We start from the raw sequence: 57,671 nt of genomic DNA on the forward strand, positions 1-57,671 counted from the left end.
TTCTGCGGGGCAGGGGAATTGGGCTACAATTCCATGGATAGGAATATTTGATAAAAAAGTATCTACAACAGCAAGTGCTGGATTTGATATTGTATACCTTTTTACTAGTGATGGAAAAGGAGTATATTTAAGCTTAAATCAAGGTTGGACATATTATAAAAAAAAATACAAAAATGAATCAAAAGACTCAATAAAAAAGGTAACTAATTATTGGCAATCTGTACTTAAAAATATAAATAGTAATTTTTGTACAAATGAAATGAAGCTTATTAGAACTGATGAAAAAAATTGTGAGTTGGCAAAAGGGTATGAGTATGGAGATATTTGTCATAAATATTATAATATTTCAGATATTTCTTTTGTTGAAGAAATGTTGTTAGATTTAATGCAAATGTTAAATGTTTTTGAAGAATTAAAAACCAGAATGATTAATTTTAATTATAAAGAGACGATTAACTATATTCTTAGCTTAAATATAGATGAAATCTGTGAAGAGTACAATAATGACGATATAGATGATATGAATTTGGATTTTATATTAGATAATATAAGAAAAGTATCTACTCCTTCATTTGGAAAAAAAGATATTATTGAGGAGTTTGCTCCACGTAATGTGAAAAGAGACTATATCAATGAAGCTAAAAAAAATAGTAAATTGGGCTATCAAGGTGAAAAAATTGTATATGAAATAGAAAAAAAGTATGTTTCTGATAATCCACTTCTAAGCAAACACATTGAAAGAGTAAAACATGTAGCTAAAGATGAAGGAGATGGGGCTGGATATGATATTATTTCAATTAGACAAAAAGAAGATGGAGAAATTTATAATATTTATATAGAAGTGAAAAGCACATCTTCTGATAAAAATAGCCCGTTTTACATTACTTCTAATGAACTTAAAGTCTCAAGAAAGTATAGAGAGAATTATTATTTATACAGAGTTTCTAATATTAAAGGAAAAAAGCCAGAATATTATACTATTCAAGGCCCTTTAGAAGAAAAATTAGAACTGTTTCCCGTATCGTATTCTTGTTATGTTAAAAATTTCAATCAAAATGATGAATAAAGAGACCGACATTACATAACTCCCTTCAAAAGTTAGATTTTCAGCTCTAACTTTTGAAGGGAGTTAGATTTTGAAAACCAGTGATAGAACTTTCTCTAATAATACGTTTCTATCTAAAGATTGGAATGAGAGTTAAAAAATATTTCCACTTTCATCAAACCTATTTATTATAGTTCCATAATTTAGTAATGTTTTTTGATAAGATTTAGGTAGTTTAACTTTATATTGCTAATCGTTTATTAGAAGATATATGCTTGTTTTATAAACATTCATTTTTTTGTTTTTCTGAAAAAAGAGATTATTGGTAGTGAAAATATTAAAAGAGCTAAAAATATCCAAAAAGCTGAAATAGTATCCCAAATAATGGTAATTAGTGCCAAAATCATTACAGTTCCAATCAGGGCTAAAAAAGTTTGCCCAATTGAAAAAATTTGAGTTAAAAATATTTTCTTATTGAATGTCAGAGTAATACCAACATTTGTAAATACAAATGCTGTAGAAAGCATAGCTAAAAAAAGATACATATCTCCTGAGCTAATCTGTTCCTCTAAAGTTCCAAAACAACCAAATCCAACAAGAACTAAAAAGATTCCTGGTATTTTTTTATACATAGAATTTTTACGTGGTGTGTTTTCTTGTTTAGCTATATAGTCCTTCTTGGGATAATTGGACTCTGTGTCAGTATTTTGAACATTAGTAATCTGTTTAGGCAGAATAATCTGCTCATCTTCTAGAGTTGTCGTATTGCTGCCATTTTCGTTACCAATATAGTGTGATGTATGGCAATAATCACAGATGAAGTAATCACCTTGTTTTGTTAGTTCATTGCTTCCGCAAGCTTCACAACTTATTTTTTTCATTTATTTCCTCACTTTTTTATTACTGTATTGATTATACTCTGGAACTATAGCATGAATCAACCACGTAAATAATCAAAAGTGAACATTTAAAAAATAGATTGAAATATGTAGGTTCGTTAAAGCATCATTAAAATAAAAATAGTTTTAAACAGTAGTTCAAAAGCATAAGAAAAGAATAAAAAAGAAGTTTATAATTTATCTGCCTGTTTCATTTGATGCAGCAGCTGTTCTTTATCCTTTAAAAGCTGGCTAAAATCTTCGATGAAGACATGAAATACGTGAGCATGGGCATGATATTCCCGAATGATTTTCTTTTTATTTACAGCAATCTGCTGATCCGAGAAAAAAGTGTCCAGTAATTTTAACGGTTCTTGCCAGGAAGAAAGATGCTCAATTAAATCCTGCATAGTCAGAATGTCATGATAGGGAATCGCTTTTGTACAAAGTTTCGACTTATTCATAGTCGTTTCCTCCTTTATAGTAGTAAATTGTAATTGATAAAAAAATCTATCATTGTGTAGAATTTTTCATGAAAATTAGGTACAATGAAGAAGCTGGTGCATTGTACCAGCATAGGGCAACTTGTATAGACAGTTCACGCTGTTTACACAGGGCTTTGTCGCTCGGTTGGCGCCGAACGACGAAGAGCCCTATTTTACTGCGATATACAGTGATTGCGTAGCAGAGTTGATGTAGAGCAGTACAAGGTTTGCGTAGCAAAAGTTGTAACCGCAAAAAGATACACAGCGATTGCGCAGCAAAAGTTGTGACCGCAGAAAGATACGCAGTAAGTAAAAATGAAGATAGTTTTTCTGAAGGAATGCCGGCTCATTGTCTGAATAAATGAGTGTGGATTTTTTTATTAACAGAATCCAATTCCTTCTGGGGAGCTTTAGTTATACAGGATAGAAAAAGACGATAACAGGAGGCTCCCATTATCGTCTGCAATAGTCTGTAAATAAGCTGTAAACTCTTTAGCAAAAAGAAAAGTGGAATGTTCCTATTAGGGATTAAGGAGTTTGATGCATGCTAAAGAAATTAAAGTTAGGTTCAGACTATTGGCGACTTGTAAGGGCAGTTCACGCTGTCAGTACAAGACTTCACGGATTCAGTTGGCGCTGAATAAGGAAGTGCCAATTTTTTTTATTTAAATGTCATTGATTTCTATCCTGTGTCCATAGTATAGCTGAAAGCTTTTGCTCTGACAATACGAACAAAACGTTAAATAACACTAGAAAAAACACTCTTTATATAAGAGAAAATAACAAAAAAATTTTTTAAACTTAATTAGGAAGTATACGAATTATTTGTCGAAAGCTATAATCAAAATCTGTTTTCTTCTAAAAATAAGAAAATAGATTATAAAACTGATCATAATTATTACATTACAATTTTAGAAGAAAAAGATTGTAAGTACTACGAGATATAGTTACTAATTTGAAATTGCAAAAGAATTTCATAAATCTTTGCCATCTTAAAAATAAACCGCATCGTTCATGGTATAATTGAAGAAAATAATTTAGTTGTATTTATTGACTTTTTGTTTAGAATGTACATGAAATAGGAGGGAAAGAGATGAAGTTTAATGAAGTAACACTTCGTGTATTGGTGCGAAAGGACTATGGAGCCTGTTTTGATTTTTATGTAGAAAAAATGGGTTTAACAGCAGTCTGGGGCGATAGAAATGGTCCGTATACTTCATTTGCAGTGAGCAAAGAAGCTGCACCATGTTTTGCTATTTTTAGCGGAGAAAACATGTCTATGTTTGAAGGGTATTCTCAGCCTGTCAGTAATAGCCAACCTGACAGTATTGTAGGAGTGATTCCATCAGAGGATTTAGAAGCTGATTATCAACGGATGAAGGAAGCCGGCGTGGAGTTTTTGAGTGAGCCACAGCGGATTGACGAATGGGAAATGACCTGTACTTATTTTAGAGATCCGGAGGGTAATCTATTTGAATTGAATGATTCTGCGAGTGTTTAACAGGTTCGGCTAAGCCAATTTAAGAATTTTAATCATGCTATTTAATGATGAAAATAAGAGATCAATGCTCATTTTGAAGCTTGGTCTTTTTTATTTTAGTTAAAATCAAAGACTGGGCTTGTTAGCGTAGAGTTGTAAGCAGTTTATTATTCAGAAGCTTTCTGACATGTTAAACTTTAGCTACTCATTTAGTAAAAAGAAGGAGGCTTGAACATGGCGGCACTTATTCGTTTGTATTTATTAAGCGCAGGAGTCTTTTTAGTTTTTGATCTTTTTTGGCTGCTTATCGCTTCTAAAAAACTTTATCAGCAGTTCATTGGTCATCTTATGGGGCAAACGCAGCTAATTCCGGCAATTCTTTTTTATTTGCTTTATATTGTCGGCGTTTTATTTTTCGTGGTAGTCCCCGGCATTGAAAAAAACAGCGTATGGTATGTACTAGGCAGCGGAGCATTATTAGGTTTGATTTGCTATGCAACGTATGATTTGACAAACCTCGCGACCTTAAATGGCTGGCCGGTGATGATGACAGTCATTGACCTTGCTTGGGGTACATTTGTTACTGCAGCAACAGCTGGAATTGTTTATTGGCTGAACCTAGTTTTCTTTGGAGGTAAAGGATTATGACAAATGAGCTGGAAGGATCACGTATTTTACAAAGCTTTTTCGGCGGTGCAGCAGATTTGATTGCAAATAAGGACGAGCTCAACAAAATCAATGTCTTTCCTGTAGCAGATGGGGATACAGGCAGCAATTTAGCTTCGTTAATGCAGACTATTTTAGATAGCTCAGTTTCAGATAGTTCTTCGGTAGAAAACGTGCTGACAAATGTTGCAGAGGCAGCATTATTGGGGGCAAGGGGAAATTCAGGAATTATTTTTGCCCAATATTTAAATGGAGTTGCGGCTGTTTTCAGCCAGACAGAAAAAAATACTCATGACTTTGTTTACTCGTTAAATCAGGCAGTTACAGAGGCCTATCAAGCGCTGATTGAACCGCAAGAGGGAACGATTTTAACAGTGATGCGGGTTTGGGCAGCGTCTGTTCACCAAGCCTTTCATCAAAAAGCATCTTTAGGAGCTGCTCTTGAAACAGCCCGTAAAAATGCATTGGAAGCATTGAGGCAAACAGAATTTCAATTAGATGTACTGCAAAAAAATAAGCTGGTGGATTCTGGAGCCAAGGGTTTTTATATTTTTATTAATGGCTTTACAGAGGCATTTTCAACACAGCAGGAACGTATTTCAATAAAGCGTGAGAGCGAATCAGTAAAAATAGCACCGGCGGAAATAATTACCGAGCAGCCTAAATATCGTTATTGTACCGAGCTGCTGCTGAAAAATGTTCAGATTGAAAAAGAGCTGTTGAAAGAAAAACTTGCGGATTTGGGGGACTCTCTAATTTTAGCAGGAAATCAACAGCTGTTGAAAGTTCATATACATACCAACCAGCCTCAAGCTATTCTGAATAAGATAGCTGGGCAGAGTGAGCTTGTTCAGCAAAAAGTTGATGATATGCAGCTGCAGTTTGAAGTCACAAAACAGCGGAAATACCCGATAGCAGTTGTTACAGACTCTATCGCTGATCTTCCAAAAGCATTTTTGCTGGAGGAACAAGTCCATGTTTTACCAATGAATATTTTAGTAGGGGAAACAGACTATTTAGATAAGCTGACTATTGACAATGCTGTAATTAGAAAGGCAGGCGCTGTCCAGAAGCTTTCAACAGCACAGCCTGCTATACGAAGTGTTGATGCTTTATTATCATTTTTAGAGAATAAGTATGAGGCTATTTTAGTCGTAACGGTGTCGAGCCAATTAAGCGGAACCTATCAGCTAATTAAGCAGCGGGCCACAGCTAAAAAGCTCTCAGCTAAGAAAATCCAAGTGATCGATTCAAAGCTTAATTCTGCTGGACAAGGCTTACTTGTAAAAGCAATTATTGAACAGCTGAAAAGAAAACCGGACAGCACGCTGGCAGAACTTACGGCAATTATTGAAGAAATTCAGCGCCGGTGCTTCATCTATGTGGCTGTGTCCGATATCACACCGATGCTTCGTTCCGGCAGAATTCCTCAGAGTCTAGGTAAGCTGGCGAAAAGGCTGCGTCTTTTGCCAATCGTTAGTTTAAACGCTGCTGGGAATGGGAAGCTAAGTGGAATTTCCTGGAGTCAAAAACAGAGCGAGAAAAAGATTTTAAAAAAAGTAAACCGGCTGATTAAAAAAGACCAGCTTTCCGGATTGGCTATTGCTCATGCGGACAATCTGCCGGAAGCGGAAGAAATGGCGCGAAAACTGGGAAAGAATGGACAGCAAATGCTTGATTTCATCGTTGAAAGCTCAACAGCTATTACCGTAAGTGCCGGCATCGGAAGTGTTGCGGTTGCAGGAATCAGAAAGGGGGCTATCGAATGATTTATTGGTTTGTTTCACTAGCATTATTCGCTTATTTTATTCTCTGGTTTATCATTTCCAAATTAAAAGGAAAGTATTCTCTAGTGGATATTGCCTGGGGTCTGGGCTTTGTTGTAGTAGCTTGGGCGAGCTTCTTATATAGCGGCGATTTGCACATTCAAACTGGAATTATTTTATTATGTGTAACAATCTGGGGGCTAAGGTTATTTCTGCATCTGGCGAAAAGAAATTGGAATAGTCCAGAAGATTACCGTTATGTAGCTATGAGGAAACGGTGGGGAACAACGTTAGTTAATCTAAAAGCTTTCCTCAATGTTTTCTTTTTACAAGGAGTATTGTTGTTTCTTATCGCACTGCCGATTATGAGAAGCTTTTCTGAGTCTGACCAAAGCCTCCATTGGTGGCAGATTTTAGGGCTCATCGTGTGGATGATAGGCTTCTTTTTTGAAGCAGCCGGTGATTATCAGCTGGATACATTTAAAAAGAATCCTAAGAATAAAGGAAAGCTGCTAACTGAAGGTCTTTGGTCCCTGACTAGGCATCCTAATTATTTTGGTGAGGCGACCTGTTGGTGGGGAATTTTTCTATTGGCAGTAACTGGCGTGACAGATCTTTGGCTGATTATCAGTCCGATATTGATTACATCACTACTTTTATTTGTCTCCGGGGTGCCTTTACTGGAAAATAAATATAAAGAACGACCAGAGTTTCAAGCATATGCAAAAAAGACAGCAAAGTTTTTCCCAATTATTGGTCGAAAAGGGCTGTAGGAATGAATCATCTTAGTTGGTGAAGAGGCCATTTTTTTGATACTGTTAACTGAATCTTTCAGAAAGTACTTAAGCCGCTGTACGGCCTTAGGTACTTTTTCTTTTTTCTCGGAGTTGACCGAAAAAACTGAGAAGACGAGAGGAACAGGCATATTGTAAAATGAATAAATAAAGGCTGTTATGTATTGATGGTAGTGAGTAAAAAGGCAGATGAGAAATAAGAGGGAGGAGTGAATGAGTATGTTTATTCCACTATGCTTTTTGGGGCTTTGTAGTGTTCTTCTATATAAATTAGGCAGATGGAAAGCTGTAATTGCTTTTTTACTGCTGCTCTTTACAGTGATTGGCGGTGCTTATTATTGGTACTATAGTGAGCGGATAAACAGGAAAAAAGAGATGATTGCTGCTTATTTTGACTACTTTGAAAAGAGCTATGGCTTTTATGATGGGTTAGAAAATTACGTTTGGGAAACAGATATTTCCAGTACGCCGATGTTTTCTTTGGATTACGAGGCCTATGGCAGGGAACATTCCCTACATGTTGATTGTTATGAAAGCAGAGATATTGGCACCTTGAGAGAGCATATTTATGAACAGTATAAAAATTATATATGGGATGAGTATTTGTATGATAAGACAATCGGAAATGATTTCACCAAGATAGAAGAGTATCTTCGTGAAAGAAACCTAACCGTGGTATGGAATTCATCCGGGAATCATCAGGAAATTGGCAAACAGTGCTATATAGAGACAGCAGTTACACCAAATTTTAGAAAAAATGCCCATAGCGATAAGCGAACTGTTGGTGAAGAAGCAGATTTCTATAATGGAAAATCAATGAAGACCTTTGATTATCAGGAGTATATGGACTATTTCTCTTATGAGGTCGTTTTGATAGGAACCTATGTCCCTGTTGAAGGGAAAACGAGCCGAGCAGTGGTAGAAACTGAGCTGGAAAAGATTGTCAATGAAGCGATGCAGGCAGAAAATGCGGTGATTCTTTTACAATCGCCTGAAAAAGCTGACTTAGAATAAAAATGAGCAGGTGAGTTGACATTCGGTCGGGTGATTTAATCGATTTTGAAGCCAAAGTTTAAGGTTGCTCTCAAAGCTTTTTGTTTAAGGCTGGAAAAGTAAACCATTTATTTATTCATAAAAAGTAAAAAGAAGAAGTAGCGGGAGGAAAAAAATGAGAGGAAAAGGCGTTTCATTATTTCGTTTGTTGGTTGCAGCAGTATTGTTGGTTATTGTTGGGAAGATTATCATTGATAACTATCAAAAGGAACAGGAGCAAAAAGAGCAGGCAAAAATTGAACAGCTGACGATAGAGGAAGTTGAGCGAGTGAAGGCAGCCAGCGATTTGGGCTTGGATTTTTTTTCTACATCGACTGTTAGCGAAGAGGAAGCTGGACAATACGGCATTGACCAGCCGGAAATGGCATTTACAGAAGATCAGCAGGTTAAGGGTTACTATTTTAGTTATCCTAAAGAAGAAAAGACGACACGTTTAACCCAGATTGTTATAAGCTCGCCCAGTTATCATTTATTTGGACTCAGAGTAGGCGATTCAATGGAAAATTTGGAAGTCGCTATGGGAAAGCAAGGGTATAAAATGCTTGAGCCGGAAGAAGACGGCTCTCTGAAATTTCAAAAGTACGAAGTGTATATTCAGTTTGAACCAGGAGCAGAAGCCCCTGTGGTTGAAGAAATAACCTGCTATCTGCCAATGCCCTTTGAAGAAGGAATCGTTTATTAAATCAGAACTTAAAAATGCTAAAGGACACAGCTGCAGGAAGAAAAACTGTGCTGTGTCTTTTCTTCTCAAGCCAGCCGTACTAGAAAGTTTCTTGACATTTTTTTCAGCAATGCTAGTCTGAATAAAGAAAGATTGACAAGAAGAATGGAATGGGATGCAATGAAAAAAATACTAATTGTAGAAGATGATGAAAATATTTGTCAGCTGTTGACTCATTTATTTCAAGATAAATATAATTTGACAGTTGTTCATACAGGGACGGAAGCAGTTCTTCTAATTTCTGATCAGCGTTTTGATTTGGTTCTGCTGGACTTAATGCTGCCCGGAGTAACAGGTGAAAGTGTCTTGCAGATGATTACCAAGCAAAACAGTGTACCAGTAATTATTATGACAGCTGTTAATGATAAGAAAAAGACAGTGGAGCTGTTGAAAAATGGTGCTGCCGATTATATCACGAAGCCGTTTGATATCGAAGAGCTGGAGGCACGCATTGAGGTGCAGCTGCGCAATTCAGTAGTTGAAGAGAAGGCTTACGAACTATTGACGTTTAAAAAGCTTTCTTTAGATCCTGAAAATTATGAGGTGCGACTTGGGGAAGTGAAGCTCGAGGTATCAAACAAGGAGTACCAGCTGTTGGATTTGCTGCTGCGCTACCCAAATAAAATCTATTCCAAAGCCAATCTCTATGAGCGTATTTGGGGAGATTCTTATATTGGCGGTGAAAATACGGTAAATGTTCATCTCAGTACGTTAAGGAAAAAATTGAAGGAAGCTGATCCGGAAACAGAGTATATCGAAACAATCTGGGGAATGGGTATTCGATTAGCAAAGGAGGACAACTGAGATGTGGGTGATACTCAGTGTATTTTTACTGGTAGTAGTTAGCATGTACCTTGTTTTTTTAATTCTTGATTTAAGAAAAATCATTTGCCAGTTTGATTATATTCATGATGAAGATACCAATGCGGAATTAGTTTCCACATCGAAAAATCAGCTGATCCGACAGCTTTTGGATAGTAATAATCAGTTGATTCGTAAGAATAAACGGTATTATCGGGAGCAGAGGCAAAAAGAGAAGCAGCTTCATCAGCTGTTGTCCAATTTGACTCATGATTTAAAAACACCATTAACTGTTTCTTCTGGTTATACCCAGATTTTATTGAAAGACCCTGGTCTGAATGAGCAGAAGGAGATGTTGCACAAAATAGATAATAGTCTTCAATCAATCTCACACTATCTCGGCTATTTGATGGAATATAATTTGATTCAGGAAAAAGGATTGGCACTTAATCTGGAACAGCTAAATCTTTCTGAATTACTTAGAGAAAATTTGTTTACCTACTATGAGGAGTTTCAACTCAGTGCACTGTCGCTAACTATTGATATTCAGGAAGAGGTCTGGCTAATTACAGATCAAACAGTTCTGCAAAGAATTTTTCAAAATATTTTAGGAAATATGCTGAAGCATGGAACGTCATTTGCTGAAATTACGTTACATAAAACAGAAGAAGCAATTGTTTTTGAATTCAAAAATGGTTTGCTGGAGGCTATTGAAGAACCAGCGCTGCTTTTTCAGCGTTTTTTAACGGAGGATCCTTCACGAACCAATAAAAGTACTGGCTTAGGTTTGCATATTGTTAAAGAGCTGGTCGCTTTGATTGATGGAGAAGTACAAATAGATACAGAGAAGGAATTTGAAGTAGTTATCCAATTAAAAAACCAATCAGAAGCCTGAACTAGGCGGCTGATTGGTTTTTTGCTCTTTTAAAAGAAAGTCTTTTTACATTCAAAGCTGACAAATTTCATTCAGTATTTTTTATAATTCTTTTTGTCGAATAGTTAGGGAGCTTCCGAATATAGACAAAAGAATAAGGAGAAGACTAACAATGATATAGGGAACTAGTTCTTTCCCAGAAATGGCGCCAACACCGATTTGCTGAACCAATCCGAAAAAGTCAAAATATTTTAATCCATCAAAGTCAATAAGCATTGCGAATATTTGAATAGCGACTGGGTAAATAACAATAAAAACCGAAGCAATGACGGTACTGCCGCTAAGTACTAAAATCAAGGAAGCTAGGCTGAAAATCACGCTGATGACTAGACTCACACCGATTGCCAGCTTGAAGGTATCCCAGAAGAATCCACCCATATCAATGCCTTCAGCACCATACTTAAAAAAGGCAATCACAGCGGATCCGCAAAAATAAAAAATGGAGGCAACGATGAAACAAGTCAGCTGAATGACATATTTTGAAAGCATAAAGCAAAGTCGACTGACCCCAGAAGTCAAGCTATTTTTATACGTATGCTGTGAAAACTCGTAGCCAAGCAAGATAACGAACAGACCAATTAAAAAGTAAACCAGAAATGGACTGGAAAAGGCAGTATATTGAACAGCTAATGTCAAATTCCAGACAATACTTTTAGAATCTACTAAATCTGTTGTATTTACTCCTACGCTTCCAACTGTTTGACTGATAACAATCAATGCTGCATAGACGATAATCAGAAGAAACGTGATATAAAACCCTTTTGCACGAAATAGACGGTAAAAATCAGCTTTTATTAATCGAATCATTTTAAACCTCTCCTAACTCTTTAACAAGATTTGTATAGTAATTTTCCAGACTGTTTTCTTTTTTGCCGATAAAGGAAACACCAATTCCATTAGTGACTAGCAGCGTATTGATTTTTTCGGTTGAAAGCTCGCCGTCATGAATCCGCAGCTCCAAATCATTGATTACGGTGAACTCCTCGGTAACCTTTTCTTTCAGCAAAACAGAAGCGCCATGAACATCACTTGTATGGATAATAATGTCCTCTGTACATAAATCGTCAAATGCTGCTTTAGAAATCTCTTGAATGACTTCTCCCTGGTGTATGAAGCCAAAACGAGTAGACACATGATAAAGCTCGGTAAGAATATGACTGGAAATTAGAATTGTTGTATTTCTTTCCTGATTAATTTTTTCCAGTAATTCACGAAATTCGATAATAGCGATGGGATCTAACCCGTTGATTGGTTCATCTAGAATGAGGAAGTCAGGATTATTGACAAGTGCCATCGCAATCCCCAGCCGCTGTTTCATTCCTAAAGAGAAATTCTTGAACTTTTTCTTGCCGGTTGCTGCCAGGTTAACGAATTTCAATGTCTCATTAATAACTGAATAATCATGAATGCCTTTTTGAATGCAAATGATTTTCATATTTTCGTAAGCCGACAGCTTTGTAAATGCAACCGGAGCCTCAATAACAGCACCGATATGCTGGAGCGCCTGGCTATAATCCGAACGCTTTTTATCCCGTCCCAGCAGAACAATTTCTCCGCCGGATTCTTTTGATAGATCCGTAATCAGCTTCATAATAGTTGTTTTACCTGAACCGTTACGTCCAATCAGTCCGTAAATATCACCTTTCTTGACATCTAAGGAAACATTTTTTAATGCTTGTTCTTTTCCAAAATTTTTAGATACTTTTTTTAATGAAAGTACTGTTTCATTCATTATTGTTCACTCCTTCTTTCAACATCTTTACTATAGCAATTCTTTCTTAAATGGTCTCTTAAGCAACTATTAAATAACTCTTAAATAGAAAAAATCTCAAAAAAAATATCTGCTGGTAAAAAAGAGATTGAGACAGAAACGGTTAGCTTCAAGCAATAAGCCGGGATTTACGGAAATTGCGCCACAAATTTTTGCTAAATTCCGGCTTATTGCCAAAGAAGTTGTTTCTATCTCACCGTTTATTCGGATTTAAGCGTACGAAAAGTCTGGGAATTTAGTTCTGTCCCAGATTCTTGATTATTGATAATAAGTCATATAAGAGTTGAAGGTTATATTAAAAAATAGCTGTTCTTATCTGTTCATATCGAAAAAATGGTGGGAATAAAACAGAGGCATTCAGAGCTCTAGTAGTGGTGAAATATAAGAAGATATAAAATGAATGAGATACAATAAGACATTCTTGTTAACCAGACTAGGTAAAATTACGGTATGAGTAAAGGTGATAAATTATCTGGTTGGCACAACAAAGATATCCGTGTAAAATATAAGTGTAAAAAGGTTTGATAGACATGCTCAAAAATACAGGGATGGGAGTTAAAAAGAAATGAAAAAATGGAATAAATTAATTTGTTGTAATTTAATATTAATGACAGTTATGTATACAGGGAGCCCAATCTTAACCTATGCGGTTGAAAAAAATACAACTGAGGAGACGTTAGCTACTGAATCATCAAATAGTGAGTTGCAGCAATCAAATCCCATAGAAGATCAAGGTCATGAAACAAAAGATAGTATAGAAGACGATTATACTAATTCAACAATGGAATCAATAGAAAGTTCAAATGATGCACAAAAAATGTATGTAGTTGCAGATTTGTCAGCTTTTATTGATAGGGAAGTAAAGGTTACTCCAGAATCTGAATCAAATGTGCAATTAGCTGAAGCCGAAAGCGGCGATGCTTACATTGATAAAAAAGAGTCTACGGTTAATCAAAATGTCATTTTACATTTAACAGAAGATGGATGGTATACAATCCGAAATAGTATAACAAACAATTATTTAACAGTATTAGATACCGATGATGCTGCAGCAAAATCTCTTTACTATACAGTAGCACAAGGTACAGATACTCAAAAGTGGCGTTTAGTTAGTGAAGAAAACGGAGCGTATCTCATACAATCAAAAAATAATCTGTTCTTGAAAATAGCGGATTCAAATAAATTACAAGTAACTAGTGAAGGGGAGGAACAACGATGGAAGCTGGAATTTCCTCCCGCTGATAGTCAAGTAAGTGAAGAAACAACTACTTCTACCACCGTTGAAGCAACTAGTGAAAGTAGTGAAGAGGTTGAGAAATATGAAAGTGCTGCTGCTTCGGTTAATGTAGTAACAACAACTTCAGTAAGTGAGTCAAAAATAAAAATTACTATTGCTAATCTAGAAGGGACCAATGTTTCAAATGTAAAGTTTCCCACATGGAGCAACACAAATGGTCAAGACGATATTATCTGGTTGAATGGGACGCGTAATCCCGATGGATCGTGGTCAGTTATTGTAGATTCAGCTGATTTTAAAGATAGTGGACTTTTCCAAACGCATATCTATGTAACAGAAAATGGCCGTGATAAAGGTGTTGGTAAAACAAGTTATAGTTTAGAGGCACCGCCAGCGAATGTGATAACAACAACTTCAGTAAGTAAAACAAAAATGAAAATTACTATCGCTAATTTGGAAAGTAAGAATGTTTCCAATGTAAAGTTCCCAACGTGGAGCAATACGAATGGTCAAGACGATATTAAATGGTTGAACGGAACCCGTAATTCCGATGGATCGTGGTCAGTTATTGTAGACTCAGCTGAGTTCAGACATAGCGGACTGTTCAACACACATGTTTATATAACAGAAAATGGGCGCGATAAAGGTGTTGGTAAAACAAGTTATAGTTTAGAGGCACCGCCAGCGAATGTGATAACAACAACTTCATTGAGCAAAACAAGAGTAAGGGTGACTATCGCAAACCCAAATGGAGGAAATGTTTCCAATGTGAAGTTCCCAACGTGGAGCAACACAAACGGTCAAGACGACATCAAATGGTTGAATGGAACCCGTAATTCCGATGGGTCGTGGTCAGTTGTTGTGGATTCATCTGATTTTAGAAATGGTGGAGTGTTCAATACACATGTCTATATAACGGAAAACGGTCGTGATAAAGGTGTTGGTAAAATAAGTTACAGTTTAGAATTACCATCAAATGTGATAACCAAAACCTCATTGAGTAAAACGAAAATGAGAGTGAGAATTTATAATCTTAGTGGTGGGAATATTTCCAATGTGAAGTTTCCAACGTGGAGCAATACGAACGGCCAAGACGATATTAAATGGTTAAATGGTACTCGTCATTCTGATGGATCATGGTCAGTCGTTGTGAACTCAGCTGATTTTAAACATGGCGGGCTTTTCCATACACACATTTATGCAACGGAAAATGGTCGTGATAAAGGTGTAGGCTCAACAAGCTATAATTTAGAACAAGATGAAGTTGCTATTCGTCTGTCCAAACCTCCATATTACTACTCTCAATTGGATGGGCGTTGGAGTAATCTTAATTACGGAATCGCTAATTTAGGAGCAGCTGGTTGTGTGCCTACGAGTATGGCAATGATTTTAAGAGGTCACTTTGGAGTCAATGTTTCTCCTATAGACACAGCCAATAGAATTTATAGTTACGGCGGGTTCAATCAAAAGTACTTTGGTGCTTCTGGAATTGATTTTGTAAAAGGGATGAATTCTTATGGTAGAACAGTCTTAACGGTTAATAGTTTGTCAGAACTAAATGATTATTTAGCTAAAGGTTACCCAGTAGTCATGTTTGTAAATGTTGGGATTGGGCATGCGATTGTTACACAAGGGTATTCTAATGGTAAAACAACCGTTTATGATCCATATGGCAAACAGTTTTATAATGGGGCTGTATCAACAAGCCATTTATGGAATACGCCTTCTAATGATTCGATTGACTGGTCGGCAGGTCGACCATACTTTGTTATTAAATGATGAAAGAGGTATGTATGAATAGTAAATTAATAGTAGTTGTTTCTATTTTTGTGCTAATCACCATTGCTGGTTGTACTAAAAATACAGAGACGAATACTGACAAAAGTCAAGAAACGAAAAGTAATGAAGTTATTATAGATAGCTCCACAATTGATAGCTCAGATATAGATGACATTAGAAAAGAAGAACCGTCAAATACGGTTTCACAACTCAGACGTAAGCTTTATGAAGCAGGTGTTAATTCTAGTCAGATAACAGATTCTATGCTTGAACAGTATGAAAAAGAAGCTGCTGAAAAAAATATTGATTTTGCTGAGTATGTGAAAGAAGAAGTAAACAAGTAAAAAGATGAGCAAATTCCTTATAACTAGGGATTTGCTCTTTTAGTTTATAATGGTAAGAGTAATGAGTTGAGGTTGTGACAAAAGTTTGGGAATTCATTTATATCCCAGAGCCATTTTCACTATTAATCAAGAAGAAATTTCTGAAAACCTACCGTTTTTGCTTAAGGTAAAAAAATTACGTGTTCATTTTTCGAATGCAAAATCTTTCTAAAAGGAGTATTCTCAGAGAAGCAATGATGAGTAGAACATTTAATTAGAAGACAGATATGCATAGAGAGGACGAGCTGTAATGATAAAAAACGAGAAAATAAAAAGAGAATACTATCAGGCTTTACTGGAACGTAAAACGGAATACGACGGTATCTTTTTTGCAGGAATTAATACAACTGGCGTTTTCTGTCATGCGACCTGTCCAGCCAGAAAGCCTAAATATGAGCATTGTCAATTTTATGAGACAGCTGAAGAAGCATTGCTATCGGGCTTTCGTCCTTGTAAAAGATGTCATCCATTGTCTTATCCTAGGACAATTCCAGAAATCGTTCAAAAAATGGTTGATTTAGTAGAAGAGCAGCCGGAAAAGCGTTGGATGGATAGAGACTTTACTGCCCTTGGTATTCATTCTGCTACTGCTCGAAGACAGTTTAAAAAAGTTTATGGGATGACGTTTGTTCAGTTTGCCCGGGCAAGAAGGATGGGGATTGCAATGAAAACAATTAAAAAAGGCGAAAAAATCATAGATACACAGCTGGATGCCGGTTATGACTCAGCAAGCGGTTTTCACGATGCGTTCACAAAAATCATGGGACGTAAGCCTAATCAATCCAAAGAAATCATTGTTCTTTATGCTGATTGGATTGATACTACTTTAGGACCAATGCTGAGCCTTGCGGATGATGACTATCTTTATTTACTGGAATTTGTTGACCGGAGAGGCTTGGAAAGAGAAATTGAGCGCTTAAGAAATCGGCTGAATGCGCAAATTATTCCCGGAAAGACTCAAATTTCCAAGCAAATAGCAGAGGAGCTACACCAGTATTTTGACAAGAAGCTAAAAAGCTTCCAAACACCCTATAAACTGATTGGTTCAGAATTTCAAAAGAGTGTCTGGCAGCAGCTGCTACTGATTGATCGAGGAGAAACAACCAGCTATAAAAAGCTGGCAGACCGCTTAGATAAACCCAAGGCCGTACGAGCAGTAGGAACTGCTAACGGCTGTAATCAGCTGGCAATTCTGATTCCTTGCCATCGAGTGATTCAAACTAGCGGAGGCTTAGGCGGTTATGCTGGTGGATTAGAACGGAAAAAGTGGCTGCTGAACCACGAGAAAAATTATGAACAGATGCTTTAGCTGGTGAAGGTGGTTAAAGGAAGTGTGACAAAAGTGCAATCCTTATTTCCGAAAGAGCCGCTTCTGGAAGAAGAGTTATCCGAATTTCAGGAATGAAAACGCATAATGTCATCCCTTTATATGATGATAAAGCAACAGCTAAGCAATGATAGGTTGGAAATGTCTACTATAAATGGAGTTAGATAGGTATTCATTCTTTGCTTCGTTAAAATCACGAATAAGAGCTGAAATAGAAGCAGGTCGTTCTGATTTGAGAATTTCTAAATGAAGACTTAATGTATGGTGTGGAACACAATCATAATCTTTTTCTTTTTTTTCCTTCCGTGATATACTTCTTTCGATTAAAGAAAGGGAGAGAATATATGATTTCAAAAAAATTAGCATTACTTGGTTTAGTAGGAGCAGCAACAATTGCTTTAGGAGCCTGTGGCGCTGACAACGATAAAAAAGACAGCTCAGCTTCATCATCTACAATGGAGATGAGTACAGCTGGCAGCAGCGAAACAGATGTAGTTTCAACAGCTTCAGTCAGTGATGATCCTGCAGTTCTTGAGGAAGCATTATCTAAAGACGGCAACTGGATTGTTGCGGCAACGAAAGATGTTGACTTCACAAAAGATGTAACTGTTTCAGGAGAGTTCCATGATAAAGGAGAAGACAGCGGCGATATTTACAGAAAGCTAGCGTTGTATTCTCAAGATGCAGACCGTAATGTCACTGCAGAATATACAATTACAGTGCCTACATTGACAGTTGAATCTGAAAACTTTAACATTGTTCACGGAACTGTAAAAGGTGATATCGTTGTTAAAGCAAATGGCTTTGTATTGAACGGTGCCAAGGTTGAAGGAAATGTTACATTTGAAAAACAAGAATTTCAAGATTCAGCGACGCTTGATGAAGATGGTGCGTCTGTAACAGGTGATGTTACAGTTAGCGAATAAGACCAGCTTAGCTGTTTTGCTGAATAGAAAAAAAGAAGCTTAGAGTGCTTTTGATAGATAGCACTCTAAGCTTCTTTTATATTGTAAAATAGATGAAATTTTTCCAATGATTTTTGACTTTAATTGTCTATCATAGTAATCTAATAAGGGCTTTGTTATGATTTTCACGAGAGGTTGAGAAAGGAGTTTATCCTGTGGGATATATAGAATTTCACGGTTTATCAAAGCGGTATCCGAAAAAGGAGCAATGGGCGCTGAAAGAGTTTCAGCTTTCTATGGAGCGTGGCGAGTTTTTGGCGATTGTCGGTCCAAGCGGTAGTGGAAAATCGACATTACTAAATGTTCTGACTGGATTTGAGGATGCAACAGCAGGCAGCTTCATTTTAGAGGGGGAAGATGTGACGAATCGTCCGCCAAAGAACCGGAATATTTCTTTGGTTTTTCAAGAGTATGCGTTATTCCCTCATATGACAGTGAAGGAAAATATCTCTTTTGGAATGAAAATTCGTAAAGAGGGAAAACAATATATAGAAGAAAAGGTAAAATGGGCAGCTGAAAAGCTGGAGCTGAAGGAATTGCTTCAAGAGAAACCGAAGCATCTTTCTGGAGGTCAGCGGCAGCGTGTAGCATTAGCCAGAGCTATTGTGCGGGAACCCAAATTATTCTTATTAGACGAACCATTATCAAATCTTGATGCGAAGCTGCGGGAGCAAACAGGTGCCTTGATTCGTCAGGTTCATGATCAGCTTGAAGCCACAACGATTTTTGTCACCCATGCCCAGGATGAAGCGATGTCTTTGGCCGACCGAATTGTGGTAGTTAAGGATGGAGCGATTCAGCAAATCGGTACGCCAAAAGAGATTTACGAGCGGCCTGACAATTTATTTGTGGCGCGTTTTATTGGCCGGCCGGAAATCAATTGTTTAGCCGGAGAGCTTCTGGCAGACGGTTCCTTACGAGTAGGGCAGCAGATTATCGGGCAGGGCTTTGATTATGTACCAGCTCAAAAGGTGACCGCCGCCATTCGAAGCGAGGATTTGGCAATTGTAGCCTCTGAAAAAGACAGCTTAAAGGGCTCTGTTCAGTCTATTCGTTATTTAGGCAGTGATTTGCTGGTATCTATTCTATGGGGAGAGGTTCCCTTGATAATCAGAACGGCACCAGACGCAGAGGTTACAGTTGGTCAGGAGATTTACTTTTTAATAAATCAAAGCAAAATACTTGTTTTTAGCAATGAAGATAATCAAAAATTAAATGTATTATAGTATGGAGGAAAAAACATGAAAAAAATTGTTGCAGCAGTCAATGTGGTGGGATTAAGCTTGTTACTTGCAGCTTGCGGATCAGGTAGTACAAAGAAAGAAACACAGGATAATGGAAAAATCAGCGGCGAAATCACAGTGGTGACAAACCGGACAGATGCAGACGAGCTGTACGAAAAAATGGAAGCAGCCTTTAAGAAAAAATATCCGGAAGTAACAGACATTAAATGGGAATCATCAGGAACTGATTACGACCAGTATATTATGACTCGGATGAATACGAAAGATTACGGTGATGTTGTGTTTATTCCTTTTTCAATGGCAGGAACGCCGGAAGAATATGAAAAATATTTTGAGCCGCTTGGTAAAGTAGAAGAAATGGAAAAAGACTACATTGATGTTACAGAAGCCGATTTTGAAGATACGGCTTATGGTTTACCTACAGTGCTAAACTCATTAGGACTGGTTTATAATCAAGAGGTTTTTGATAAGGCAGGTATTAAAGAACTGCCGACATCAACAGAAGAGTTAGTAGAAGCTGCTGAAACGATTAAAGAAAAAACAGGAGCAGTTCCTTTCTATACAAATTATCAGCGTTTAGCTGTTTGGGCGGGGGCGTTATCTTCTTATGGAGGGGAAGACTTTAAAGCAGCGGTACTAGAAGAAGGAACCGCGTTTGCAGAGGGACAGCCAATTCGTGAAGTGATGGATTTAATTTATGATTTAGCATCTAAAGGTCTCATCGAGTCAGATCCGATTACTTTGGAAGGTCAACAAGCACAACAGCAGCTGGCTGATGGGAAAATCGCGATGCTGATGAGTGGTTCTCAAGATGTAGCTCCAATTCAAGCACTGACTAAAACAGAAGACACTATCAAGATTATGCCGTTTCCTGTGTTATTAGAGGGCAAAACCAGCCTGGCATTGGGCGCGCCTTCTGTAGTAGGAATCAATAAAAATTCAGAAAACAAAGCCGCAGCAAAAGCATTTATGGAATTTTTCATTTCACCTGAGAGCGGGTTTGCTGAAGACATGGGCGGTATGACACCAGTCAAAGCAGCGTTGAATGAGGAAGAAAAGCAATTGGTTGATGAAAATAATGTCATTTTAACAGCGCCTGCAGCTTCTACAAAAGTAGAGACAACCTATACAGCGATTGCTAATGAAGCCGGTATTGCCCGGCTGACAGATGCCTTGCAAAAAGTAGTAAATATTGGGCTATATCCTGATCAGAATGAAAGCTACGAAGAGTACGTAAAGACCTTAGAAGAAAAATGGGAAGCAGCAGCTAAAAACCATGAATAAAAGACTGACCAAGGAGGAGAAGAGAATTATTTTTCTCTTTCTCCTTTTACCTGTTTGTCTGATGATTATTTTTGGTCTTTTACCTGTTTTCATGCTGATTTATAACAGCTTTACTGATTGGGATGGTCTTTCTAGTGAAAAGAATTTTATAGGCTTTACAAATTACCTCACGATTTTTAAAAACCCAATATACTTCGCAGCATTTAAAAATAATCTTTATTATTTAGGCTCAGGCCTGCTGCAGATTGTTTTAGCGCTGTTGCTGGCAGTGCTTCTTTCGACGAAAACAAGAGGAAAAACGGTGTTTAAAGCATTTTTTGTTTTTCCAATTCTAATCAGCGGTGTTGCAGTATCCATGATTTTTCGTCTTTTTTTTGAGCCAGACGGCTCATTTGATCAGCTGCTGAATTTTCTACATCTGAACGGTACGATTCGTTACTGGCTAGGTGATCCAAGAATTGTAAATCTCACGTTGGCATTTATCTCATTATGGCGGCACTTGGGAACTAGTTTCTTACTTTATTTTGCTGCGGTCCAGAGTATACCGGAGGTCTATTATCGAGCCGCAGAGCTGGAAGGTGCTTCATTTTGGCAGCAGCTGCGCTGGATTATTCTCCCGAATATTCGAACAGTTTTGAAGCTTAACTTTGTTTTGTTGACTATTGGAGCTGTTTCTGCCTTTGAAATTCCACTGGTGATGACAAATGGTTCAAATGGCACAATGACATTTTTACTACAGACGATGAAAACAGCCTTTGATCAAAAACTGGTTGGTCTAGGCTCAGCCATGGCGGTGTTAATGACGCTGCTTATCATTGCGTTGAGTCTAGTTCAACAGAAATTCCAACAGGAGGAAACGACATGAAGCAGTTGACAGGAACTATTTTCAAATACTTCTTTTTGCTTGCCTGGCTGTTTATCTGTCTGTACCCATTGTTGACGGTTCTTTTTGGCTCATTTAAAAGCTATGAAGAGTTTAATGCCAGCTCAGGTCTTGCTCTTCCCGAGAGTTTAAACCTTGCCAACTATCAGCAGGCGTTCCAGCAGGGAAAGATTTTGACGGGGTTTGTGAATACTTTTATTCTGGTATTCTGTGGAGTAGTCGGTAGTGTGCTGATTGGGTCGATGACTGCCTATATCTTAAACCGTTTTGATTTTCCTTTTAAAAAGCTGCTTATCGGAGGCTATTTCTTATTATCAATGGTTCCCATGGTGGTGTCGCAAATCTCTACGTTTCGGATTATTGTTGCTTTGGGCTGGTACGACCGGTTGATTGCTCCAGTGATTATTTATCTGGGAGCAGATGTTGTAATGATTTTTATTTATCTACAAATGTATGAGAAGATACCAAGAGAATTGGATAAAGCAGCGCTTTTAGAGGGAGCCAGCTATTTTCAGGTTTATTGGAAAGTACTTTTTCCACTATTGTCTCCAGCTACAGCCACAGTCAGCATGCTAAAGATGATTAGTATCTACAACGACTTCTATTTGCCTTTTCTCTATTTACCGGGAGAAAAACATGGAACAGTAGCCACTGCCCTGTATCGGTTTATTGGACCGAATCAAACAAACTGGCAGGTGATTTGTGCCCTTCTAGTGATTAGTGTTCTGCCCATGCTGCTTTTCTATCTGGTGCTGCAAAAGTATATTTATAATGGTTTGGCCGGAGGTGTAAAGGGATGATAAAAGAGGCAGTCATTTATTTATGGGGCTTTGCCAAACGAAGCTATACAGTGATGGAAATTCGCACGGGCTTTGCAACCGGGCTACCGGTACTTAGCGGCGGTTTGTTTGGGGCTTGCCTGTCAGGTGAGCTAAAGATTGTTGAGCTGGTTTTATTTACGATTGCTGGTTTTTGTTTTAATATCATCGCAAATACAGCGAATGAAATCCGTGCCTATATAGCCAATGAAGAAAATGAAGAAACCTTTACGGGGCATGCAGGCAGCGAGGGCTTGGTTAGAGGTGATGCCAAATTTATTGATGCAGTGTTAGTTTTATTACTGATGCTGGGATTAGGCGGGGGTAGTGGACTTTTGCTGGTCTGGCTGACTAAAAGTGTGGGTCTGTTTGTCTGGGGCGTGCTCTCTGTCCTTGCGGCGTTTACCTATTCATTGGGACCCAAGCCATATTTGTTGTTTCCTGTAACAGAGCTGGTTTCCGGCTTTTTCGTTGGAGGTTTAAGCTGTTATCTGTCCGCATATATTCAAGCTGGGGGAAATAGCTGGTCAATTTTGTGGTATAGCTTGATTTCTATGATTTTTACTATTTTTCTGATGTCCACAAATAATATTGGGGATTATAAAAAGGATATGGGTGTTCGTCGGACACTTCCTCATGTCATTGGTTTTCGCCGGGCAATTCTATTGTTGATTCCTGAAGCAGGAATCATGGTCGCTGCCTGGACAGCTCTTTTGTTTATTGGCGCGATTCCGTGGTGGCAGTACCTGGTTGGCTGGCTGATTTTTTATCGGCAGGGATATGTGAACTGGTATAAAGACTATTATCATATTCAGGAGGTTTATCCGGAAATGGGGAGAGAATACGGTCCTCGTCCATTGCTGTTAATCTATCATTTTCACGGCTGGATGAGCCTTATCTTTTTGATTCAGCTATTGGGAGGCGGAAACATATGACAAAAATTCGTTTGTATCAAAATAAAACCAATCCGCTGGTATTACCGATTGTTTTAGCAGATAGGCTAGGATATTTTGATAGGTATCAGACAGTAGTGGATTTGGAATTAGCAGAAAGCTTTCAGTTTCATTCAAACAAGAGCTTTGTAGACAATGAAGTTGATGGAGTGATGGGAGATTTGACTTTTTTCTTTGACTATTTAAAGCAAGGGAAAGAAGCGGTGGTTACTTCTACTTTAACACGCACTATTCAATTGATTGGCTATCCTGAAGCTTTGAAAAAAAGGGGACTGCGTGTTGGGGCCGCCAGAAAAGGGCTGTTTCCATTTTTTATGGACTATGACTTAAAAGAGATGCTTGAAGATCCTGAAATCGTTTGGATTGATAATACTTATGAACGGATAAACGCATTGGAGAATAAAGAGATTGATGCGCTGGTTGCTATTGAGCCTTTCATTACACAAATCAGAAAGCTTTTGCCAACTGCTGTTTTTTGGGATTCTGCTGCCAGTGATAAAACAATGGTTATGTGGTGTTTTGACAAGGCGTTTTATCAAAAAAATCCGCTGCTGGTAAAAAATTTTCATTTAGCATTGGAGGCAGCAGCAGCTGATTTTAATCAGCTTTCACCAGATGAAAAAATTAGGCAGTGTCTGGAAGTTGCCGACTATAGCCAAGAGGCAGCAGAAGAGATGGTTCATTTCATGTTTGAACCGCAGAAAAATTATTCTGTCCGAGATTTTGAACTGTTGGCTAATTGGCTGGCAGAGGACGGTCAGCTAGCTGAATCATTGAAAGGTAAGGACTACATTGCACAGATTTATACTGAGTGAAAAGAAAAGGAGACAAAAACAGATTTCTGTCTTGTCTCCTTTTTTCTAATTATCTTAATACATCCAGCACTTCTTCATAAGCTTCAACTTGGGCATATAGGCGCTGAATCTGCAGCTCATTTTCAATGTAGTTGATTGAGTTTCCAAGGTGCTCCTGACGACGGTCTTCCAAGCGTTCTACTTCTTTTTTTGCTTCATTCGCTAGTTTTGTAACTTTTTCAATTGATTCTGACATGATTCATTCCTCCAAACGTTCACTTCTGTATAAATCTTTTAAAAGATCCGAGAAATCCTGCTGCTTTCTTTTAAAGGCTTTATATAAGTTAAGCCTACTCCTATCGGAGAATAGATACAAAAATTTGGCTTTCATTTTTCAGAAAAAGGTTAATATTTTGAAAGTTAATTTAGCAGTGCCAGTCCAATTGAGAGATAGGAAGCAAAGCAGATCCAGAGAAAATAGGGAATAAACAGGCGTGCAGCCCAAATTTGTACACGATAGAAAAGTACAATAGACAGCAGAATCAGACCTGCTAAAGCCAAACAAAGAATGGCTCCTATCCACATGTATTCTCCACCAAAGAAAATCAGACTCCAAATAAAGTTGACCATTAGCTGTATGACAAACAAAAGGATGGCTTGCTGCTTATTTTTTTGGCGGGCATCCGCTGTAATGAGTAGATATAAGCTCACACCAATTAAAAAATAAAGAACAATCCAAATGATTCCTACCCAACTACCCGGTGGCGAAAAAGGTGGTTTTGTCATGGCAGCATATTGTCCGCGAATATCGCCTGCCAATAAGCCGGATAGGCTGCCGACGAGTTCCACACCGATAATACAAGCTATCAATGAGCTGATTTGCTTTCCAGTTACTTTCATAAATAGTCTCTCCCTTCTATTTTAGTGTACATAATTATCAGGAATTTATCGAAAATATGGCTTGAAAATTAGCTGAACAGCGTAAAAACAGTCTGGCTAAAGTGAGAAGTTCACTAGCTTAGCCAGACTGTTTCTGTGTTAGGCTGCCACTGGGTTATTCGGAAGCAGTGGTCTATTTTTGGCATATTTTTTTGTTACTCTGTTGTAAAGCGATACGTTGTCCGGTGCTCAGGTAGCGAATCCGATGTATAGTCAATAGAGCCCCATTGTGGATGATGCACAAGATCAGGGATTTCCTGTGTTTCTAAGGCGATGCCATAATTGCTGTGCATCGGTCTTCCGTTTACTATGAAAGGCGCATTAAAATCTGTTGTTGAGAAGACAACGACACTTTGTCGACTAGTAGTTATTTCCATACGCCTCCCGCTGACAGGGTCGGATAGAAGGAGCTGAGCTGGGACTGTGTCCAGAATGAATACGTCGTCTAGACCCTTAGGAATCTCCTTCAAGAAATGACTGAGTGGTTTAGACGTTGTGAAATCAAAGGGCGTACCCTGAACGTTTTGCAGCTCTCCAGTAGGCAGTTTATCATTATCCGTTACTACGCGCTGTTTTGCTTGGATTTGCAACAGCTGTTCATCAATGTCCCGCTTTCCGTTGCCGGAAAGATTGAAATAAGCGTGATTTGTAGGATTAATCAAGGTATGAGCAGCTGTCTGATAAGTCATTTTCATAAGCAGTGTGTCTTTGGTTAATTCATACGTGGCAGCAACTGTGATGGGTCCGGGATAGCCGGAAAGATTGTCTGTCAGAGAAAAGCGAACGCCAACCCGGTCAATTTCCTGAAAGGTTTGATAGTCCCAATATTGAAAAGACCAGCCCTGAGAGCCGCCGTGGATATGGTGTTTTCCTTCATTTTGTTCCAGCTGAACAGCCCCCCATTTACCTTCCCTCGTTCTACCAGCCACAGGTCCGACAACAGCACCAAAGAATGCCTGATCCTTTAAAACATCAAGAGGCTCATCGTGAGAGAGAAGAATATTCTCAGAAGCTCCAGAACGATCCGGCGCAAAAAGCTGATAAAGGCGTGCACCTAAGTTCAAAAAACTAACCTTTAACTTTTCGTTTTCTAAGACAATCAAATCCAGCGAATCATAATAGTTTTTATGAATGTGTGTTTTCATTTTTGTGCTCCCAGACATTTTTCAGATAAGCATAGGTTAATTCAGCAGTAGAAGGAAGCAGAGGAATGTCACTGCCTAGATCCTCAGCTTTACCGATACCTACAGGGAGTGCACCGCTGGCTTTGATTGCCGTAATTCCCGCCTGAGAATCTTCAATACCTATACAGGCGTTTACAGGCACATTTAACTGCTCAGCCGCTGCTGCAAAAATATCTGGTGCCGGCTTTCCGGCAGCGACAGATCCAGGGTCAACAATCGTATCAAAGTATGAAGACAGGGACATCTTGTCCAGCAGAACTGGTCCGTTTTTACTGGCAGAAGCTAGTGCTGTTTTAACACCTGCTTTTTTTAGGTCCTGCAACAATTTTAAGATACCCGGATAGATATTTTCCGGTGAAATCTGCTGAATCATTTCAACGTAATTATCATTTTTTCTTTTAGCAAATGCGGTAAACTCTTCTGGAGAGTAAACGTCTGTCTGTCCGCCGTAGGCCAGAATTAAGTTTAGAGAATCTTCACGGCTCACGCCTTTCAGCTGCTCATTGAAGCCTCTGTCGATGGAAATTCCCAGCTCCTCACCCAACTTTTTCCAAGCAAGATAGTGGTATTCTGCAGTGTCAGTGATTACTCCGTCTAAATCAAATAGTACGCCTTGAAACATTTGTTTCTCCTCCTTAAAATATCTGATTGAGCTACTTTTCTGTTGTTTTTTGAATTGCTGTGATGATTTCATTTTCCAATGTATATTTTTTCCCATAGATATTGAGAGACAGTACCTCTCCCTTCAGTAGGGTAATTGTAATGGTCTCTTGGACCTGAATGTTTAATAAACGTCCGCGATAGCTAATATGGAAGCTGTAGCTTGTCCAGTTTTTTGGTAAGAACGGGGCGAAACTTAATTGTTCTCCGGCCGTTTTCATTTGAGCGAAGCCTTGAACAATAGCAAGCCAGCTACCCGTCATTGACGTAATGTGAAGACCGTCATCGGTATCATTGTTGTAGTTGTCTAAATCCAGACGGGCTGTTCGCTGATACATTTCCACTGCCTTCTCTTCCATTCCTAGTTCAGCTGCTAATACAGCATGGATACTTGGGGAAAGGGAAGACTCATGAACCGTCATCGGTTCGTAAAAGTCAAAGTTCTTTTTCTTTTCTTCTAGGCTAAAGTCTTCACCGAAAAAGTAGATGCCCTGTAAAACATCCGCCTGTTTGATGAAGCAGGAGCGCAGAATCTTATCCCATGACCAGTTCTGATTCAGCGGCAGTTCTTCGGCAGCTAATTCAGCAACGGGTTTCAGTTCTTTGTCGAGAAAAGTATCATGCTGAACAAAAATACCTTGTTCTTCATCAAATGGATAATACATATTTTCGATAATATCCTGCCAAAGCTTCTGTTCGTCCCTGGTTAATTTGATTAAAGCTTGTTGCTCATGCGTTTGATAGCTTTCCAGCGTATATTTCAATACCCAGGCAGCGATTGTATTGGTGTACCAGTTATTGTTAACATTATTTTCATACTCGTTAGGTCCAGTTACTCCATGAATCATGTATTTTCCTGCTTTTTTTGAATAATGAACCCGATCAGCCCAAAAGCGGGCAACTTCAGTTAGAACCTCCAGCCCTTTTCCAGCCAGATAAGAAGTATCGCCAGTGTAGTTTGTGTAGTTATAGATTGCATAGGGGATGGCGCCGTTTCTATGGATTTCTTCAAAGGTAATCTCCCACTCGTTATGACATTCTACACCGGTAAAGGTAACCATTGGATACAAAGCTCCCGCCAGTCCCTGTTGCTGGGCATTGTGTTTTGCCTGCGGCAGCTGATTATGCCGGTAGGTCAACAGATTTTCCGTAACTTTAGGGTCTGCCAGTGCTAGATAAAGCGGGACAGCATAGGCTTCAGTATCCCAGTAGGTTGCACCACCGTACTTCTCACCAGTAAAACCTTTAGGTCCGATATTTAGCCGCGGATCTTCGCCGTAATAGGTAGAAAATAGCTGAAAGAGGTTAAAGCGGATGCCCTGCTGTGCTTCGTCATCTCCTTCGATGACTACGTCAGCCAGTGCCCAGCGTTTAGCCCAAGCTGCTGTCTGAGCGGCTTTTGCTTCTTCAAAGCTCTGGGTATTCAACTCGGCCAAAAGCGCCAAGCCTTTGGCAACTTGCTGGTCTTCTTCAATATCTCGGCTTGTCAAAACGACGGCCTGCTTAGTTAATGCAGCTTTATCCCCAGTTTGCAGCTTGAAATCAAACTGTTCTGATACACACAATTCTGTCACAATTTTTTGCTTTTGACTTATTGGAAATGGCGTGTTTGTCATCAAGCTAGTTACGACAAAGCGTTCAATTCCAAATGTATTATCAGCTGTACGAACAGTTAGATAGTTTTCAGCCTCTGTTTCAGAACTAATTGCTCTTTGCTCCCAAAACATTTCTTCGTAGTTGCTGTCTTCATTGTGCACATTATTATCGAGACGTGAGACAACCCGCAGTGTTCCGGCGCCATTCAGAACTTCCGCAGTCATCTTTATCAAAGCAGCTTCTTTTATTGTTAGACTCAGAAATCGTTCAAACTGAAAGCGGACAGTCATGTTGTCAACTGTAACGGTGAAGCTTCTTGTGACGATACCGTTTTTCATATCCAGCTCCAGATAGAAATCAGAGGGAGCAATTAGGGCTAAATCGACTGGGGTATCATTGATAAATAAGCTGAATGCAGAAAAATTGATTGCATTAATGACTTTACCAAAATATTCAGGGTAGCCATTTTTCCACCAGCCAACGCGTGTTTTATCTGGATACCATATACCAGCAAGATATGTTCCTTGATGGTGGTCTCCGGAATAGTCTTCTTCAAAATTACCTCTCATTCCCATATAACCGTTGCCAATACTAGTTAGAGATTCCTGTAATCTCATATTCTCTCTATTTAAATCAGTAGTAGTCAGTTTCCATGGATCAATGGTGAATAGTCTTTTTAGCTGCTTCATGGGTTTCACTCCTTATGGTAGATATCTCTTTGTATGCTATCAGAATAAACGCAATCGATTGCGTTGTCAACCGGAAAATTAATTTTTAAAATAGAAATGCTTGTAAAGTCTATTTAAAATAGATATAGATAAAAATAATGTTTTGGGTTTACATTTCATAAAAGAGGTTATATAATAAGTTTACGAAATCGATTGCGTTAATTGGAAACATAATTAGTTAAGTTAGTAAGAAGGAGTGAAAACAATGAAGAAATTTATCAACTTTGAATTTTTACAGAAATTTGGAAAGGCTTTAATGGTTGTTGTGGCAGTAATGCCAGCAGCCGGACTAATGATTAGTTTGGGGAAATCCTTGCCGCTAATCAATGCTGATTTAGGATTTTTAGTAACAACAGGTGGTGTGATTGAAAATATTGGTTGGGCTATTATTGGAAATTTACATCTTTTATTCGCACTTGCCATTGGCGGAAGCTGGGCGAAAGAGAAGGCCGGCGGAGCATTTGCCGCAGGAATTTCCTTTGTATTGATTAACCGTATTACAGGTTCAATCTTTGGTGTAACGTCTGACATGCTGAATAATGAAGAAGCATTCACCCATACGCTTTTCGGCACTAAGATTATGGTTAAAGGATTTTTTACTAGTGTATTAGAAGCGCCAGCGTTAAATATGGGTGTATTCGTCGGAATTATTGCCGGCTTTGTAGGAGCAGCTGCATTTAATAAGTACTATAATTACCGGAAGCTGCCGGATGCCCTGTCTTTCTTTAATGGCAAGCGGTTCGTTCCTTTTGTAGTTATCGCCTGGTCTGTTTTGGTATCTCTAGGTTTAGCTGTTGTCTGGCCTTACATCCAAGCCGGCATCAACAACTTTGGTTTGTGGATTGCTCAATCGCAGGAAACAGCACCGGTTCTGGCACCATTCTTATATGGTACACTGGAACGTCTGCTTTTACCGTTCGGGCTTCATCACATGCTAACAATCCCCATCAACTACACGCAATTAGGAGGAACCTACGAAATTCTTTCCGGCGCACAGGCTGGTACACAGGTTTTCGGACAAGACCCGTTGTGGCTGGCATGGGCGACCGATTTGGTCAACTTAAAGGATGCTGGTGATACAAGTCAATATGCGTATGTACTAAGCAACTGGACACCGGCCCGATTCAAAGTAGGACAAATGATTGGTTCATCTGGTATTTTGATGGGGATGGCACTGGCAATGTATCGCAATGTCGATGTTGACAAACGGCACAAATATAAATCAATGTATGTATCTGCTGCTTTAGCTGTTTTTCTAACAGGGGTGACTGAGCCGCTGGAATTCATGTTTATGTTTGCAGCTGTTCCTTTATATGTTGTTTACTCTGTGATTCAAGGGATGGCCTTTGCACTGGCAGATATCATTTCTTTACGTGTCCATTCTTTTGGAAATATTGAACTGCTGACACGGACACCGTTAGCAATCAAAGCAGGATTGGGTATGGATTTGATTAACTTTGTCATCGCTACCATTCTGTTTGCAGTCTTTACTTATTTTCTTGCCAGTTTCCTAATTAAGAAATTCAACTTCGCTACTCCCGGACGTAACGGCAACTATGAAGATGGTGGAGATGGTGAAGGAACAGTTGGAGGCAATGCCGTGAGTGCAGACCAGCAGGTGATTGATATTATTAATCTTTTAGGCGGTAGAGAAAATATTTCTGATGTAGATGCCTGTATGACCCGCCTGCGTGTCACTGTTAAAGACACAGAAAAAGTCGGCAGTGAACAGGCTTGGAAGAAAGCAGGAGCAATGGGCTTAATTCATAAAGATAATGGTGTACAGGCTGTATATGGTCCAAAAGCTGATGTGTTGAAATCGGATATTCAGGATTTGTTAGAATCTGGAGCAGAAATTCCTTCATCAAATTTTGAAAAAAATGAAGGAAAGAACGCTGAAAAAATGACTGAGCACTCTGGTATGGTTCAGGAGTTAACGGCGGTCGCAGCTGGCGAGGTTATTTCCATTGAAGAAGTAGCAGATGAAGTATTTTCCAAAAAAATGATGGGAGAAGGCTTTGCTGTTGATCCGGAATCAGGAACCATATATGCGCCTGTTGCAGGTAAAATAGTCAGCGTCTTCCCTACGAAGCATGCCATTGGTATCGAAACAAAAGACGGTCTGGAAGTACTGGTGCACATGGGATTGGACACTGTGGAGATGAAAGAGTCTGCATTCACAATCATGGTAGAGGCTGGTCAGCAAATCAAAGCTGGCGATATTTTGGCAAAAGCCGATTTGGATAAGATTCGGGCAGAAGGTAAAGGAACAACAATCGTTGTCGTCTTTACAAACAGTGATAAAATCGCTGCTTTAGAATTAACGAAAAAAGGAAAACAGGCTGGAAAAACAATTATCGGTTCTGTTACATTATAAATAGCAGCGTAATTGATTAAGGCTGTCAAAAGGATCGAAGCATTGAAAAATTAAGAAAATGCTTCGGTCCCTTTTTGTAAAATCAGTTTCATGATTAATAACAGGAGCAGCAAACGGATAGTTGAAGAAGAAAACTATACATAGACATATTTTGAATGGAGGAAAAATATGAAGATTCTAACATTAAATACCCATAGCTGGATGGAAGCTGAGCCTTGGAAAAAATTAGATCAGCTGGCTGAACAAATCACTAAACATCAGTATGAGGTTTTTGCTTTGCAGGAGGTTAATCAAAGCATGACAGAAAAAGCAAAAATTGTGGATAGCTACTACCATCCAGAAGCATCCAACCTGCCGATTTTGGCAGATAACTTTGCTGCTTTGCTTGCAGATAAGCTCCAGAAAGAAGGCATCAAGTATTATTGGTGCTGGCTGCCGGTTCACATTGGTTATGGACGCTATCACGAAGGCCTGGCTTTATTCTCGAAGGAACCGATAACAGCAGAATACCTAGCAGTTTCCCAAGCGACAGATTTCGCTGATTTCAGAACAAGAAAGCTATTGTTGGGAAAAACGAAAGTAGAAGAAAAAGAAATACTGTTTGTGAATGTTCACTATTCCTGGTGGTCTGATAATTCTGAGGAAGGCTTTATCTGGGAGTGGCAGCAGACTATGGGGCGGTTATCGGATGAACGGCTGCCGATTATTTTACTGGGGGATTTCAATAATCCGGCAGAACGGGAAGGTGAGGGCTATCAGCTAGTAAGCCAAAATTTCAGAGATAGCTTTTTAGAAGCGGAAAAAACCAGTGGAGAACATACTGTGATGAAGGCGATAGACGGTTGGTCTGAGAATGCAGAAGCTTTGCGGATAGATTTGGTTTTTACTTCAGACGAGTTCCAAATAAAAAGCTATGAGGTTCTTTTTGATGGAAGAACCACACCGGTAGTTAGTGATCATTTTGGACTGGAGGTTCAGCTTGAATTTCAATAGAGAAAAATGAGACAACTATTCAATGAATAAAAGAGTGAAAACAAGCACCGTGCATTGACAAAGCAACCGTTTGCATTTATGATTATAGGGATAACAACGGGGGTTGAAAAGAGTGCTTAAGTCCCGTAATGACAGGAAAAGAAGGTAAGTGCGATGAGCGTAACAATAAAAGATGTGGCGAGAGAGGTTGGAGTAGCTCCGTCCACCGTTTCAAGGACACTGCAGAACCACCCCAGCATTTCTAAAGAAACCAAAGAAAAAGTTAGAAAAGCGATGGACAAACTAGGGTATGTGCCAAATGTTGCAGCGCGAAATCTGGCAAAAAAGTTTTCTAATGCCATTGGTGTTGTTTTTCCAGTTTTATCTTCTACAGACAGGAAGAGCAATCCGTTCTATTTAGAAGCGATTACGGCAATGAATCAGGAAGCTGGTAAGCAGGATGTCACAATTTCCTTTGCATCAGGAGAAACTCTGGAGGAGCTTTTAGAGAATGTGCAGCTGATGTATAGACAAAAACGTGTAGACGGTTTTATTCTGTTGTATGTAAGAAAAAATGATCCGGTACTTACCTATCTAGTAGAGAATAATATCCCCCATACAGTGATTGGGCAGCCCTATCAATATAGCAACGGTACAAGCTGTGTGGACAATGACAATCAGCTGCTGGGACGCACGGCAACACAGTATTTGATTGAAAAAGGGCATGAACGGATTTTGTTTGTGACCAATTATGAGAAAGAAAATGTTTTTCAGGAACGTTTTTACGGCTATCAGAAATCGATGGAGGAAAGTGAATTAAACCCTTTGCCTTACGTTGTATTGAAACAGCCGGAAGACTATACTGCTTTTGAAAAGATATTGAAAGAGCAACGGCCGACTGCTTGTATAGCGGTTGACGACATGTTTGCACTGCGTGTAATTCAATTAGCTAATCTTTATGGTTATCAAGTACCAGACAATCTTTCTGTGATAAGCTTTAACAACTCAATATTCACTACGCTGATTCATCCTTACATTACCTCCATTGATATTCATACTGAAGAGTTAGGAAAAGTAGCTGTTCAGCAGTTTCTGCTTCAATTAAAGGAGCAGGAGGTTCTGAAACAGAAGGTGCTGATTCCTCATACACTGATTGAGCGGGAAACAGTGCTGGATTTGAAAAAAGCTTCTAAAACAAGAAAATAAAATAATTAAAAAACTTTTACGGCAATCGTTCTCACAGCCTGCTGAGTTACTATAGCTTTGTCGAAAGCTGAGTGGCACGCCTTAAGGCTGAGAGAAGCGTTAAGCGACCATTTATTTGATTTTAAGGACTGGAGTATAGTCAGCTTGACTAAGAATCCAGTCCTATTTATTATCTTAAGGCTAAAAGATTTTGTTGACTCTATTTTTTGAAAATTCTTGATTTCCCCTCTGCTTTTTCAAAATAAATAGACTTTTTAATGGGAAATGATTAGTAAAGAGCTAATTCTTCATTGGAGGGAGTGGAGAAATAGGATAGAATAGATAATAAAATAGGACATAACGAAAAAGGGACGGGAGAAAAAATGAAACTAGTGCTGGAAGATATCACAAAGCGTTTTGATGAAAAAACGTTGTTTGATAATGCATCATTTACTTTTGAAAAAGGAAAAATCTATGGGTTATTGGGTAGGAATGGTTCTGGAAAAACGACTCTTTTTAACTGTATTTCTCGAAATTTAATGATTGATGAGGGAAGTATCGGTATTGAAGACGGCGGTCAGCTGAATACGGAGTATGAAAATACAGAAATTGGTTTTGTCTATACCCAGCCTCATTTGCCGGCCTTTATGACAGCATTTGAGTTTGTTAAGTTTTTTATAGAGATTAACAGCTCCAGAATCAGAGAAATCAAGACGCCAGAGGAATATTTGGATTCTGTAGGAATTCAGCGTGAAGATCAGCACCGGCTGTTGAAAGATTTTTCTCATGGCATGCAGAATAAGGTACAAATGCTGGTTTCTCTGATGGTTCAGCCGCCGGTTCTGCTGTTGGACGAACCCTTGACTTCATTTGATGTGGTAGCTGCCCATGAGATGAAGGAGCTGATTTTACAGATGAAATCAGAATCTATTGTGATTTTTTCTACTCATATTCTACAATTGGCACAGGATCTTTGTGATGAGATTGTACTGCTTCATCACCATCAGTTAAACAAAGTAGATTCTGCTAGGATTCATGATAAAGATTTTGAGGCGGAGATTATTGACTTGCTTTCTGACAAAGAAGCTGTTCCTGCTAAAGAAGTCGAGGTGGAATAATAATGAACGATTTTTCTATCTACTTAAAAAACTACTGGCATTTTAAGCAGACAGGTACTGCCAAAAAGGTCAATGGCTTTTTCTATTATATTAAGCGGCTTCCTGTTGTAGGAAAACTTATTCCCTCCTCCATTTATCAGAGCTATGGCGTAAAAGAAGGTTTTGCTGTTTTAATGCTTATTTTTGATTATCTTAGCAGCTTTGCAGCGAAGTTTCTTTGGCTGGCCCTTCACTTTTTTGCCGCCGGTTTTCTGCGGAGCTTAATGGTTGCCGGGAATACGTACGACATGTTCAGTCAACCGACACTTCTAGCCGGCTTGTTTCTCTGGCTGATGTTTGTTCCGATTTTTATTGGTTTTTTTGAAGGCTATACATTCGCAGCAGAAAAACCACTTATTGAGTTTATTGAACAGTTTATGCAGTCACGAACAACGATTATTAGAGGCAATATGCTTTTGGATGTATGTATCCAGGGAATTGCATATTTACCAGCCGCACTAGTATATGGCTTTCTACTAGGACGCCCGCTGGAAACTTTATTATTTATTTTTATTTCTTATTTGAGCTTTAGGGTGGGATTTCTCTATCTTGGACGTGTGATTTATACCTGGCATCTATCAAGAACTAAACGGCGGCTGCTTGGCACAGCTGTTACTGTACTGGTCATTGGCATAGCAGCGGCAGTTTTCTTTTTTGATCAAACCAATCGTTTTATCTCTTTGGCAGATTCATGGCTGGGAAATAGTGTGCTGTTGTTTTTTATGGTGGGAATGCTTCACTTGCTACTGCATTTTAAACAAGAAAATGAATATCTGCTTTATTGGATTGACCAAGCAACGATTAGCTTGAAGAGACTTGATGTGCAGAAAAAAACGAATAACTCCTATATTAGTGAAGGGATGGCAATGCAGAAAAAGCTGGTGATATCAGCAGATAATCAGTTTGACCATCTCAAAGGAAGTCAGTATTTGAACGCTCTTTTATTCAGCCGTTACCGTTCAATTTTAAACAAAGCGCTGCGTTTTCGTTTTTATTTCATCGGAGCTGCCCTAGCTGCAGTTGCTGTGGCTAGTATATTTGGATTGTTTAAAGGAATTACCGTTAAAGAGATTACAATTACCCTGCCGGTTTTGTTTTTTCTGATGTATTTGATGACCTTTGGTAAGAAAGTTGTACAGATGGTTTTTGTGAACTGTGACGTTTCAATGCTGTACTATCCGTTTTATCGGGAAGCAAGCACCATTCTTTCTGGCTTTAATTATCGATTTAAACAGACCTTTTTTTACAATAGCATCGTTTCAGTGGGTATCTTCAGTGTCTACTTATTGGCTAGTTTAATGAACAGCTTTTTCCTTTCTTGGGATTTTCTCGCAGTTTTAGCACTGCTTTTGGCAGCGTTAGCAGCCTTGTTCTCGTTTCATGAGCTGTTTATCTATTATCTTCTTCAGCCATTCACAGGAGATATGTCTGTAGTGAGCCCGCTTTATAAGATTATAACTGGTGTCTTCTATTGGATTGCCTACGCGAATCTACAGCTGCGTTTTACAGGCTTTTATTATGCAGTGATTGTTTCTGTCTTATGTCTGATCTATGTAGGAGTTGGTTTTGTGATTATTTACCGAAAAGCACCAAAAACGTTTAGAATAAAGGCGTAAGCCTAAAAAGTTAACATTAAAAAACTGCTTCTTTTTTCGTAAGTGAAATACAGTCATCTTACTTATAAAAAGAAGCAGTTTTTATTGATTGAGCAAGTCGTTTCTAAATCAATACAGTTCCCCTTCATCTCCCTGCATTTTACCTGCCAGAGGGCGACATTGTTCCGCTACCCACTGGATAAAACCATCATCGGTATAATCAAAGCTGATGTTTCCATCTCTGAACATAAGATAATAGGTCTCGCCTTGATAGAGAGCGCCAATAAAATCTCCAGAAGCAGTCAGCATTTTTCCGTCAGGTGTTGGAATGGAAAAACTTGTTGTATAGTAAAATTCATCTGTTGAAGCGATTGCTTTAATCTCTTCCAATGAGAAGCCAGGCTTATCGTCCCACCAGTCCGTTTTTTTTGTGTAATAGATTGAATAGCCCATTGTAGACCTCCTGTTTTTCTTTTATGTTACCAGAAGTACGTACGAAAAAGTAGCACTTTCCAGACTATTTAGAGAACAATAAGAAAAAAATGCTTGAAAAATTTGTTGTTTAATGGGGAATAATTGTTTTTTTCAGAAGATTTAACACAAATGTTCAGTTATTTTTTATGACTGGTTAATAATTTTATGTTTACATTTCTTAGAAAGAATGGTATCATTTATTTATATTAAAGGTAAAAGTTACCTAAAATAATTTGTTTTACAGAAAAAAATAGTAAGTAAAATTATTTTTTTAAACTATTAAAGGTAAAAGTTACCTAATAAGGAGATGGGAAAATGAGAAAAAGGTTATCTGGAAAAAATATCGGTGTGTTTTTTGGAACCTGGGCCCCCCTTCATATTGGTCATATTTCCGCAGTGCATCAGGCCAAAAGACAGTGTGATGGAGTAGTACTGGCAGTAAGTGGTTATCAGGGGGACCGGGGAGATAAGATTGACCTTGGCTTGGAAAAAAGATTTAGATATACTAGAGAAACATTTCGTGAAGATGAGCTAGTTGTGGTGGGAAAGATTGATGAGACTAACATTCCCAGATATCCTAACGGCTGGAATCATTGGCTGCCTTTGCTTGAAAAGGTCATTGAAGAAAACTGTCTGGAGAAAGAACGGACAATCACTGTTTATGTAGGTGAGGCAGAATATAAGGAAAAATTGAATGAGCTGCGTCCCAAATGGCAGGTGGTTATGATTGACCGGCAGCTGCTCCCGATATCTGCAACACATATTAGAAAAGAGCCGCTTAAATATTGGCAGAAGATTGCGCGACCTTTTCGAAGACACTTCAGTCAGAATATTTTGATTGCCGGCTCTGCTTCAGGGGGAAAAACTACGTTGGTAAAAGATTTGGCAAGAAGCTATGGAAGTCCTTTTTCATTGGAATATGCTCGCCATTATCAAAAAAAATACAATGTCTTGGATGAGGAACTAACCGCTAAAGACTACATGTATCTATTAGCCAATCAGTATCGGCAAACATCTAATGAAATCGAAGGTACTGCCAACAACGGTTTGGTTTTCGCAGATACCAATAGTACAGTTACAAAGGCTTATCTGGACTGGTATTTAACCACAGATACACAGAGAGTATCTGAGGGAAAGAACTTGATCAAGGAAGATGAACTGGAAGCATTGACACAACAGTACTTATCAACTATTCATCAGGAAAAGTGGGCACTGATTTTCATTGTTCCCCCAGTCACTGAATATGTTGATGATCAGTTTCGGGATATGAGTATGGCTCAAGAAGACATACGTTGGCAATTTCATGAGCATCTTTTAAAGCTTTTTAAAGAAGCGGGGCTTGAAGAAAAGCTGATTATTCTAAAAACAGAACTTACAGAGGCAGACCCTCAAGGATTTTATGGACGCTACAAAGAGGTACAGAAACAAATAGAAATGAATCTGGGAATCACAATCTGGTAAGAAAGAAGGAAAAAACATGGATACAGTAAAAACAATGAAAAGCTGGGCGCTGACTAGGCTGCAGCCGGATTTTTGGATAAAACGAGCGGTTACAACCCAAAAGAACCTGACAGCATTAGCTGAACAGGCACAGCATGCAGGAGTTAAAGGAATCATATATGCTTTAATTAAGGACATTTTTGTCGGCTGGAAGCCTTTGGAAATAGTTTATTTATTCGCACTTGTCAGCATTCAAATTGGTGTTTATATTAAGCAGCCGGATAGCTTTCTGGGAATGATTGCCGGAGTAACAGGAATTATAAATGTTATTTTTGTGACAAAGGGGAAAATCAGTAATTATTTATTCGGCTTGATTAACGTAACTATCTATTTATATTTGAGCGTTGTTAGCGGCTTTTATGGAGAGGTATTGACATCTATTTACTTTTTCCTAATGCAGTTTACTGGTACGTATTTATGGTTGTTAAATATGGATAATAAAGAAAAAGGAACAAAAGAACCTGCCTATGTAAAGCCTAAGAAACTATCCTTTGCTGGATGGCTTAAGGCAATTGCAGGAATGACAGTTATCTGGGGCGTCTTTGGATTTATCTATCAAAGCATAGGGGCAAACCGTCCTTTTAGAGACTCGGTAACAGATGGAACGAACTATGTAGGACAATGGCTGATGAATGGTTCTTATGCAGCGCAGTGGCTGTTTTGGATTGGCACAAATGTGTTTAGTATCTATTTATGGTGGGGTGCCAGTCTGGAAATGGTTGTCATGTACTGGGTCTTTCTAGTAAACTCAGTAGTAGGATATATACGCTGGACAAAGAAAAGTAGAGTAGATAAGCTAGACTCTGAATAATAAATTAACATTGTAAAGTAGATAGTTTAAGTTTTCTCGACAAGACCGGCTATTATTGTAAAAATGAAATGAACGAAAAATGCAGGGAAAAGTGAGTGGATGCAAAGTGAAATTTAAGAGTTATGCAGAAGAAAAAAAATATTATGAGCAGGAAGCTAACCAAGAAGAATTTTTAGCGTGGTATCAGCAGCAAGATTTACCAAAATATGAAAAACCTTCTGTAACAGTAGATAATGTAATTTTAGGCTGGGAAGATGAAGAAGTAAAGCTATTGTTAATCCGTCGAAAGGCTAACCCCTTTAAAGGCTATTATGCTCTTCCCGGAGGATTTGTGGATAAAACCGAAGATACAACTGAAGCTGTGTTGAGAGAAGTAAAGGAAGAGGTTGGGCTAACCTTAAGTGAACAGTACGTGGAGCAGCTAAAGACGATAGCAACACCAGGCCGCGATCCGCGGGCCTGGACGATTACAGTAGCGCATTTGACCTATTTGCCTGCTATGGCCGATATGAAGGTAGTAGCAGGAGATGACGCCAGAGAAGCTCACTGGGTGACGCTGCAGGCTACTAGTGAAGGCAAGCCGCAGTTGTTTTATCAGAACAAAGAGATTCCATTAACTGAATTGGCATTTGATCATGAGGAAATCATTCAGGAAGCAGTCATCAGAATAAAAAATCGTTTGGACTATATTCCAACTGTGTTAAAAATTTTGGGCGGTACCTTTACTTTAACCGAAGCCCGAAAAGTCTATAGTAAATTTCTAGGCATTCCAGTAGATGATCTTGATAATAGCAATTTTCGCAAAACACACGGGAAATTTTTCACTGAAGTTGGTTTAGAGACAAAAACAACAAAAGGCAGACCAAGAAAAATTTATCGATTGAAATCCTTCTAGAAAATTGAAGAATTAGAATAGAGGGTGCTTCAAAAAGGAATCCTGAAGCGGAGCTACATTGCCATTCACTTATACTATTTCTTTATGACAATCAAAAGGAACTATCCTTCCTTTGTTTGAGGGCACAATTTTAAGAATACTACTGAAGTAAAGTGGAGGAAAAAGGTGTGATAAATAGGTTCAGCTTTAAGAAATAAATGGGCTCATTTGAAAATAATCAAAAAAATGCGTGAAAATGACTAACTGTTGATTAATCTCTAATCAGAGCCTATCTATTTTAGAACGAGTGCTGCTTGCTGCTGTCTTTAAGAACTTTCAACAACTCTTTACTATAAGCACATACTTTTTAGCACACCTGGCTCCTTGCTGATTTAGCTAAAAATCTTATAATAGTTTGCCTGATTTTTACGTTTAATAAAACCGATGTGCTCATAGAAACGATGGGCTTCTGTCCGATTTTCCCCAGAGCTGAGACGAATACCTGCTGCTCCAATTGTTTTAGCCCATTCTTCTGCCGCATTCATCAACAGGCGCCCCTGCCCGCTGCCGTGAAAGTCTTTGTGCACGGCTAGAGCGAGAATATTAATCATTTTAGGTGCGTAAATAGTACGGTAGGCGCCTGCATGGATGTAAGCTGAAACACGGCCTTGTGTTTCAAAAACGAGCAGCTGTTCATCCGGCAGCTGGAGAAGCTCCTCTAATTGTTTTTTTGTTTCCTCTAAAGGGTAGTCGTAGCCTAAAGAAGACTCATTGATTTCATTTAAGCTGTCTGCATCTGATAGCTGAGCTTTTCTAATGTTCATCGTTTATCCCAACTTTCTATTTTGAATTTTTTAGCATTGGTTATGAGTTAATCGCCTGGTTCTGCTTTTAATACTTTCTAATTTGAATAGCCGGCAATTTTTTTGGCTTTTTCAGTATTTGCAAAATGTAGCTTTGCATACTGACTTAATAGTTCAATACCGCCTTGTTTTAGGACTTTTGCAGCAGTCTGGTCTGACTTGGCACCGGCACCAGAAGGAACGTTGAAGCCTAATTCCGCTGATTCTTTATCTAATTCCTCCAGAAAGGCGGCTCGGCAAATAATCGAGGCTGCGGCAACTGCCACATGATATTGCTCGCCTTTGGTAATAAAATGCAGTTTTTCTGCTACTTGATTTTTTTCAGAACGGACATATTTGCGATAGTTTGCTTCAGGAGTAAACTGATCAATTAAAATTCCCTCCGGTTTGACTGGTGCTAAATCATTTAATAATAGAAAGATTGCTTGATTGTGTAAAGCTACCTTCATATGCACGGCATTATATTTTGGCTGAATAGCGTTGTATTTTTTTGGTTCCAAAACTAATAGACGATAGGGAATCAGCTCTTTTATCGAATGAGAAAGCTTAACAATCTGATCATCCGTCAGCTCTTTTGAATCCCTTACTCCCAGAGCTTTTAATTTTGTAATCATGTCTGCTGCTACATATGCTGCACAGACTGTGACTGGTCCAAAGTAGCTCCCGTTGCCAACTTCATCACTGCCGATTACAGATAAACGGTCAAAGCCTGGAGGTAAAACTGCTGAAGCAGCCGGTTTCTTTTTTGCAGAAAGGGCCGTTCCCCAGCGTGCTGCTTCTGTCGCTGCTGCCGGGCCCTGAAACATTACTTTTCCCGAAGTGTAGGCGGTGACAGTAACGCCGTTTACTTTAGCTGTAAAGACAGTATATGGCGGTTTTTTATTCAGCTGTTGTTTTTTATATGTTTCATCCATTTTATTTAATAAATCCTTTGAAACTTTAATTACCTGAGTTTGTGTCATGTGATTTATCCTTTCTTTCGCTCATTTACTATGGTAAAAGATATGGCAGGAAAAAGAAAGCCGGAACTGAAAATAAACGTTGAATTTCTCCTATAAAAGAGTACCATGGAAACGAGGCTTAGAATTGAAAGGTGAGAATAGTTGCATGAATGCAAAAGAAATTGAAAAAAATGAATTATTTTATTTTAGTTTGGTGAATCAAGCAAAAAAGGGAAGGGAAATCAATGAGTATATAAATCCTTTTGTTCCTCAGATGTACGATCATAATTTCTGGTATCTTAAAACAAAAGAATTTTCGGTAGAGGTAAAAAATCAGGTAGAACAGCGCCGTGGTAAGAGTCTGTTTTTACGATTTTTTGGGAAAATTACAGGTAATCTACAAGAAGCTGATTGGAAGTTTCCTGAGATTTCCGGTTATACAAGTTCAAGTGAACAGCTGGTCTACATGGTTCTGACTGAAAAGGAAAAGCTTTCCAGCGCCCAAACCGCTGTTGAAATCAAGGAAGTAGTAACGGATGAAGATTTTCAGGCTTATTGTGATTATACTTATGAGGACGGCACGCGTATTTCAGAAAGCTTTGCTGAGGAAAAACTACGTTTCCTTTGGTTTTTACGTGAGCTTTCCGAGGTTCGTTTTTACATTGCTGTGTCAGAAGGAAAAGCAATCGGCAGCTTGGATGTATATAAGCTGAAAGACTATTATAAAATTGAGAATGTATTTGTCAAAGAGGCTTTCCGCAAGCAGGGAATTGCTGGAAGCTTAATTAGACTGGCCGTTGAATCCAGAGAGGACCAAACAGCAGGTATTAGTTTGGCTACAGATATTGGAGGGATGGGAGAGTCGCTTTACCAGAAACTTGGCTTTACAGAAGCGGCATTTGAAGTGAATTATCTTTTAGTAAAAGATGAAGAAGAAACGGCTTAAAAACTGGCTGATTTGAGTTTTCCTGCGGTTTATGTTAAACTGTCTTTAAGTAATGATACTAGATGGGAGTGAGCGGATTTCTGCTCACTCTTTTTAATGGCATTTATCAGGAGCCTTTAATTGCCAATGGTATGTTACATCTAATCTCGAAGGAGGCGAAAATTTTGAGTAGTGTTGTGGAAACTGTTACCGAGTTAGTCACACCGATCTTAAAAGAGCAAAATTTTGAACTTGTAGATATAGAGTTTGTCAAGGAAGGAAAAAGCTGGTTTTTGCGAGTATTCATCGATAAAGAAGGCGGCATCGATATAGAAGAATGTGCGTTTGTCAGTGAACAGCTGAGCGAACGGCTGGATGCAATCGATCCCGATCCGATTCCGCAGGCCTATTTTCTGGAAGTCTCTTCGCCGGGAGCAGAACGGCCATTGAAAAAGGAACAGGATTATGAAAATGCTGTAGGTGAGTACATCCACGTATCGCTTTATCAGGCAGTAGATGGAGAAAAACAATTTGATGGTACAATGAAAGCTTTTGATAAAGAAACAGTGACACTGGTCATCAAGATTAAAACAAGAACAAAAGAATTGGTCATAGATCGTAAAAATATTGCAAAGGCTCGTTTAGCAATTCAGTTTTAAGTGGTAGCTTCTAACGGTTTATCTTTCAAAATATGAAGGATAAGATTCGTTCAGCTTTGACTAAAATTATGGGAGGAAAAAATAAACAATGAGCAAAGAAATGTTAAATGCTTTGGAAGCATTAGAAGCTGAAAAAGGAATTTCAAAAGATAAGGTGATCGAAGCGCTTGAAGCAGCCTTGATTTCCGCATATAAAAGACATTATGGTCAAGCACAGAATGTGGAAGTGGAATTCGATGATAAAAAAGGAAATATTCATGTATATGCTGTAAAAGAAGTGACTGACGAGGTAATGGATTCACAGCTGGAAGTGTCTTTAAAAGATGCGATGGCTATTAATAAAGCGTATGAACTTGGAGATAAAATTCGTTTCGAAGTAACCCCTAAGGATTTTGGCCGGATTGCTGCTCAAACAGCAAAACAGGTTATTTTGCAGCGGGTTCGTGAAGCAGAACGGACAATTATCTACAATGAATTCAGCGAGTACGAAAATGATATTATGCAGGGGATTGTAGAGCGTCAGGATCGCCGCTATATCTATGTAAATCTTGGGAAAATTGAAGCTGTTCTTTCGAAACAGGATCAAATGCCAAATGAATTTTATCAGCCCCACGACCGTATCAAGGTCTATGTATCAAAGGTTGAAAATACATCAAAGGGTCCTCAGGTATTTGTTAGCCGCAGCCATCCAGATTTATTGAAGCGCCTATTTGAACAAGAAATTCCGGAAGTGTACGACGGCATTGTAGAAATCGTAAGTATTGCCAGAGAAGCCGGCGACCGCTCTAAAGTAGCGGTTCGTTCAAATAATCCAAATATCGATCCGGTTGGTACATGTGTAGGTCCTAAAGGACAGCGAGTACAGGCGATTGTTAATGAGCTAAAAGGTGAAAACATGGATATTGTTGAATGGAATGAAGATTCTGCCGCATTTATCAGTAACGCTCTAAATCCGGCACAAGTAGTCGACGTTATTTTTAATCCGGAAAACCCTAAGGCTTGCACAGTTGTGGTACCGGATTTCCAATTATCGCTGGCGATTGGCAAGAGAGGTCAAAATGCCCGTTTGGCGGCTAAGCTGACTAACTTTAAAATTGATATTAAGCCGGAATCTGAAATGGAAGATTTCTATGCACAGCTAGCAGAAGCTGCAGATGGTGAAGAAATTCTTGATGAAGAGTACAAAGGCGAGTCACTAGAAGCCGATTTAACTTCTGATGAGTACGAAAATCTGGAGTTTAACAATGAAAACGAGCAAACAGAAGAAGAATAACGTTTTTGGAGGGATATGAATGAAAAAAAGAAAGATTCCAATGCGTAAATCTGTTGTTTCGGGAGAAATGAAGCCTAAAAAAGAGCTGATTCGTATCACGCGCTCGAAGGACGGTGCCGTAGCAATCGATCCATCAGGGAAACTTCCTGGGAGAGGAGCTTATGTGGCATTGGAACCAGAAGAGGTTAAAAAAGCGTGGGAGAATAAAATCCTGGATCGTGTCCTTGAAACCTCACTGACTGATGAATTTTATCAAGAATTATTCGATTATGTTGAACACCAAAAAGCACGTAAAGAGCTGTTCAGCAATGAATAAAGAAAAAATATTGAATTTACTTGGATTAGCGATGAGAGCAGGAAAATTAATTACCGGTGAAGAACTAACGGTGAAAGATATCCAACGTTCAAAAACGAAGCTGGTTTTTGTTGCGTCTGATGCAAGTGAAAATACCAAAAAGAAAATTAAGGACAAATGTTCTTACTATAATATTTCCTGGAATGATGACCTGCAGCAGGCAGAGCTTAGTCACGCAATTGGCAGAAAACGAATGGTCGTTGGCATTAATGATCTGGGATTTGCTAATAAGTTCAAGGAATTAATGAAAGGCTAGGAAGGTGATTGCATGGGAAAAAAAAGAATATACGAATTAGCCAAAGAAATGAGCCAGTCAAGTAAAGATGTAGTCAATAAAGCACACGAACTGGGAATAGACGTAAAAAATCATATGGGGGCGATTAATACGGATGACGAAAAGAAAATCCGCAGTGCTTTTGCACCAAAAAGCGGAACAACGAGTGCGCCCAAGCAACCAGTTAATCAAGAGCCGAACAGGCAGCAAGGAAGATTAGACAAACAGATGACACAAACAACAAATAACTCACAAAAACCAAATAGCAGCAATGCACATCGTCCACAAGGACAAGGTCAAAGTCAGCAAAGACCAAATAACAACACAAATCGTCCGCAAGGGCAAGGTCAGCAAAGACCAAATAACAACACAAATCGTCCGCAAGGGCAAGGTCAGCAAAGACCAAACAATAATGCGAATCGTCCACAGGGACAAGGTCAGCAAAGACCAAACAACAATTCAAATCGTCCACAGGGACAAGGTCAACAAAGACCAAACAATAATGCGAATCGTCCGCAAGGACAAGGTCAACAAAGACCGAACAATAATGCAAATCGTCCACAGGGACAAGGTCAACAAAGACCAAACAATAATACGAATCGTCCACAGGGACAACAGAGCCAAGGTCAGCAAAGACCGGCAAGCAGCAATACTCGCCCGCAAGGACAGCAGGGACAAGGGCAACAAGGCGGTCAAAATCGCTCAAATACAGGCGGCTACGGTAATCAAAACAGAAACAATAGTTTTGGTGGCGGTGGACAAAATAGAGGCCGCAACAACTACAATAATCAAAACCGTAACAAATTCAATAAAAAAGGGAAAAAAGGCAAATATCAGGAATCAACAAAACCACCTGTACCAGCTAGAAAGTTCAAAGAGCTGCCTGAAGTATTAGAATATACTGAAGGAATGAATGTAGCGGATATTGCGAAGAAAATCTATCGTGAACCTGCAGAAATCATCAAGAAATTATTCATGATGGGTGTCATGGTTAATCAAAACCAGTCTCTGGACAAAGATACAATTGAATTGTTGGCTGTAGATTACGGCATTGAACCAAAAGAAAAAATTCAGCTTGATATTGCAGACATTGATAAATTCTTCGAGCCAGAAGCACTTACGGAAGAAAATCTAGTAACTCGTCCGCCAGTAGTAACTATCATGGGACACGTTGACCATGGTAAAACAACTCTTTTGGACACTTTAAGAAATTCCCGTGTAACTTCAGGTGAAGCCGGCGGAATTACACAGCATATTGGTGCTTATCAGATTGAGATTGACGGCAAGCCAATTACTTTCCTTGATACACCAGGTCACTCGGCGTTTACAAGTATGCGTGCCCGCGGTGCCAGCATCACGGATATTACAATCCTTGTTGTCGCTGCAGATGATGGTGTAATGCCGCAGACAGTGGAAGCAATTAACCATGCCAAAGCTGCAAAAGTACCGATTATCGTTGCTGTGAACAAAATTGATAAACCAGGAGCAAATCCTGATCATGTTAAACAAGCTTTATCTGAACATGAGCTGATTCCAGAAGAGTGGGGCGGCGATACCATCTTCGTGAATATCTCGGCGAAATTCAATCAGAACATTGATGAGCTGCTGGAAAATATTTTATTAGTTGCTGAAATGGAAGATTTGAAGGCTGATCCGACACAGCATGCCATCGGTACAGTTATTGAAGCACGTCTTGATAAAGGAAAAGGTTCTGTGGCAACATTGCTGGTACAGCAGGGAACACTGCGTGTTGGGGATCCAATTGTTGTAGGAAATACCTATGGCCGTGTTCGTGTAATGACGAATGATATCGGCCGCAGAGACAAAGAGGCCGGACCGGCTACACCAGTAGAAATTACTGGATTGAATGATGTGCCTCAGGCTGGTGACCGTTTTGCTGTTTTAGATGATGAGAAAACTGCTCGTCAGGCTGGTGAAGAAAGAGCAAAACGCGCTTTAGTGGAGCAACGCTCTGTTAACAGCCGTGTGACATTGGACAACTTGTTTGAAAGCTTGAAAGAAGGCGAACTGAAAGAAGTTAACGTCATTATTAAAGCAGACGTACAAGGATCAGCGGAAGCATTGGCTGCCAGTCTGCAGAAAATTGATGTTGAAGGCGTACGGGTGAAAATCGTTCACTCAGCGGTTGGTGCGATTAATGAGAGTGATGTTACACTTGCTGCTGCAAGTAATGCCATCATCATCGGATTTAATGTGCGTCCAACTCCTCAGGCTAAACAACAGGCTTCTCAGGAAGAGGTAGACATTCGTCTGCACCGAATCATTTATAACGCAATTGATGAAATTGAAACGGCAATGAAAGGTCTGCTTGATCCGGAATTCGAAGAAAAAATTACTGGACAAATGATTGTTCGTGAGCTGTATAAAGTTTCTAAGGTTGGTACGATTGCCGGCTGTTACGTAACAGAGGGCTTAATCCGCAGAGAGAGCGGTGTTCGTGTGATCCGTGATGGCATCGTTATTTACGACGGCAACCTTTCTAGCTTGAAACGATTTAAAGATGATGTGAAAGAAGTAAAACTAGGATTTGAATGTGGAGCGATGATCGAAAACTTCAATGATTTGAAGGTAGACGATGTCATTGAAGGCTTCGTAATGGAAGAAATCAAACGCAGCTGATGAATTCTGCTTTACAAGAGTGAAGAAAGTCTTAGTTTAAGTAGAACGGCTTAAAAATAAGACTTCTGCAACTTCACAAGTGAAAAGGAGGAGAACAAATGGCTAACTACCGGGACCGGCGTGTGGGACAGGAAATTTTAAGAGAAATCAATGATATTCTTAGAAAACGCGTTAGAGATCCCCGTGTCCAGGACATCACCATTACAGATGTTCGTGTGACGGGAGATCTTCAGCAGGCAAAAATTTACTATAGTTTATTGTCAGATCTTGCCTCTGATCAACAAAAAGCCCAAGAAGGACTAGACAAAGCGAAGGGCCTGATTCGTAAAGAATTAGGACAGCGTCTAACTCTTTATAAAACGCCAGAGCTGATTTTTGAAAAAGATGAATCAGTCGCTTATGGGAATCATATTGATGAACTGATTAGAAAACTAAATCAAGGCGAATAGATGAGCCAAAAAAGACACATTGCCAAAGCAGTGTGTCTTTTTCATTAAGTTTAAATATATATTTTTCTAATAATCCGGCTAGTAAACTGTCAGCGCTGTTTCAAAAGAATGAAACTATGTCGATTTTCAGAGAGCCTCACTGGAATGATTCTGCCTGAAATGAACTTATAACTTCATAGGTAAGAAGCATTTAAGAAATACGTTTATGTATTACTTTCAGGCTCCGGCTGTCAGATTTTTTGACATTTTCACGCAAAGAATATTATCTTCCAGAAATGTTCCGGATTTCTTTGTATAACCAAGTTTTTCAAAGAAAGGAACTACGTTGATTTCAGCAGATAAAGTTGAAGTTTTAAAGCCTTCGCTCGCTGCTTTCTCTTCCAAAGCTTTAATTAGCTTACTACCCATTCCTTTTCTTCTATAGTCTTCATGTACACATAGACGATCAGGCACAATAATTTCTTCTTCATCCATCTGATAACGGACAGCACCAACGATATCGCGGCCATCATACAAGACAAAGTATTTACGGTCAGGTGTATCAAGACGGTTAAATTCATCTTCAATAGAAATATGCTGCTCTTTAACGAATACTTCATATCTAAGTGCAAAAGCTGCGGCTTGATTCCATCGTTCATTTCCAAAATGTAGTTTCATAGTTTTCCTCCATGTTTCTATAATAAAAATTTGATTCAGTGGTATACTTATAATAACAGATTTGAAGGAGAAATACGAGGAGGTTCTTGCTAGTGTTCATGGAACAATTAGAGTGGATAAATTGGAAAAAGCTGTCAGATAAAGTGAAACAGTCATTATTTCAGGAAATATTACTTTATCATGTTCATCCAATGACTGAAATAAGAGATATTCGTTTAAAGGATTTTGAGCTGTATGGCATCAAATGCCGAACCTTTGAATTGGAGATAGATGGAGAGACCTTTGTTTTTATTCCTGGAAACAAGGAGGCGATTCTTGGTTGGGACTTGGGAGCAGAAGGCTTACGTAGTCACGAATTGTTGGGATCCGATTTATCAGATATGGAAAATCACACGTTTAAAACTGACTTGAATCAAAAGGATATAGCAGATGCATCAGCTTGGATTGAAGCAGAGGAGTCATATGATTTTACTTGTCTTGAAGGAATCAGTCTTTATATAAATGACCATACAAGTTTACTTAGAAAGAAACAGATACCGCCAATGCTAGTACAAAAATATGCGTTGCCGGCTGGTGCAGCGATATTAGGAATTTTAAACACAGTTACTGGTTCATTCAGAGGAGAGGTGGAAGCCTTTCTTCCTTATGAAGAAGAGATTACGGAGAAATTATTTCCGCCCTTGTCTGCACTGGAAAGTATTTCCTGGGAATTTCCAAAGTCTATTCATAAAAAGAACCGCTATTATTTGGAGTTTGTACCAACAACGGATTCATATCTGGTCTATTCTATTCAGGAATGTACACATGGGGAGTTAAAGCGGAGATTGAACCAGAAAGGTTTTGGCTTGCTTTCAGAAGATCAGTGGGAATTTGCAGCAGGTGCTGGTACAAGAAGACTTTTTCGTTGGGGCAACGAGCTTTTGGTTCCGCCGAATACCTCAGGGCGACAGATTATTGAGAAGATAAACGGGCCAAATATGTTTGGTCTTGTCATTGATAACCATAGTAATAGATACGAACTGACCAAAGAAGGGGTGAAGCTGGAACGGCAGCGTCCAAAAGGATCACTGATTGAAAATATTCTGCCGTTATCCACTTACTATCAGCCAAAGCATTTTATCGAAGCAGAGCAGATTCTCAGTCCGGATATTTATTTGTATAGAAAGGCAATTAAGATTGAAACAGATTCATATAAATATTGACTTTTTTACTGATATTCCTTATACTTTGAGGAGAAATCTAAAGGTCATCTTTGTGGTTCCCTTTGTATACAGAAAGTTTTTCATAGCTGAGAGAAAAACAACAAATAACCAGATTGGCTCCCTTTGGAAATATTTCAGTAGAAATGCTGACGCAACTCTGCGTTATAGAGCTTAAGAGGTAATGATAAACATCATTGCAATCAAGGTGGTACCGCGACTTGTCGTCCTTGACTGCGATGGTGTTTTTGCATGTTCTACACAGTTTACGGAGTAAACTGATGTAGAACAGCATCAGACCGCTCGCTAAGAGCGGAGTGAAACCTTGAATCCTTGAAACAATGGCAAAGCTAAAAGTAAAAGAGAAAAACACTGATTAAAGCCATTCATCTACACAGTTTACAAAGTAAACTGATGTAGAACAATATCAGACCGCTCGCTAAGAGCGGAGTGAAACCTTGAATCCTTGAACAATGGCAAAGCTAAAAGTAAAAGAGAAAAACACTGATTAAAGCTATTCATCTACACAGTTTACGAAGTAAACTGATGTAGAACAGCATCAGACCGCTCGCTAAGAGCGGAGTGAAACCTTGAATCCTTGAAGCAATGGCAAAGCTAAAAGCAAAAGAGAGAAACACTGATTAAGGCCATTCATCTACACAGTTTACGGAGTAAACTGATGTAGAACAATATCAGGCCGCTCGCTAAGAGCGGAGTGAAACCTTGAATCCTTGAAACAATGGCAAAGCTAAAAGTAAAAGAGAAAAACACTGATTAAAGCCATTCATCTACACAGTTTACAAAGTAAACTGATGTAGAACAATATCAGACCGCTCGCTAAGAGCGGAGTGAAACCTTGAATTACTGAAGCACTTCTGCTGCCGGCGCGTTCAAAAGAGGCTGGTACATTAAGCTGCTATAAATCGATTAACAAGTAAAAGTCGCATGAAACAAAGTATATAACTTATTAAGAAAGCGGGAAAATAGCATGAAACAATTATCAAGTAGTCAGGTCCGTCAAATGTATTTAGACTTTTTCAAATCAAAAAATCATTCAATTGAACCAAGTGCTTCTTTAGTACCAGTTAATGATCCTACTTTGCTTTGGATTAATTCAGGAGTAGCAACTTTAAAAAAATATTTTGATGGTTCGGTCGTTCCTGAAAATCCACGGATTACAAATGCACAAAAATCTATTCGTACAAATGATATTGAAAATGTTGGGAAAACAGCTCGTCATCATACGATGTTTGAAATGATGGGGAATTTTTCAATTGGAGACTATTTCAAAACAGAAGCGATTCACTGGGCTTGGGAATTTTTGACTTCTCCCGAATGGATTGGCTTTGACCCAGAAAAATTATATGTAACTGTCTATCCAAAAGATACTGAAGCTAAAAGAATTTGGCTAGAGGAAGTTGGGTTGCCGGAAGACCATGTTGTAGATGTGGAGGATAACTTCTGGGATATTGGTGCAGGTCCTTGTGGTCCTGACTCAGAGATCTTTTATGACCGGGGAGAAGACTTTTTAGATGTAGCTGAAGATGATCCGGAAAATTATCCAGGTGGAGAAAATGAACGTTATCTGGAAATCTGGAATTTAGTATTTTCGGAGTTTAATCATCAGGCAGATGGCTCTTACGAACCACTTCCACATAAAAACATTGATACGGGGATGGGACTTGAGCGGATGGTATCTATCATTCAGGATGCACCAACCAATTTCGAGACAGATTTATTTATGCCGATTATTCACGCGGTTGAAGGACTAAGCAAGTCAGCGAAATACGGCGAGAATTCACAGACAGATATTTCATTTAAAGTAATTTCTGATCATATTCGGGCTTTAGCTTTTGCTATTGGAGATGGTGCGCTGCCGTCTAACGAAGGTCGGGGCTATGTTTTAAGACGGTTACTGCGCCGCGCAGTTATGCATGGTAAAAAGCTGGGAATCAATGAAGCTTTCCTATACAAGCTAGTACCTGTGGTTGGAGAAATCATGGTCAGTTATTATCCGGAAGTACTGCAAAACAAAGAATTCATTGAAAAAGTAGTTCGCACAGAGGAAGAACGGTTCCACGAAACAATTAATGAGGGACTGGATATTCTTAATCAGGTGATTGAAACAGTTAAAGCTTCTAATAAGGATACATTGAGTGGGAAAGATATCTTTAAGCTATATGATACGTACGGCTTCCCTGTAGAATTGACAGAAGAAGTGGCTGAAGATGAAGGACTAAAAGTTGATCATGTTGGATTTGAAGAGGAGATGACTATTCAGCGGGAACGTGCTCGTTCTGCCCGCAGCAAAGAATTCTCTATGGGTGTTCAATCTGCCGTATTGACAGATATTAAAGTAGCAAGCAAGTTCGTTGGATATGAAAATTTACAAATTGAAAGTAAGCTGCTGGTTATTTTAAAAGAAGAAGAAATTATTGATGAAGCTTCTGAAGGAACTGTTCAGGTGATTTTTGCGGAAACACCGTTTTATGCTGAAATGGGTGGACAAGTTGCCGATCATGGTACGATTGAAGATGAGAGCGGCATCGTTGGTCACGTTGTGAATGTACAAAAGGCGCCAAACGGTCAGTTTCTTCATACTGTGGAATTAACAGGTAAGTTGACTGAAGGCAACAGCTATCAGCTGAAAGTAGATAAGAAAATGCGCAGCCGTATTTTGAAAAATCATACAGCAACACATTTACTGCATAGAGCGTTGAAGGATATTCTGGGAGATCATGCAAATCAAGCTGGTTCGCTGGTAGCGCCGGGACATCTGCGTTTTGACTTTACCCATTTCGGTCAAGTGACAAGTGAAGAGCTTACTCAAATGGAAGCAATTGTTAATGAAAAAATCTGGGAAGCAATCCCAGTGGAAACGATTGAAACGGATATTGATACAGCTAAAAATATGGGAGCGATGGCTCTGTTTGGCGAGAAATACGGAAAAGAAGTTCGTGTAGTTAATATTGGTGGTTACTCTATTGAGCTTTGCGGAGGAACTCACGTGGCGAATACAGAAGACATCGGTATTTTCAAAATTGTTTCCGAATCTGGAATTGGGGCAGGGGTTCGAAGAATCGAAGCTGTGACAAGTAAAGAAGCCTATGAACTGATGAATGAAGAAGAACAGCAGCTGAAGGCGATTGCCGGAATTGTGAAATCACCTCAGCTAAAAGAAGTTGTTTCTAAAACAGAACAGCTTCAGCAGCAGCTGCGCGAACTGCAGAAAGAAAATGAGCAGTTAGCCGGAAAACTGGCAAATCAACAAGCTGGCGATGTATTTAAGGATATCAAAGAGGTTAATGGTACGACCTATATTGCCGCTCAGGTGAATGTTAAGGATATGAATCAACTGCGTCAGCTAGCAGATCAGTGGAAACAAAAAGAACTTTCTGATGTATTGGTTCTGGCGACAGCTCAAGGCGAAAAAGTGAGTTTATTAGCAGCAATATCTAAAAATGCTAATGATAAAGGGCTAAAGGCCGGAGATTTAATCAAAGTCATTGCTCCGAAAGTTGGCGGCGGCGGCGGCGGACGTCCGGACATGGCACAGGCTGGAGGGAAAAATCCAGCTGGTATTTCAGCAGCACTTAGTGAAGTGGCTGTTTGGCTGGAAAAATAAATAAAATAGATAGAGGTTGTGACAGAAGTGTTCAGCTTCAAGCAATAAGGAGGAAATTCCGAAAATTGTTCCACAAATTTTTGCGAATTTCCGCCTTATTGTCGAAGAAGTTACTTCTGAAACACCGTTTATCCGGGTTTAAGGGACTGAGGCATACTAATGTCACAGCCCCTATTTTTTATTTTAATTTTCTAGTTATAATAAACCTGAAAAATTGCTGAGAAATTAGCAAGAAGAATCAAGAAATGAATCAATTTTGAGTCAGTACCGTTACCTATGATGACTGTTTTTTTTTGCTTTTTTTCGTATAACTTCGTGATAAAAATCATAAATTAATACAACTATTAGAAAATGTCTAAATTGAAAATCAATATATTTTCAAAAAAAAATTTTTTTTTGTAAAGTAAGTAGTGAAACCAAGTCGTAAGGGGAGGAATTTAATATGAAAAATCGGCTTATTTACAGTTTCATGGCAGTACTTATTTTTTTACAATACCTGACGCCGTTACCGGCTATTGCACAAGAGCTGGCAAAAGCAAACAGTTCAGATTTAACGCTGTCCAGTCTGTCTGTGAATAATGAAACACAAGACAGTGTTGAGCTGAAAGTAGCAGGAAATGTCTCAAATGAACAGGATGAACCGCTGACCAAAGTATTAAGTCCAGCAGTTTCCGCCAGTTTGAAGGCTCAAGGGGCCGGGATTGCTTCAGGAAGTGCTCAGGTTTCTTATACTGTTGGAGAAAACGGAATTGAGCTAACCATTCCTGCAAAGACACAGGGAACGTTTGCTGCTGTCTTTTCTGTCGAAAAGCAAGCATTAGATGCTAGTGGTACATTTGCTTTAACCAGTGAGAATCAGCAAGTCTCTGTGGAGCTTCCTATTCAGGAAAGCACAAGTGAGTCCTCCTCTAGTACAGCGGCAGAGGTATCAGAAACACCTGCAACGACAGAAAGCAGTAGTTCTGAAATAAAAGAATCAACAACACAAACTACAGAAGCTTCGGATAGTCCAGACAAAGCAGCAAAAGCTGATGCCGGAACAGATATTCGAACATATTTTACTGATGAGCCGAAAACTATTTTGACAGGTTCTTCACTAAAATATCTTGATAGTGAAGGAAACGAGATTCAACCGCCTGTTCCAGTTGATACAACAGTCGTGATTCATTATGACTGGGAAATACCAGAAAATGTTCGTAAGCAAATTAAACCAGGAGATTATTTTGAATTCAACCTGCCGGAGCCGCTGGATGTTAAGACTCTGCCGCAAGGTGGAGATTTAAAGAATGAAGATGGTGAGACGTATGCAACATATACGATAGATGAAAATGGTAAGGTTACAATGATTTTCAATGAGAATGTTACGGATGAAATAGATATCAATGGGACATTTGATTTCGAGAGCATCTTTGATAAGACCGTCGTTACTGAGCCAGGAGATGTAGTAGTGACATTTCCAGCAGAGGATAATCTACCTCCTATCGAAGTTCCGGTGAAGCCGAATACAGATACGTCTATTAGTAAAGCTGGTAAGTTTAATAAAACACCTAATCCTAGCAGTGTTACTTGGACTGTGGATATTAATCAGGCAATGAATGAGCTGACAAATCCCCAAGTCACTGAGACCTGGCCGGATGGATTAACCTATTCTTCTGTTAAAGTCTATAAGCTGGTAATGAATCTTGACGGTACAGTTTCTCGTGTAGGAGAGGAGTTAACCGCACCTGATCAATATACAGTCGATGAAAATGGCAATGTTACAATTTTAGGGGATACTTCCGATGCATATCGCGTGGAGTATGTTACAACTATCGATGATGATGCCATTCCAAATGAGGGCGGCCCCGTGGAATTTAATAATCAGGCCAATTTATCAGATGATAATGATCCGACAAAAATACCTGCGGAAGCATCTGTTACGACCACATACGGAAAGATGGTAACAAAAAATCAAACAGGCTATAATCCGTCAAATCAGGAGTTTTCATGGAGTATTGATTACAACTATGGTGAAAAGCATGTAAATCAGACGGACGCAGTTATTACAGATACAATGAGTGATAATATGGATCTTGTAGATGATTCGCTTGTGATTTATCCAATTACTTTTTCAGCAGATGGGAAGGAGCAGAAAGGCACGCCTTTGGCCTCGCCTGAAGATTATGTGCTTGTACCCAATCCAAATGGTTCCGGATTTGTGGTTCAGTTTACTCATGATGTGGATCAGGCCTACAAAATTGAATACAAAACAAAAGTAAATGGTTTGGTCACTGATGATACGGCTGTTGATAATAAAGTGCAAACTCATACTGGTGAAGAATCTGGCGGGAACGGAAATGCTGTTCAGCAGAATATCATTAAAAAACTTGGTGATGTAAATTACAGTAGTCAGACCGCCAAATATTCTCTTGAAATCAACGGTAATCACTATCCAATGCACGACTTAACTGTTCATGATACGTTTAATCCGGTTCCTGGAATGAGACTAGCTACTGTTGGCGGAGATGTTCCAGGCTATCAGCTGACTATTGATTCTTCTTCAGGCGACAGGCTAGTTGAAGGAGAAGATTATATTATAACGGTCAATTCTTTGGACGGAAAAAGTGATTACGGGTTTGATATTGTCTTTATTAACGATTACGCAGACACCAGTGAGTCATTTACAGTGAACTATACGACTATTTTTGATATTAGTGTCATCGATCCTCGTAATCCGTCACTCGACCATTTTTTAAACAATGTAGATGTGACGTGGAAGGACAATAATGGTGATTCTCATGATTCCAATGATAAAAATGAATTTAAACCGCTGCCGGGATTTTCATACAACGCAGAAAAATCGGGTGTATATAATGCTCAGACAAAAGAGATTACTTGGACGATTAATGTTAATCTAAGTCAGAATCAACTGATAGATGCCTTTTTGAATGATCCGATAACTGGGAATCAGCAGTATATTCCAAATTCAATTAAGGTGTACGATGGGTTTACAGAACCAGATGGAACCGTTGTGAGAGAAAATGATGTAACACAAGATGGCGGACTAACGATTTTGGAACCGAATAATAACGGAAATATCCTCCACATTGATTTTCCTTCGACTCAGCGAACGTATGTCATTGAATTTAAGACATCTGTTGAAGGTCAAGTCGTCAATGGTGCTCATACCTATGATAATGTTGCGACTTATAAAAATGATGATGAAAGCCGTGAAGTAACAGGGAATGTGTCAATTAAAAACGGCGGTTCCCATATTCAAAAGAATGGAAAACAGGACACTACAGACCCCAATTATATGTTGTGGGATTTAACAATTAATCCAAGTCAGTCTACACTGGATGATGTAGTGGTTCATGACTATCCATCCAATAATCAAGTGGTTGACAGAGAGTCTATCAAGCTTTATGAAACATTTGTTGCCACAGATGGTACCGTGACTGTTGACCATGGCAAGCCGTTACTTGAGGGTGTGGACTACTCGGTGGAGTTAATAACAGATAATGTAACGGGAAATCAGGAGATTCAGGTCAGCTTTCTGCATCAAATTAAGACAGCTTATGTAATGGAATACCGCTCTTTAATCAGCTCATCTGCTACTGGTAATATAGATACAGTGAGTAATAGAGCAACAATTGACGGAACGGGATCTGAAATAGTTCATCAGGAAATCAACAAAAATGTGACTGTTCAAATTGATC

The 57,671-nt window shown here is 39.0% G+C and carries 50 protein-coding genes (2 of these 50 cut by a window edge); 37 read left to right on the forward strand and 13 right to left on the reverse strand.

Annotation, left to right across the window (positions count from 1 at the left end):
* Nucleotides 1–1,066, forward strand: partial view of an MrcB family domain-containing protein gene (locus AC1Z3K_RS04915; RefSeq protein WP_461732023.1) — the 3' portion only. The gene continues 158 nt to the left of window position 1, outside the view; only the last 1,066 of its 1,224 coding nucleotides appear in the window; its start codon lies beyond the left edge, outside the window; its stop codon occupies nt 1,064–1,066.
* A 269-nt stretch (nt 1,067–1,335) separates the two neighbouring features.
* Here AC1Z3K_RS04915 and AC1Z3K_RS04920 read toward each other — a convergent pair whose 3' ends face one another.
* Together AC1Z3K_RS04920 and AC1Z3K_RS04925 are read right to left on the reverse strand one after the other, a co-directional pair.
* Complete coding sequence (locus AC1Z3K_RS04920) at nt 1,336–1,926, reverse strand: TFIIB-type zinc finger domain-containing protein (RefSeq protein ID WP_461732024.1); 591 nt, start codon at nt 1,924–1,926, stop codon at nt 1,336–1,338.
* A gap of 188 nt (nt 1,927–2,114) precedes the next feature.
* Nucleotides 2,115–2,387, reverse strand: a complete 273-nt coding sequence (locus AC1Z3K_RS04925; RefSeq protein ID WP_426080818.1) for a hypothetical protein — start codon at nt 2,385–2,387, stop codon at nt 2,115–2,117.
* Nucleotides 2,388–3,501: 1,114 nt separating this feature from the next.
* Here AC1Z3K_RS04925 and AC1Z3K_RS04930 point away from each other — a divergent pair.
* The 8 genes from AC1Z3K_RS04930 to AC1Z3K_RS04965 all read left to right on the forward strand — a co-directional run bounded on the left by AC1Z3K_RS04930 (nt 3,502) and on the right by AC1Z3K_RS04965 (nt 10,584).
* Nucleotides 3,502–3,909, forward strand: a complete 408-nt coding sequence (locus AC1Z3K_RS04930) for a VOC family protein (protein WP_426080817.1) — start codon at nt 3,502–3,504, stop codon at nt 3,907–3,909.
* Nucleotides 3,910–4,122: 213 nt separating this feature from the next.
* Nucleotides 4,123–4,536 carry a DUF2177 family protein gene (locus AC1Z3K_RS04935; protein ID WP_426080816.1) on the forward strand — a complete coding sequence of 138 codons (414 nt, stop codon included), beginning with the start codon at nt 4,123–4,125 and terminating at the stop codon, nt 4,534–4,536.
* The gene (locus AC1Z3K_RS04940; protein WP_461732025.1) at nt 4,533–6,323 is read left to right on the forward strand and encodes a DAK2 domain-containing protein; all 1,791 of its coding nucleotides are present in this window, start codon (nt 4,533–4,535) and stop codon (nt 6,321–6,323) included. The genes AC1Z3K_RS04935 and AC1Z3K_RS04940 overlap by 4 nt, the downstream gene beginning before the upstream one ends.
* A complete protein-coding gene (locus AC1Z3K_RS04945) occupies nt 6,320–7,093 on the forward strand; it encodes a DUF1295 domain-containing protein (RefSeq protein WP_461732026.1) in 774 nt (257 codons plus the stop codon). The genes AC1Z3K_RS04940 and AC1Z3K_RS04945 overlap by 4 nt, the downstream gene beginning before the upstream one ends.
* 234 nt (nt 7,094–7,327) lie before the next feature.
* A complete protein-coding gene (locus AC1Z3K_RS04950; RefSeq protein WP_461732027.1) occupies nt 7,328–8,128 on the forward strand; it encodes a hypothetical protein in 801 nt (266 codons plus the stop codon).
* Nucleotides 8,129–8,282: 154 nt separating this feature from the next.
* A complete protein-coding gene (locus tag AC1Z3K_RS04955) occupies nt 8,283–8,849 on the forward strand; it encodes a hypothetical protein (RefSeq protein ID WP_426080812.1) in 567 nt (188 codons plus the stop codon).
* Between the two features lie 159 nt (nt 8,850–9,008).
* Nucleotides 9,009–9,692: a response regulator transcription factor gene (locus AC1Z3K_RS04960; protein ID WP_461732028.1), complete on the forward strand. Its 684-nt coding sequence runs from the start codon at nt 9,009–9,011 to the stop codon at nt 9,690–9,692.
* Nucleotide 9,693: 1 nt separating this feature from the next.
* Nucleotides 9,694–10,584 (forward strand): sensor histidine kinase, encoded by an 891-nt coding sequence (locus AC1Z3K_RS04965; protein ID WP_426080810.1) that lies wholly within the window; start codon nt 9,694–9,696, stop codon nt 10,582–10,584.
* 81 nt (nt 10,585–10,665) lie between these two features.
* Here the strand turns inward: AC1Z3K_RS04965 and AC1Z3K_RS04970 are convergent, their stop codons facing one another.
* Both AC1Z3K_RS04970 and AC1Z3K_RS04975 read right to left on the reverse strand, forming a co-directional pair.
* Entirely contained in the window at nt 10,666–11,430 is a 765-nt protein-coding gene (locus AC1Z3K_RS04970) for an ABC transporter permease (protein WP_426080809.1), read from the reverse strand.
* Between the two features lies 1 nt (nt 11,431).
* Nucleotides 11,432–12,355 carry an ABC transporter ATP-binding protein gene (locus AC1Z3K_RS04975; RefSeq protein WP_426080808.1) on the reverse strand — a complete coding sequence of 308 codons (924 nt, stop codon included), beginning with the start codon at nt 12,353–12,355 and terminating at the stop codon, nt 11,432–11,434.
* Between the two features lie 655 nt (nt 12,356–13,010).
* Between AC1Z3K_RS04975 and AC1Z3K_RS04980 the strand changes: the two genes are divergently transcribed.
* The 10 genes from AC1Z3K_RS04980 to AC1Z3K_RS05025 all read left to right on the forward strand — a co-directional run bounded on the left by AC1Z3K_RS04980 (nt 13,011) and on the right by AC1Z3K_RS05025 (nt 24,082).
* Nucleotides 13,011–15,410 carry a GBS Bsp-like repeat-containing protein gene (locus AC1Z3K_RS04980; protein ID WP_461732029.1) on the forward strand — a complete coding sequence of 800 codons (2,400 nt, stop codon included), beginning with the start codon at nt 13,011–13,013 and terminating at the stop codon, nt 15,408–15,410.
* Nucleotides 15,411–15,424: 14 nt separating this feature from the next.
* Nucleotides 15,425–15,754 (forward strand): hypothetical protein, encoded by a 330-nt coding sequence (locus AC1Z3K_RS04985; RefSeq protein WP_461732030.1) that lies wholly within the window; start codon nt 15,425–15,427, stop codon nt 15,752–15,754.
* Between the two features lie 289 nt (nt 15,755–16,043).
* Nucleotides 16,044–17,102 (forward strand): bifunctional transcriptional activator/DNA repair enzyme AdaA, encoded by a 1,059-nt coding sequence (locus AC1Z3K_RS04990; protein WP_461732031.1) that lies wholly within the window; start codon nt 16,044–16,046, stop codon nt 17,100–17,102.
* Nucleotides 17,103–17,464: 362 nt separating this feature from the next.
* On the forward strand, nt 17,465–18,046 hold the full coding sequence (locus AC1Z3K_RS04995; RefSeq protein WP_426080804.1) for a bactofilin family protein: 582 nt from the start codon (nt 17,465–17,467) through the stop codon (nt 18,044–18,046).
* Between the two features lie 194 nt (nt 18,047–18,240).
* A complete protein-coding gene (locus tag AC1Z3K_RS05000; protein ID WP_461732032.1) occupies nt 18,241–19,311 on the forward strand; it encodes an ABC transporter ATP-binding protein in 1,071 nt (356 codons plus the stop codon).
* 15 nt (nt 19,312–19,326) lie between these two features.
* Nucleotides 19,327–20,613: an ABC transporter substrate-binding protein gene (locus AC1Z3K_RS05005; protein WP_461732033.1), complete on the forward strand. Its 1,287-nt coding sequence runs from the start codon at nt 19,327–19,329 to the stop codon at nt 20,611–20,613.
* The gene (locus tag AC1Z3K_RS05010) at nt 20,606–21,478 is read left to right on the forward strand and encodes a carbohydrate ABC transporter permease (protein ID WP_426080801.1); all 873 of its coding nucleotides are present in this window, start codon (nt 20,606–20,608) and stop codon (nt 21,476–21,478) included. The genes AC1Z3K_RS05005 and AC1Z3K_RS05010 overlap by 8 nt, the downstream gene beginning before the upstream one ends.
* A complete protein-coding gene (locus AC1Z3K_RS05015) occupies nt 21,475–22,296 on the forward strand; it encodes a carbohydrate ABC transporter permease (RefSeq protein ID WP_426080800.1) in 822 nt (273 codons plus the stop codon). The genes AC1Z3K_RS05010 and AC1Z3K_RS05015 overlap by 4 nt, the downstream gene beginning before the upstream one ends.
* The gene (locus AC1Z3K_RS05020; protein WP_426080799.1) at nt 22,293–23,249 is read left to right on the forward strand and encodes a prenyltransferase; all 957 of its coding nucleotides are present in this window, start codon (nt 22,293–22,295) and stop codon (nt 23,247–23,249) included. Before AC1Z3K_RS05015 ends, AC1Z3K_RS05020 begins: the two co-directional genes overlap by 4 nt.
* Entirely contained in the window at nt 23,246–24,082 is an 837-nt protein-coding gene (locus tag AC1Z3K_RS05025; RefSeq protein ID WP_461732034.1) for an ABC transporter substrate-binding protein, read from the forward strand. The genes AC1Z3K_RS05020 and AC1Z3K_RS05025 overlap by 4 nt, the downstream gene beginning before the upstream one ends.
* Nucleotides 24,083–24,131: 49 nt before the next feature.
* Here the strand turns inward: AC1Z3K_RS05025 and AC1Z3K_RS05030 are convergent, their stop codons facing one another.
* The 5 genes from AC1Z3K_RS05030 to AC1Z3K_RS05050 form a co-directional block, all read right to left on the reverse strand.
* Nucleotides 24,132–24,317, reverse strand: a complete 186-nt coding sequence (locus AC1Z3K_RS05030; RefSeq protein ID WP_426080797.1) for a hypothetical protein — start codon at nt 24,315–24,317, stop codon at nt 24,132–24,134.
* A gap of 164 nt (nt 24,318–24,481) precedes the next feature.
* The gene (locus AC1Z3K_RS05035; protein WP_461732035.1) at nt 24,482–24,961 is read right to left on the reverse strand and encodes a TspO/MBR family protein; all 480 of its coding nucleotides are present in this window, start codon (nt 24,959–24,961) and stop codon (nt 24,482–24,484) included.
* Between the two features lie 194 nt (nt 24,962–25,155).
* The gene (locus AC1Z3K_RS05040) at nt 25,156–26,145 is read right to left on the reverse strand and encodes an aldose epimerase family protein (protein WP_461732036.1); all 990 of its coding nucleotides are present in this window, start codon (nt 26,143–26,145) and stop codon (nt 25,156–25,158) included.
* Nucleotides 26,126–26,806 carry a beta-phosphoglucomutase gene (pgmB, locus tag AC1Z3K_RS05045; protein WP_461732037.1) on the reverse strand — a complete coding sequence of 227 codons (681 nt, stop codon included), beginning with the start codon at nt 26,804–26,806 and terminating at the stop codon, nt 26,126–26,128. Before pgmB ends, AC1Z3K_RS05040 begins: the two co-directional genes overlap by 20 nt.
* 31 nt (nt 26,807–26,837) lie before the next feature.
* Nucleotides 26,838–29,129, reverse strand: a complete 2,292-nt coding sequence (locus AC1Z3K_RS05050) for a glycoside hydrolase family 65 protein (RefSeq protein WP_461732038.1) — start codon at nt 29,127–29,129, stop codon at nt 26,838–26,840.
* Nucleotides 29,130–29,373: 244 nt separating this feature from the next.
* Between AC1Z3K_RS05050 and AC1Z3K_RS05055 the strand changes: the two genes are divergently transcribed.
* From AC1Z3K_RS05055 to AC1Z3K_RS05075, 5 genes are all read left to right on the forward strand, one after another.
* The gene (locus AC1Z3K_RS05055; protein ID WP_461732039.1) at nt 29,374–31,545 is read left to right on the forward strand and encodes a PTS transporter subunit IIBC; all 2,172 of its coding nucleotides are present in this window, start codon (nt 29,374–29,376) and stop codon (nt 31,543–31,545) included.
* A gap of 168 nt (nt 31,546–31,713) precedes the next feature.
* Nucleotides 31,714–32,538, forward strand: a complete 825-nt coding sequence (locus AC1Z3K_RS05060) for an endonuclease/exonuclease/phosphatase family protein (RefSeq protein ID WP_461732040.1) — start codon at nt 31,714–31,716, stop codon at nt 32,536–32,538.
* Between the two features lie 153 nt (nt 32,539–32,691).
* The gene (locus AC1Z3K_RS05065) at nt 32,692–33,723 is read left to right on the forward strand and encodes a LacI family DNA-binding transcriptional regulator (protein WP_461732041.1); all 1,032 of its coding nucleotides are present in this window, start codon (nt 32,692–32,694) and stop codon (nt 33,721–33,723) included.
* A 362-nt stretch (nt 33,724–34,085) separates the two neighbouring features.
* Nucleotides 34,086–34,820 (forward strand): ABC transporter ATP-binding protein, encoded by a 735-nt coding sequence (locus AC1Z3K_RS05070; protein WP_426080788.1) that lies wholly within the window; start codon nt 34,086–34,088, stop codon nt 34,818–34,820.
* Nucleotides 34,821–34,822: 2 nt separating this feature from the next.
* Nucleotides 34,823–36,475, forward strand: coding sequence for a hypothetical protein (locus tag AC1Z3K_RS05075; protein ID WP_426080787.1), 1,653 nt, complete (start codon nt 34,823–34,825; stop codon nt 36,473–36,475).
* Nucleotides 36,476–36,583: 108 nt separating this feature from the next.
* Here the strand turns inward: AC1Z3K_RS05075 and AC1Z3K_RS05080 are convergent, their stop codons facing one another.
* The gene (locus AC1Z3K_RS05080) at nt 36,584–36,907 is read right to left on the reverse strand and encodes a hypothetical protein (protein WP_426080786.1); all 324 of its coding nucleotides are present in this window, start codon (nt 36,905–36,907) and stop codon (nt 36,584–36,586) included.
* 336 nt (nt 36,908–37,243) lie between these two features.
* On the opposite strand from AC1Z3K_RS05080, the gene AC1Z3K_RS05085 reads away from it, so the two are divergent.
* The 3 genes from AC1Z3K_RS05085 to AC1Z3K_RS05095 all read left to right on the forward strand — a co-directional run bounded on the left by AC1Z3K_RS05085 (nt 37,244) and on the right by AC1Z3K_RS05095 (nt 40,134).
* Nucleotides 37,244–38,389: an AAA family ATPase gene (locus AC1Z3K_RS05085; RefSeq protein WP_461732042.1), complete on the forward strand. Its 1,146-nt coding sequence runs from the start codon at nt 37,244–37,246 to the stop codon at nt 38,387–38,389.
* Between the two features lie 16 nt (nt 38,390–38,405).
* The gene (pnuC, locus tag AC1Z3K_RS05090; RefSeq protein WP_426080784.1) at nt 38,406–39,239 is read left to right on the forward strand and encodes a nicotinamide riboside transporter PnuC; all 834 of its coding nucleotides are present in this window, start codon (nt 38,406–38,408) and stop codon (nt 39,237–39,239) included.
* Between the two features lie 106 nt (nt 39,240–39,345).
* Nucleotides 39,346–40,134, forward strand: a complete 789-nt coding sequence (locus AC1Z3K_RS05095) for an NUDIX domain-containing protein (protein ID WP_461732043.1) — start codon at nt 39,346–39,348, stop codon at nt 40,132–40,134.
* Nucleotides 40,135–40,505: 371 nt separating this feature from the next.
* On the opposite strand, the gene AC1Z3K_RS05100 is transcribed toward AC1Z3K_RS05095, so the two are convergent.
* The gene (locus AC1Z3K_RS05100; RefSeq protein WP_461732044.1) at nt 40,506–40,937 is read right to left on the reverse strand and encodes a GNAT family N-acetyltransferase; all 432 of its coding nucleotides are present in this window, start codon (nt 40,935–40,937) and stop codon (nt 40,506–40,508) included.
* Between the two features lie 77 nt (nt 40,938–41,014).
* Nucleotides 41,015–41,938, reverse strand: a complete 924-nt coding sequence (gene rnhC / locus AC1Z3K_RS05105) for a ribonuclease HIII (RefSeq protein ID WP_461732045.1) — start codon at nt 41,936–41,938, stop codon at nt 41,015–41,017.
* Between the two features lie 145 nt (nt 41,939–42,083).
* Here rnhC and AC1Z3K_RS05110 point away from each other — a divergent pair, with 145 nt between their 5' ends.
* The 7 genes from AC1Z3K_RS05110 to rbfA all read left to right on the forward strand — a co-directional run bounded on the left by AC1Z3K_RS05110 (nt 42,084) and on the right by rbfA (nt 48,492).
* Nucleotides 42,084–42,863, forward strand: a complete 780-nt coding sequence (locus AC1Z3K_RS05110) for a GNAT family N-acetyltransferase (protein WP_461732046.1) — start codon at nt 42,084–42,086, stop codon at nt 42,861–42,863.
* A gap of 164 nt (nt 42,864–43,027) precedes the next feature.
* Complete coding sequence (gene rimP / locus AC1Z3K_RS05115) at nt 43,028–43,501, forward strand: ribosome maturation factor RimP (protein ID WP_426080776.1); 474 nt, start codon at nt 43,028–43,030, stop codon at nt 43,499–43,501.
* A gap of 88 nt (nt 43,502–43,589) precedes the next feature.
* Nucleotides 43,590–44,774 (forward strand): transcription termination factor NusA, encoded by a 1,185-nt coding sequence (gene nusA / locus AC1Z3K_RS05120; protein ID WP_461732047.1) that lies wholly within the window; start codon nt 43,590–43,592, stop codon nt 44,772–44,774.
* 19 nt (nt 44,775–44,793) lie between these two features.
* Nucleotides 44,794–45,090 (forward strand): RNase P modulator RnpM, encoded by a 297-nt coding sequence (gene rnpM, locus AC1Z3K_RS05125; protein WP_426080773.1) that lies wholly within the window; start codon nt 44,794–44,796, stop codon nt 45,088–45,090.
* On the forward strand, nt 45,083–45,385 hold the full coding sequence (locus AC1Z3K_RS05130; RefSeq protein WP_426080772.1) for a YlxQ-related RNA-binding protein: 303 nt from the start codon (nt 45,083–45,085) through the stop codon (nt 45,383–45,385). Before rnpM ends, AC1Z3K_RS05130 begins: the two co-directional genes overlap by 8 nt.
* Nucleotides 45,386–45,397: 12 nt before the next feature.
* Nucleotides 45,398–48,043, forward strand: a complete 2,646-nt coding sequence (gene infB / locus AC1Z3K_RS05135; protein WP_461732048.1) for a translation initiation factor IF-2 — start codon at nt 45,398–45,400, stop codon at nt 48,041–48,043.
* A gap of 98 nt (nt 48,044–48,141) precedes the next feature.
* A complete protein-coding gene (gene rbfA, locus AC1Z3K_RS05140; RefSeq protein WP_426080770.1) occupies nt 48,142–48,492 on the forward strand; it encodes a 30S ribosome-binding factor RbfA in 351 nt (116 codons plus the stop codon).
* Nucleotides 48,493–48,708: 216 nt separating this feature from the next.
* Here rbfA and AC1Z3K_RS05145 read toward each other — a convergent pair whose 3' ends face one another.
* Nucleotides 48,709–49,149: a GNAT family N-acetyltransferase gene (locus tag AC1Z3K_RS05145; protein WP_426080769.1), complete on the reverse strand. Its 441-nt coding sequence runs from the start codon at nt 49,147–49,149 to the stop codon at nt 48,709–48,711.
* A 98-nt stretch (nt 49,150–49,247) separates the two neighbouring features.
* Between AC1Z3K_RS05145 and AC1Z3K_RS05150 the strand changes: the two genes are divergently transcribed.
* The 3 genes from AC1Z3K_RS05150 to AC1Z3K_RS05160 all read left to right on the forward strand — a co-directional run.
* Nucleotides 49,248–50,351 carry a DUF7278 family profilin-like fold-containing protein gene (locus AC1Z3K_RS05150; RefSeq protein WP_461732049.1) on the forward strand — a complete coding sequence of 368 codons (1,104 nt, stop codon included), beginning with the start codon at nt 49,248–49,250 and terminating at the stop codon, nt 50,349–50,351.
* A 985-nt stretch (nt 50,352–51,336) separates the two neighbouring features.
* Nucleotides 51,337–53,973 carry an alanine--tRNA ligase gene (gene alaS / locus AC1Z3K_RS05155; RefSeq protein ID WP_461732050.1) on the forward strand — a complete coding sequence of 879 codons (2,637 nt, stop codon included), beginning with the start codon at nt 51,337–51,339 and terminating at the stop codon, nt 53,971–53,973.
* Nucleotides 53,974–54,415: 442 nt separating this feature from the next.
* A protein-coding gene (locus AC1Z3K_RS05160; RefSeq protein ID WP_461732051.1) for a SpaA isopeptide-forming pilin-related protein crosses the window boundary here: on the forward strand, nt 54,416–57,671 show its 5' portion. Its footprint extends 2,888 nt past the window's final position; only the first 3,256 of its 6,144 coding nucleotides appear in the window; it begins with the start codon at nt 54,416–54,418; the stop codon falls past the right edge of the window.

It is taken from the genome of Enterococcus sp. LJL128, from assembly GCF_056924295.1.

Coding starts and splice junctions, on each gene's coding strand:
- AC1Z3K_RS04920 (WP_461732024.1), bottom strand. CDS start 1,926: ATGAAAAAAATAAGTTGTGAAGCTTGCGGAAGCAATGAACTAACAAAA.
- AC1Z3K_RS04925 (WP_426080818.1), bottom strand. CDS start 2,387: ATGAATAAGTCGAAACTTTGTACAAAAGCGATTCCCTATCATGACATT.
- AC1Z3K_RS04930 (WP_426080817.1), top strand. CDS start 3,502: ATGAAGTTTAATGAAGTAACACTTCGTGTATTGGTGCGAAAGGACTAT.
- AC1Z3K_RS04935 (WP_426080816.1), top strand. CDS start 4,123: ATGGCGGCACTTATTCGTTTGTATTTATTAAGCGCAGGAGTCTTTTTA.
- AC1Z3K_RS04940 (WP_461732025.1), top strand. CDS start 4,533: ATGACAAATGAGCTGGAAGGATCACGTATTTTACAAAGCTTTTTCGGC.
- AC1Z3K_RS04945 (WP_461732026.1), top strand. CDS start 6,320: ATGATTTATTGGTTTGTTTCACTAGCATTATTCGCTTATTTTATTCTC.
- AC1Z3K_RS04950 (WP_461732027.1), top strand. CDS start 7,328: ATGAGTATGTTTATTCCACTATGCTTTTTGGGGCTTTGTAGTGTTCTT.
- AC1Z3K_RS04955 (WP_426080812.1), top strand. CDS start 8,283: ATGAGAGGAAAAGGCGTTTCATTATTTCGTTTGTTGGTTGCAGCAGTA.
- AC1Z3K_RS04960 (WP_461732028.1), top strand. CDS start 9,009: ATGAAAAAAATACTAATTGTAGAAGATGATGAAAATATTTGTCAGCTG.
- AC1Z3K_RS04965 (WP_426080810.1), top strand. CDS start 9,694: ATGTGGGTGATACTCAGTGTATTTTTACTGGTAGTAGTTAGCATGTAC.
- AC1Z3K_RS04970 (WP_426080809.1), bottom strand. CDS start 11,430: ATGATTCGATTAATAAAAGCTGATTTTTACCGTCTATTTCGTGCAAAA.
- AC1Z3K_RS04975 (WP_426080808.1), bottom strand. CDS start 12,355: ATGAATGAAACAGTACTTTCATTAAAAAAAGTATCTAAAAATTTTGGA.
- AC1Z3K_RS04980 (WP_461732029.1), top strand. CDS start 13,011: ATGTATACAGGGAGCCCAATCTTAACCTATGCGGTTGAAAAAAATACA.
- AC1Z3K_RS04985 (WP_461732030.1), top strand. CDS start 15,425: ATGAATAGTAAATTAATAGTAGTTGTTTCTATTTTTGTGCTAATCACC.
- AC1Z3K_RS04990 (WP_461732031.1), top strand. CDS start 16,044: ATGATAAAAAACGAGAAAATAAAAAGAGAATACTATCAGGCTTTACTG.
- AC1Z3K_RS04995 (WP_426080804.1), top strand. CDS start 17,465: ATGATTTCAAAAAAATTAGCATTACTTGGTTTAGTAGGAGCAGCAACA.
- AC1Z3K_RS05005 (WP_461732033.1), top strand. CDS start 19,327: ATGAAAAAAATTGTTGCAGCAGTCAATGTGGTGGGATTAAGCTTGTTA.
- AC1Z3K_RS05010 (WP_426080801.1), top strand. CDS start 20,606: ATGAATAAAAGACTGACCAAGGAGGAGAAGAGAATTATTTTTCTCTTT.
- AC1Z3K_RS05015 (WP_426080800.1), top strand. CDS start 21,475: ATGAAGCAGTTGACAGGAACTATTTTCAAATACTTCTTTTTGCTTGCC.
- AC1Z3K_RS05020 (WP_426080799.1), top strand. CDS start 22,293: ATGATAAAAGAGGCAGTCATTTATTTATGGGGCTTTGCCAAACGAAGC.
- AC1Z3K_RS05025 (WP_461732034.1), top strand. CDS start 23,246: ATGACAAAAATTCGTTTGTATCAAAATAAAACCAATCCGCTGGTATTA.
- AC1Z3K_RS05030 (WP_426080797.1), bottom strand. CDS start 24,317: ATGTCAGAATCAATTGAAAAAGTTACAAAACTAGCGAATGAAGCAAAA.
- AC1Z3K_RS05035 (WP_461732035.1), bottom strand. CDS start 24,961: ATGAAAGTAACTGGAAAGCAAATCAGCTCATTGATAGCTTGTATTATC.
- AC1Z3K_RS05040 (WP_461732036.1), bottom strand. CDS start 26,145: ATGAAAACACACATTCATAAAAACTATTATGATTCGCTGGATTTGATT.
- pgmB (WP_461732037.1), bottom strand. CDS start 26,806: ATGTTTCAAGGCGTACTATTTGATTTAGACGGAGTAATCACTGACACT.
- AC1Z3K_RS05050 (WP_461732038.1), bottom strand. CDS start 29,129: ATGAAGCAGCTAAAAAGACTATTCACCATTGATCCATGGAAACTGACT.
- AC1Z3K_RS05055 (WP_461732039.1), top strand. CDS start 29,374: ATGAAGAAATTTATCAACTTTGAATTTTTACAGAAATTTGGAAAGGCT.
- AC1Z3K_RS05060 (WP_461732040.1), top strand. CDS start 31,714: ATGAAGATTCTAACATTAAATACCCATAGCTGGATGGAAGCTGAGCCT.
- AC1Z3K_RS05065 (WP_461732041.1), top strand. CDS start 32,692: ATGAGCGTAACAATAAAAGATGTGGCGAGAGAGGTTGGAGTAGCTCCG.
- AC1Z3K_RS05070 (WP_426080788.1), top strand. CDS start 34,086: ATGAAACTAGTGCTGGAAGATATCACAAAGCGTTTTGATGAAAAAACG.
- AC1Z3K_RS05075 (WP_426080787.1), top strand. CDS start 34,823: ATGAACGATTTTTCTATCTACTTAAAAAACTACTGGCATTTTAAGCAG.
- AC1Z3K_RS05080 (WP_426080786.1), bottom strand. CDS start 36,907: ATGGGCTATTCAATCTATTACACAAAAAAAACGGACTGGTGGGACGAT.
- AC1Z3K_RS05085 (WP_461732042.1), top strand. CDS start 37,244: ATGAGAAAAAGGTTATCTGGAAAAAATATCGGTGTGTTTTTTGGAACC.
- pnuC (WP_426080784.1), top strand. CDS start 38,406: ATGGATACAGTAAAAACAATGAAAAGCTGGGCGCTGACTAGGCTGCAG.
- AC1Z3K_RS05100 (WP_461732044.1), bottom strand. CDS start 40,937: ATGAACATTAGAAAAGCTCAGCTATCAGATGCAGACAGCTTAAATGAA.
- rnhC (WP_461732045.1), bottom strand. CDS start 41,938: ATGACACAAACTCAGGTAATTAAAGTTTCAAAGGATTTATTAAATAAA.
- AC1Z3K_RS05110 (WP_461732046.1), top strand. CDS start 42,084: ATGAATGCAAAAGAAATTGAAAAAAATGAATTATTTTATTTTAGTTTG.
- nusA (WP_461732047.1), top strand. CDS start 43,590: ATGAGCAAAGAAATGTTAAATGCTTTGGAAGCATTAGAAGCTGAAAAA.
- rnpM (WP_426080773.1), top strand. CDS start 44,794: ATGAAAAAAAGAAAGATTCCAATGCGTAAATCTGTTGTTTCGGGAGAA.
- AC1Z3K_RS05130 (WP_426080772.1), top strand. CDS start 45,083: ATGAATAAAGAAAAAATATTGAATTTACTTGGATTAGCGATGAGAGCA.
- infB (WP_461732048.1), top strand. CDS start 45,398: ATGGGAAAAAAAAGAATATACGAATTAGCCAAAGAAATGAGCCAGTCA.
- rbfA (WP_426080770.1), top strand. CDS start 48,142: ATGGCTAACTACCGGGACCGGCGTGTGGGACAGGAAATTTTAAGAGAA.
- AC1Z3K_RS05145 (WP_426080769.1), bottom strand. CDS start 49,149: ATGAAACTACATTTTGGAAATGAACGATGGAATCAAGCCGCAGCTTTT.
- AC1Z3K_RS05150 (WP_461732049.1), top strand. CDS start 49,248: ATGGAACAATTAGAGTGGATAAATTGGAAAAAGCTGTCAGATAAAGTG.
- alaS (WP_461732050.1), top strand. CDS start 51,337: ATGAAACAATTATCAAGTAGTCAGGTCCGTCAAATGTATTTAGACTTT.